This is a genomic window from Calothrix sp. CCY 0018 (assembly GCF_963920925.1).
Lineage (GTDB): Bacteria > Cyanobacteriota > Cyanobacteriia > Cyanobacteriales > Nostocaceae > Rivularia.
This window is the reverse complement of the sequence record NZ_CAWUDI010000014.1, coordinates 57,672-115,342: the sequence shown is the minus strand read 5'-3', so window position 1 is coordinate 115,342 and position 57,671 is coordinate 57,672. Positions and strand designations below refer to the sequence as shown.

47 protein-coding genes and 1 pseudogene (2 of these 48 cut by a window edge) are annotated in these 57,671 nt (G+C 37.4%); 30 read left to right on the top strand and 18 right to left on the bottom strand.

Features of this window, described 5'->3' with window-relative positions:
- Window positions 1–1,473, bottom strand: the 5' portion of a protein-coding gene (glgA, locus tag ACM03V_RS12625) for a glycogen synthase GlgA (protein WP_414621127.1). 3 nt of this gene lie to the left of the window's left edge; only the first 1,473 of its 1,476 coding nucleotides appear in the window; the start codon lies at window positions 1,471–1,473; the stop codon falls past the left edge of the window.
- Window positions 1,474–1,813: 340 nt separating this feature from the next.
- Between glgA and ACM03V_RS12620 the strand changes: the two genes are divergently transcribed.
- The gene (locus ACM03V_RS12620; RefSeq protein WP_414621126.1) at window positions 1,814–2,122 is read left to right on the top strand and encodes a DUF6679 family protein; all 309 of its coding nucleotides are present in this window, start codon (window positions 1,814–1,816) and stop codon (window positions 2,120–2,122) included.
- A 605-nt stretch (window positions 2,123–2,727) separates the two neighbouring features.
- Here ACM03V_RS12620 and ACM03V_RS12615 read toward each other — a convergent pair.
- Together ACM03V_RS12615 and ACM03V_RS12610 are read right to left on the bottom strand one after the other, a co-directional pair.
- Window positions 2,728–5,064, bottom strand: coding sequence for a DUF5682 family protein (locus ACM03V_RS12615; RefSeq protein WP_414621125.1), 2,337 nt, complete (start codon window positions 5,062–5,064; stop codon window positions 2,728–2,730).
- 81 nt (window positions 5,065–5,145) lie between these two features.
- A complete protein-coding gene (locus tag ACM03V_RS12610; RefSeq protein WP_414621124.1) occupies window positions 5,146–6,561 on the bottom strand; it encodes a peptidoglycan-binding domain-containing protein in 1,416 nt (471 codons plus the stop codon).
- A 257-nt stretch (window positions 6,562–6,818) separates the two neighbouring features.
- On the opposite strand from ACM03V_RS12610, the gene ACM03V_RS12605 reads away from it, so the two are divergent.
- Both ACM03V_RS12605 and ACM03V_RS12600 read left to right on the top strand, forming a co-directional pair.
- Entirely contained in the window at window positions 6,819–7,958 is a 1,140-nt protein-coding gene (locus ACM03V_RS12605; RefSeq protein WP_414621123.1) for a peptidoglycan-binding domain-containing protein, read from the top strand.
- Between the two features lie 30 nt (window positions 7,959–7,988).
- Window positions 7,989–8,273, top strand: a complete 285-nt coding sequence (locus tag ACM03V_RS12600; RefSeq protein ID WP_414621166.1) for a helix-turn-helix transcriptional regulator — start codon at window positions 7,989–7,991, stop codon at window positions 8,271–8,273.
- Between the two features lie 786 nt (window positions 8,274–9,059).
- Here the strand turns inward: ACM03V_RS12600 and ACM03V_RS12595 are convergent.
- On the bottom strand, window positions 9,060–10,457 hold the full coding sequence (locus tag ACM03V_RS12595; RefSeq protein ID WP_414621122.1) for an MATE family efflux transporter: 1,398 nt from the start codon (window positions 10,455–10,457) through the stop codon (window positions 9,060–9,062).
- A gap of 212 nt (window positions 10,458–10,669) precedes the next feature.
- Here ACM03V_RS12595 and ACM03V_RS12590 point away from each other — a divergent pair, with 212 nt between their 5' ends.
- Both ACM03V_RS12590 and ACM03V_RS12585 read left to right on the top strand, forming a co-directional pair.
- Window positions 10,670–11,557, top strand: coding sequence for a helix-turn-helix domain-containing protein (locus ACM03V_RS12590; protein WP_414621121.1), 888 nt, complete (start codon window positions 10,670–10,672; stop codon window positions 11,555–11,557).
- Window positions 11,558–11,690: 133 nt separating this feature from the next.
- A complete protein-coding gene (locus ACM03V_RS12585) occupies window positions 11,691–12,191 on the top strand; it encodes a GNAT family N-acetyltransferase (RefSeq protein WP_414621120.1) in 501 nt (166 codons plus the stop codon).
- Between the two features lie 144 nt (window positions 12,192–12,335).
- On the opposite strand, the gene ACM03V_RS12580 is transcribed toward ACM03V_RS12585, so the two are convergent.
- On the bottom strand, window positions 12,336–13,925 hold the full coding sequence (locus tag ACM03V_RS12580; protein WP_414621119.1) for a helix-turn-helix domain-containing protein: 1,590 nt from the start codon (window positions 13,923–13,925) through the stop codon (window positions 12,336–12,338).
- A 1,455-nt stretch (window positions 13,926–15,380) separates the two neighbouring features.
- On the opposite strand from ACM03V_RS12580, the gene ACM03V_RS12575 reads away from it, so the two are divergent.
- From ACM03V_RS12575 to ACM03V_RS12540, 8 genes are all read left to right on the top strand, one after another.
- Window positions 15,381–16,364: a cytochrome c oxidase subunit II gene (locus ACM03V_RS12575; RefSeq protein WP_414621118.1), complete on the top strand. Its 984-nt coding sequence runs from the start codon at window positions 15,381–15,383 to the stop codon at window positions 16,362–16,364.
- Window positions 16,365–16,516: 152 nt separating this feature from the next.
- Window positions 16,517–18,178, top strand: a complete 1,662-nt coding sequence (gene ctaD, locus ACM03V_RS12570) for a cytochrome c oxidase subunit I (RefSeq protein WP_414621117.1) — start codon at window positions 16,517–16,519, stop codon at window positions 18,176–18,178.
- A gap of 181 nt (window positions 18,179–18,359) precedes the next feature.
- Window positions 18,360–18,950: a cytochrome c oxidase subunit 3 gene (locus ACM03V_RS12565; protein WP_414621116.1), complete on the top strand. Its 591-nt coding sequence runs from the start codon at window positions 18,360–18,362 to the stop codon at window positions 18,948–18,950.
- Window positions 18,951–19,114: 164 nt separating this feature from the next.
- On the top strand, window positions 19,115–19,597 hold the full coding sequence (locus ACM03V_RS12560; RefSeq protein WP_414621115.1) for a hypothetical protein: 483 nt from the start codon (window positions 19,115–19,117) through the stop codon (window positions 19,595–19,597).
- A 74-nt stretch (window positions 19,598–19,671) separates the two neighbouring features.
- On the top strand, window positions 19,672–20,283 hold the full coding sequence (locus ACM03V_RS12555) for a cupin (RefSeq protein WP_414621114.1): 612 nt from the start codon (window positions 19,672–19,674) through the stop codon (window positions 20,281–20,283).
- A gap of 160 nt (window positions 20,284–20,443) precedes the next feature.
- Complete coding sequence (locus ACM03V_RS12550) at window positions 20,444–20,884, top strand: ArsC/Spx/MgsR family protein (RefSeq protein WP_414621113.1); 441 nt, start codon at window positions 20,444–20,446, stop codon at window positions 20,882–20,884.
- A 778-nt stretch (window positions 20,885–21,662) separates the two neighbouring features.
- Complete coding sequence (locus ACM03V_RS12545; protein WP_414621112.1) at window positions 21,663–24,224, top strand: dynamin family protein; 2,562 nt, start codon at window positions 21,663–21,665, stop codon at window positions 24,222–24,224.
- Window positions 24,225–24,493: 269 nt separating this feature from the next.
- On the top strand, window positions 24,494–27,928 hold the full coding sequence (locus tag ACM03V_RS12540) for a molecular chaperone (RefSeq protein WP_414621111.1): 3,435 nt from the start codon (window positions 24,494–24,496) through the stop codon (window positions 27,926–27,928).
- 248 nt (window positions 27,929–28,176) lie between these two features.
- On the opposite strand, the gene ACM03V_RS12535 is transcribed toward ACM03V_RS12540, so the two are convergent.
- Entirely contained in the window at window positions 28,177–28,362 is a 186-nt protein-coding gene (locus ACM03V_RS12535; RefSeq protein ID WP_414621110.1) for a PIN domain-containing protein, read from the bottom strand.
- A 169-nt stretch (window positions 28,363–28,531) separates the two neighbouring features.
- Between ACM03V_RS12535 and ACM03V_RS12530 the strand changes: the two genes are divergently transcribed.
- On the top strand, window positions 28,532–28,897 hold the full coding sequence (locus tag ACM03V_RS12530; protein ID WP_414621109.1) for a PEP-CTERM sorting domain-containing protein: 366 nt from the start codon (window positions 28,532–28,534) through the stop codon (window positions 28,895–28,897).
- Window positions 28,898–29,159: 262 nt separating this feature from the next.
- On the opposite strand, the gene ACM03V_RS12525 is transcribed toward ACM03V_RS12530, so the two are convergent.
- Both ACM03V_RS12525 and ACM03V_RS12520 read right to left on the bottom strand, forming a co-directional pair.
- A complete protein-coding gene (locus tag ACM03V_RS12525; RefSeq protein WP_414621108.1) occupies window positions 29,160–29,576 on the bottom strand; it encodes a type II toxin-antitoxin system VapC family toxin in 417 nt (138 codons plus the stop codon).
- The gene (locus ACM03V_RS12520; RefSeq protein WP_414621107.1) at window positions 29,573–29,827 is read right to left on the bottom strand and encodes a type II toxin-antitoxin system Phd/YefM family antitoxin; all 255 of its coding nucleotides are present in this window, start codon (window positions 29,825–29,827) and stop codon (window positions 29,573–29,575) included. Before ACM03V_RS12520 ends, ACM03V_RS12525 begins: the two co-directional genes overlap by 4 nt.
- 184 nt (window positions 29,828–30,011) lie before the next feature.
- On the opposite strand from ACM03V_RS12520, the gene ACM03V_RS12515 reads away from it, so the two are divergent.
- The 3 genes from ACM03V_RS12515 to ACM03V_RS12505 all read left to right on the top strand — a co-directional run bounded on the left by ACM03V_RS12515 (window position 30,012) and on the right by ACM03V_RS12505 (window position 33,863).
- Complete coding sequence (locus tag ACM03V_RS12515) at window positions 30,012–31,028, top strand: endonuclease/exonuclease/phosphatase family protein (RefSeq protein WP_414621106.1); 1,017 nt, start codon at window positions 30,012–30,014, stop codon at window positions 31,026–31,028.
- 222 nt (window positions 31,029–31,250) lie between these two features.
- A complete protein-coding gene (locus ACM03V_RS12510) occupies window positions 31,251–32,402 on the top strand; it encodes a hypothetical protein (protein ID WP_414621105.1) in 1,152 nt (383 codons plus the stop codon).
- 825 nt (window positions 32,403–33,227) lie between these two features.
- Window positions 33,228–33,863, top strand: a complete 636-nt coding sequence (locus ACM03V_RS12505) for a PEP-CTERM sorting domain-containing protein (protein ID WP_414621104.1) — start codon at window positions 33,228–33,230, stop codon at window positions 33,861–33,863.
- A 457-nt stretch (window positions 33,864–34,320) separates the two neighbouring features.
- On the opposite strand, the gene cysK is transcribed toward ACM03V_RS12505, so the two are convergent.
- Window positions 34,321–35,280 (bottom strand): cysteine synthase A, encoded by a 960-nt coding sequence (gene cysK / locus ACM03V_RS12500; protein ID WP_414621103.1) that lies wholly within the window; start codon window positions 35,278–35,280, stop codon window positions 34,321–34,323.
- 832 nt (window positions 35,281–36,112) lie between these two features.
- Between cysK and ACM03V_RS12495 the strand changes: the two genes are divergently transcribed.
- The 5 genes from ACM03V_RS12495 to ACM03V_RS12475 all read left to right on the top strand — a co-directional run bounded on the left by ACM03V_RS12495 (window position 36,113) and on the right by ACM03V_RS12475 (window position 38,743).
- Window positions 36,113–36,547, top strand: a complete 435-nt coding sequence (locus ACM03V_RS12495) for a hypothetical protein (protein ID WP_414621102.1) — start codon at window positions 36,113–36,115, stop codon at window positions 36,545–36,547.
- Between the two features lie 13 nt (window positions 36,548–36,560).
- A complete protein-coding gene (locus ACM03V_RS12490) occupies window positions 36,561–36,818 on the top strand; it encodes a hypothetical protein (protein WP_414621165.1) in 258 nt (85 codons plus the stop codon).
- Between the two features lie 2 nt (window positions 36,819–36,820).
- Window positions 36,821–37,132 carry a hypothetical protein gene (locus tag ACM03V_RS12485; protein WP_414621101.1) on the top strand — a complete coding sequence of 104 codons (312 nt, stop codon included), beginning with the start codon at window positions 36,821–36,823 and terminating at the stop codon, window positions 37,130–37,132.
- A 668-nt stretch (window positions 37,133–37,800) separates the two neighbouring features.
- Window positions 37,801–38,136 carry a hypothetical protein gene (locus ACM03V_RS12480; RefSeq protein WP_414621100.1) on the top strand — a complete coding sequence of 112 codons (336 nt, stop codon included), beginning with the start codon at window positions 37,801–37,803 and terminating at the stop codon, window positions 38,134–38,136.
- 238 nt (window positions 38,137–38,374) lie between these two features.
- Window positions 38,375–38,743: a hypothetical protein gene (locus tag ACM03V_RS12475; protein ID WP_414621099.1), complete on the top strand. Its 369-nt coding sequence runs from the start codon at window positions 38,375–38,377 to the stop codon at window positions 38,741–38,743.
- Window positions 38,744–38,989: 246 nt separating this feature from the next.
- Here ACM03V_RS12475 and ACM03V_RS12470 read toward each other — a convergent pair whose 3' ends face one another.
- The 4 genes and pseudogenes from ACM03V_RS12470 to ACM03V_RS12455 form a co-directional block, all read right to left on the bottom strand.
- Window positions 38,990–39,337, bottom strand: coding sequence for a hypothetical protein (locus tag ACM03V_RS12470; protein WP_414621098.1), 348 nt, complete (start codon window positions 39,335–39,337; stop codon window positions 38,990–38,992).
- A 159-nt stretch (window positions 39,338–39,496) separates the two neighbouring features.
- Window positions 39,497–40,579 carry an ABC transporter ATP-binding protein gene (locus tag ACM03V_RS12465; RefSeq protein WP_414621097.1) on the bottom strand — a complete coding sequence of 361 codons (1,083 nt, stop codon included), beginning with the start codon at window positions 40,577–40,579 and terminating at the stop codon, window positions 39,497–39,499.
- Window positions 40,580–40,665: 86 nt separating this feature from the next.
- Window positions 40,666–40,831: pseudogene (locus ACM03V_RS12460) on the bottom strand (type II toxin-antitoxin system HicB family antitoxin).
- Window positions 40,832–40,887: 56 nt separating this feature from the next.
- Window positions 40,888–41,604 carry a GUN4 N-terminal ARM-like repeat domain-containing protein gene (locus tag ACM03V_RS12455; protein ID WP_414621096.1) on the bottom strand — a complete coding sequence of 239 codons (717 nt, stop codon included), beginning with the start codon at window positions 41,602–41,604 and terminating at the stop codon, window positions 40,888–40,890.
- A gap of 409 nt (window positions 41,605–42,013) precedes the next feature.
- On the opposite strand from ACM03V_RS12455, the gene ACM03V_RS12450 reads away from it, so the two are divergent.
- Window positions 42,014–43,432, top strand: coding sequence for an NADP-dependent isocitrate dehydrogenase (locus tag ACM03V_RS12450; RefSeq protein WP_414621095.1), 1,419 nt, complete (start codon window positions 42,014–42,016; stop codon window positions 43,430–43,432).
- Window positions 43,433–43,742: 310 nt separating this feature from the next.
- On the opposite strand, the gene ACM03V_RS12445 is transcribed toward ACM03V_RS12450, so the two are convergent.
- Window positions 43,743–44,726, bottom strand: coding sequence for a sulfotransferase (locus tag ACM03V_RS12445; RefSeq protein ID WP_414621094.1), 984 nt, complete (start codon window positions 44,724–44,726; stop codon window positions 43,743–43,745).
- A gap of 126 nt (window positions 44,727–44,852) precedes the next feature.
- Between ACM03V_RS12445 and ACM03V_RS12440 the strand changes: the two genes are divergently transcribed.
- The 4 genes from ACM03V_RS12440 (at window position 44,853) to ACM03V_RS12425 (ending at window position 49,038) form a co-directional block, all read left to right on the top strand.
- Window positions 44,853–45,050 (top strand): hypothetical protein, encoded by a 198-nt coding sequence (locus ACM03V_RS12440; RefSeq protein WP_414621168.1) that lies wholly within the window; start codon window positions 44,853–44,855, stop codon window positions 45,048–45,050.
- A 171-nt stretch (window positions 45,051–45,221) separates the two neighbouring features.
- Window positions 45,222–45,404, top strand: a complete 183-nt coding sequence (locus ACM03V_RS12435; RefSeq protein ID WP_414621093.1) for a DUF6888 family protein — start codon at window positions 45,222–45,224, stop codon at window positions 45,402–45,404.
- Window positions 45,401–45,529 carry a hypothetical protein gene (locus ACM03V_RS12430; RefSeq protein ID WP_414621092.1) on the top strand — a complete coding sequence of 43 codons (129 nt, stop codon included), beginning with the start codon at window positions 45,401–45,403 and terminating at the stop codon, window positions 45,527–45,529. Before ACM03V_RS12435 ends, ACM03V_RS12430 begins: the two co-directional genes overlap by 4 nt.
- A gap of 371 nt (window positions 45,530–45,900) precedes the next feature.
- Window positions 45,901–49,038: a HEAT repeat domain-containing protein gene (locus ACM03V_RS12425; RefSeq protein WP_414621091.1), complete on the top strand. Its 3,138-nt coding sequence runs from the start codon at window positions 45,901–45,903 to the stop codon at window positions 49,036–49,038.
- 101 nt (window positions 49,039–49,139) lie between these two features.
- Here ACM03V_RS12425 and ACM03V_RS12420 read toward each other — a convergent pair whose 3' ends face one another.
- The 3 genes from ACM03V_RS12420 to ACM03V_RS12410 form a co-directional block, all read right to left on the bottom strand.
- Window positions 49,140–49,760: a hypothetical protein gene (locus ACM03V_RS12420; RefSeq protein ID WP_414621090.1), complete on the bottom strand. Its 621-nt coding sequence runs from the start codon at window positions 49,758–49,760 to the stop codon at window positions 49,140–49,142.
- The gene (locus ACM03V_RS12415; protein ID WP_414621089.1) at window positions 49,757–52,081 is read right to left on the bottom strand and encodes a hypothetical protein; all 2,325 of its coding nucleotides are present in this window, start codon (window positions 52,079–52,081) and stop codon (window positions 49,757–49,759) included. The genes ACM03V_RS12420 and ACM03V_RS12415 overlap by 4 nt, the downstream gene beginning before the upstream one ends.
- Window positions 52,082–52,311: 230 nt before the next feature.
- Window positions 52,312–53,064, bottom strand: a complete 753-nt coding sequence (locus ACM03V_RS12410; protein ID WP_414621088.1) for a hypothetical protein — start codon at window positions 53,062–53,064, stop codon at window positions 52,312–52,314.
- Window positions 53,065–53,496: 432 nt separating this feature from the next.
- Between ACM03V_RS12410 and ACM03V_RS12405 the strand changes: the two genes are divergently transcribed.
- Both ACM03V_RS12405 and ACM03V_RS12400 read left to right on the top strand, forming a co-directional pair.
- Entirely contained in the window at window positions 53,497–54,006 is a 510-nt protein-coding gene (locus ACM03V_RS12405) for a MarR family winged helix-turn-helix transcriptional regulator (protein WP_414621087.1), read from the top strand.
- Between the two features lie 114 nt (window positions 54,007–54,120).
- Window positions 54,121–54,648: a hypothetical protein gene (locus ACM03V_RS12400; protein ID WP_414621086.1), complete on the top strand. Its 528-nt coding sequence runs from the start codon at window positions 54,121–54,123 to the stop codon at window positions 54,646–54,648.
- A 360-nt stretch (window positions 54,649–55,008) separates the two neighbouring features.
- On the opposite strand, the gene ACM03V_RS12395 is transcribed toward ACM03V_RS12400, so the two are convergent.
- Window positions 55,009–56,025 carry a ribose-phosphate pyrophosphokinase gene (locus ACM03V_RS12395; protein WP_414621085.1) on the bottom strand — a complete coding sequence of 339 codons (1,017 nt, stop codon included), beginning with the start codon at window positions 56,023–56,025 and terminating at the stop codon, window positions 55,009–55,011.
- 950 nt (window positions 56,026–56,975) lie between these two features.
- Here ACM03V_RS12395 and ACM03V_RS12390 point away from each other — a divergent pair.
- A protein-coding gene (locus ACM03V_RS12390) for a protein kinase domain-containing protein (RefSeq protein ID WP_414621084.1) crosses the window boundary here: on the top strand, window positions 56,976–57,671 show its beginning. Its footprint extends 1,071 nt past the window's final position; 696 of the gene's 1,767 nt are visible here — the first part of the coding sequence; its start codon is at window positions 56,976–56,978; the stop codon falls past the right edge of the window.

Below are 57,671 nucleotides of genomic sequence, written 5' to 3'. Positions count from 1 at the left end.
CTCTTCCCGAATCGACTCGTAAATCCCCAAGTAATCACTCGCTGGATGATTCCACGAGTAGTCATAATCCATACCTTGTTTGACAAGCATTCGGAATTCATCTTTCTCGTTATGCCATAACCACAAAGCCCGCTCCATTGCAAACTCTACAGCATGATAATCCATATCATTAAATACGTAACCGTTACGTTTCTCCGCCGGTTTATCCAAATCGTAATCTCTGTCAAACACGGTATTAACTAACCCACCAACTGCCCGCACAATCGGCACTGTGCCATATTTCAAACCAATCATCTGCGTAAGTCCACAGGGTTCGTAGTTACTGGGAACCACAATCATATCTGCCCCCGCGTAAATTAAGTGGGCTAATTCTTCATCAAATCCAAGTTCTAAATGAACGTCGGGATTATCATTTAAGAAATTTTTCTCATGCTGGAATTGAGCATTAATTTTAGCCCCCGTTGCCGAACCCAACAGGACATATTGTGCATTTTTATACAGCGCGTGGTAAATCGAATGATGTACCAATTCAACGCCTTTTTGACCATCCAATCGACCGATATAAGCCACGATTGGTTTATCAACTTCTTGTAACAGCAGCCTTTTTCGTAATGCTTGTTTATTTTTGGCTTTAGCGTCAATGTTATCTATACTGTAAGGTTCGGCAATATAACGGTCTGTTTGCGGATTCCAGAAGTTATCATCGATACCGTTGAGTATGCCGCGATACTTATCTTGATGTAAATCAATAGTATGACTCAATCCACAGCCAACATCTGTATAATGCGCCTCCCAAGCGTGATGGGGAGATACGGTATTTACAGCATTTGAATAAACAATTCCCCCTTTCATAAAGTTAATCGCAAAAGGATTAAAATTATCTCGCAGCTTATCGTATTGGAAGTAATAATTTTCGCGATTTAAACCAGTAGCTTGCAGTATTTCTGCACCACCCATTCCTTGATGCTTAAAGTTGTGAATGGTGTAGCAAACCCGCTGATTTCCCATGCCGTGATATTTGTAAATCTCATAGAGCATCACTGGGATTAAACCAGTTTGCCAGTCATGACAGTGGATAATATCGGGGCGCTTATTGCTTTGTAATAAAAATTCCAATGCTGCTCTACTGAAAAACGCAAAGCGCATATTGTCATCATCACAACCGTAATAGCAGCCGCGATTGAAGAAATTATCTTCAGAATGAGGTTCGATAAAGAAACAAACTCGCCCATGTACCCAACCGCAGTACACCGAGCAATGAATTTTACCATCGTACCAGGGCACCCACAAGTCTTTATACGCATCATGAAGACCCCAAACATGGTCATAACGCATACAGTCGTACTTCGGCAGAATCAACTCTACGCAATTCCCCCGGCTTTCTAATTCCGTACTAAGTCCGTAAACAACATCCCCTAAACCTCCAGCTTTAATTACAGGAGCGCATTCAGAGGCAATTTGTACAACGTACATTCCTACTCCTTGCTTAACCCGCTTAACAAAAATTTACTGTATTCATTAAAAACAGAATACAGCAAGGTACTTGACAAGCAAGATAATACAAAAAATTCTAATTGGCATCCCCCTAGACTCTTTCAAAAGTAGGGTATTAGAAGCAGAAAGGCTGATTTTATGTAGCTCAAATGTATAGCCCTTAAACGTAACCTAGTAACCGCAACTCATACCTCTATCTATAAGATTAATTATCAAAAAAAAATCACAAATCTTTTACATCTGAAGGAATATGTCTTAAGATATATTAAAGAGACTTAAATTAGCTTATGACTAGCTCACACTATTACCTTTAACCTTTATGGAGACTAAGCTTCAAGAACTAATTGGTCAGCAAAACGTTTGGTTATTGGTGAAAACCAGTAACGGCTGGCTAAAGAACGTAGATATTTTAGATGTTAATTCAGACACAGTTACCTTCCGTTACGAATCGGAATCGGAAGTAGACAAAAAAGTTTGGGAAAAGACAACTAGAATTGACAACATCGCCGAAATAGAAATTCGTCTGATGGCACTACCAAAAGACAACAAAAAAATACAAGATTTGCGCCAAAAGTTTTCTCAGCTACTAGAACAGGAAACTCAGGAATACCAAGAACCTTTAGAATAATTACAAATATTTGATTACCAACAAATAACTCATGTAGAGACGTAGCATTGCTACGTCTCCTTTTGCTGCGTAACAAACTACTATCTTGCCGTTATTAAATATAAAAATATAATCCGACGCTCGTAGGTTGGGTTAGACACGATTCGTAAATTTTGTTTGTAACGCGAATTTATAATTATCGTGTCGTAACCCAACTGTCTTATTCCGGGTTTTGTCTGCATATTTCAATTTATCCAAAACGCCTATATTGGGTTACGGTGCCGATATTAAGTCGTTAAATATGATTATCTCTTCCCATCGTGACAGCTTGTAGCTTGTAGGTTGGGTTAGACACGATTCGTAAATTTTGTTTGTAACGCGAATTTATAATTATCGTGTCGTAACCCAACTGTCTGATTGCAGGTTTTGTCTACATATTTTAATTTATCCAAAATCCTGATGTTGGGTTACGGTACCGATATTAAGTCGTTAAATATGATTATTGTTCATGCACCTAACCCAACCTACTAACTATTTCAGCAGTTTAGATCCCCCCAACCCCCCTTATGAAGGGGGGCTTTGCGTAAGTCCTAATAATATAAAACCTAAAAATATTTTTTAATTCCTCAAACCCCCAATAACTGCTTTAAAATCGGCAATACCAAAACAGCATTCTCTTGATTAATATCGCTACCATCATCAGTAAATCCTGACGTATTTCCATCCACACCATTCTTCACTCTTTCACCCATTTGTCTTCTTTCAGGTTCAGAAAAAGTAGAAAAAGTACGCCTTAATAAAGGTAACGAAGCAACAAAAAATTCTTCACTTAAGGTACTTACCCAATTATCCAAAACCTGCCAAAGCTTATCATCGTGTAAAAGTAATAAACCGCTACCTTTCAAAAATCCTTCTACCCATGCAGCAGCTTGAGATGGTTCGTTAGCTATAGATAAAGCCAAACCCATCCGACGTGCGGCTTCTGTCGCATCCAACACCTCAGCATCCAATAATAAACGACAGCAACGCCCGGAAATTAAGCCGTGTACGTTGGAATTATCTGCTATTTGTGATAATACCAGTCGCCAAGAGGTAATATGCTCTTCATTTTGTAATAAAGTAACAGTATTATTCACCTTCATCAAATTCTCATACATTGCCGCAGCCGCATCATCATCCAAGGAAGCGCAAGCACCCGGTAAACTAATACAAATTCGCGCTACCAACCCATCAACAACGTGAGATATCATCTCTGTATCGGTTTGGCGCACGTTACCGTAACGCATAACATTCGCTAGCGGTGGTAATGCATTCATTAAATGAGTAACATCGCTGGTTAAAGCCGCAGCATTTTGTAATCGCGACATCAAATAAATTACTGCATCGGGTAAGTCAGACAAAATCACTTTATCCAACAAATTTGTCAGCATTGGTAATTCATCAGTTGTATCCGCAGCACTACAAGCTTTGACATTTGCAGCATCGAGAATCGTATTACCCCAAACTCCGGCTTCAATTAAATTTACAGCAAATTCGGGATGCCACTGTACCAACCAAAATTCGTGAAAAGTACCCTTCTTACCCTGAGTTTGCTGAAATTGTCCCCAAGGAATATCTAAAAGATTGAGACGATGCAGTAAATGAGAGCGAGCTAAATCGTTTTCCTTACGCAAATCTAAATCGTACATTTTTTCCGTCGCATCCGCAGGCATCCGCAACCGCTTTTGCTGTCGCTGTAAATCTTGCTGCAACGGTACCATCGGCGTTTCGTCGGGTACTTTTCCCAAAGTTTCCCCAACAATTAACTTATCGAAAATTAACTGCATCGGTAAATCGCTACCAAAACACATCACCGTTTGAGTAGCTTCATTCAACTCCGGTAAACCAGGTAAAGAACGATTTCGCAACGCCGCCAAAGATTCCGCTAACCGCACCGCTTCAATTACGTGAGCCGAAGAAGCATCTAAATCTTGTTCCCGGAGTAAACGTGCTACCCGCGTCATCCAGGTTATTGAAATAGAGGGGGGAGAGGGGGGAGAATGGGTAGCAATTTCTTCATTATCTTCTTGTCTTTTTAATGCCCCATGCCCAATGCCCAATGCCCAATTCCCAATTCCCGAATTCCAAAGATGATGATACCAACCTGGCGATTCTATACCAGCACCATAACCGCTGCTGTATGATAAACGTCCGTAAGTCCAAGGTATCCAGGTTGCCTGTACTTTTGTTTTAGGTAAACCTTTGAGTAATGCTGTATCTTCCTTTGCAACTGGCACCTGGGAAAGTGCAGGGGCGTGCCAAGCACCACAGACAACGGCGATGCGCTGAAATCCTTCTTTTTCTGCTGCACGGATTGTTTTCCGCATATAGGCTTCCCGTTTGGCTTCGATGGGATTTTCCGAAGCTGGCATTTCCTCACGCACGGCAGTCATTGCTTCCAGGATAGCGGTAAATAAATCAACACTATCTTTGCGTGTTTCTACCATATGTTCCCACCAGCGTTCCCCGTCGCTGTAACCTGCGGCTTCCGCGAGTAAGCCCAAGGGATCTTGGGGAATTTTGGATTCTTCTCCTTGTCCCCCCATCTCCCCATCTTCTTGTCCCCCCGTCTCCCCATCTCCTTGTCCCCCCGTCTCCTCTTCGGCGATCGCCATCCGATGCATCAGGGGTAAATCCATGAACCGCACGGGAATATTATTACTTAGTCCAAATTGTATTGCTTGCCACTCTGGGGAGAAGACAGCAAAGGGATAATAAACGCTTTCTTTGGGGTTGTCTGGGAGGTAAATTAGTAGTGCTACTGGCGGCTGCATTTGCGATGAAGCGACTAGTGGCAGCAAGGATTCAGCATCGGGTGGTCCTTCGATCAGGATGGTATCGGGTTGCAGTTTTTCTAATGCTTTACGTAAACTGCGTGCTGAGCCGGGGCCGTGATGTCGGATACCAAAGATGTGGGTTGTCATGATGAATAAAACCTTACTAGACGCAGAGGAAGAAAATATTAGGAATTAGAAGTAACTATATTTTTATAACTTATTGGCTTTTTAAATTTCTTCTATCACCACTCTACGAATAATTTCTGTCACCCCCGCAGCCATACGTGCATCAAGTTCCCTCCATGTATCGTTGCCAGGATTTTTAACTCCTCGAAGAGTCATGGCTAATGTTCTTAATTTACCTAATTGATTGGTGGATTTAAAACGCTCATCAATAAACTGCACAAAAGCGGTGTAAGTAATCTCAAATGTATTTCTACTGTTGCTGTATCCATAACCTAGTTTGGAAATAATTACTGATGCGCTAATAGTTTTTTCTAATCCTAAAGTTTCTAAAGCTACTTCTACATAACGTGCTTTATCGTAACCCATTGCATAAATTATATCTTTCAAACTATGCCATTGTGCTGACGGTAAACGTGCTGATTCGTTAATATGTAAATGCCATCCTAACATTGACATTAACCGGGTTAAATCATAAGCAGAAAGATAATTTTTATCTGCTTCTAAACCTGTGGTAGCAGCATTTAATATTTGCTTTCCGGTTAAGCGATCGAATAATGATGGTTGAGTAATAAAAGGTGTTTCACCGTATCCGCTACGAAATTCTAGCTGTTGATTGCCAGTGATGCTTTTAAGCCAGTTTTCTAAACCAAGGGGTGTTTGAAATCTTTTTAACATTGCAGTTGCTGAGTTAGAGCTTGTTATTTTATTCCGATAGCTAACGATATCTAAGACAATATCTATGAAACTATATTTTTTATCGTTAATATAGCAGCTTTCAAGATCGAGGTTAGCTAGTTTGGAATTTGCTTCACACACTACATTCAAAATTGGAATAATTTTTGTCGCACTCCAAAATTGATTTTTAGTTAAAGGATTTTTTCCCAACCACCGGGTTTTAATTTCTCCACTATCAAATTTACCGAGACAAACACAGGCTTCTGCAATGACTGAATCAAGAAAATTTAAACTTTGATTTTCAATACTTGGGATTGTTCCTCGTTGGGGATAATTATTATATGTTGAATTAATAGATTGATTTTCATATTTCGCCGTTAAACGATTGGAATATTCGTTTATTTGAGTAATGTATGTTGAATTTTTAATATCTCGGTGTAAAAATGCTGCAACATCATCTCCCGTCAAACGAGTTTTCTTTGCTGTAGTAAGTAATTTTTGAAAAACCGATTCTTGATTTGCGCTTTGCAATATAAATGGTAATTGCTTTGTAATTAACAGCCTCCAAGCAAAGTTTTCATCAAAGCGCAATAATGGCAAATCTATAGCCTGACAAAACTGTTTGATTGCACCTTCAGTCATCGGGCCATAATCACCATCTATTAATTTTCCACCAGGATATAAACCTAAACTTCTGAGCTTAATTTGGATTTCGGTAATTAGTTCTTTGTCAGCTTTTACTTGCTCTGTACTTAATAAACCACTAATATTTTCAATTTTCATATTCTGTTAAAATTTCTGACTATAAAATTCTACTATCACTACAAGCTTTTATGTGGTGAATACAGAAAATTGGTGAAAAAAATATTGTTGGATAAAGCTAGATAGTAGGGTTGGAGAAATAGGGAATAGGGAACAGAGGAAAAAGAGAACATTAATAAACTTAAACACTTCCGAAATCTTTCAAAGCTTATTTGTAGTGACAAACATAAGAAATTCTACAAATAACCTACAAATAATTATTATTTCGGAGCCAAATTATGCCTGCTTTATCCATTGCTATTAAAAGTTTCGTCAAAAACGCTCAATTTACAGCTGCTGAATTAGTTAACTTGGAAAATAAAATTGAGCGCAGACAAACAAGTTTAAAAGAAGCAGAAATTATCGCTACAAATTATGCCGATACCTTAGAAGCTGGTGTCGGAAACTGGTTAAATAAACTATTACGTAGATTTGGCAGTAGCGTTAAAGTCGCAAAAGCGATAGTTAATCTTGCTGAGGATACCGCATTACTCAACGGGCAAATAACTATACCAGATTCCGGAAACAAACACCCATCAGTTCGCAATATTCAACGTTGTTTAATTGCTTTGGCAAGTCGCACCCAAACATTAGATTATATGCTTCCCGAATATGGAGCAGATGGAATCTATGGTGAAGAAACAAGCAAAGCTGTAAAAGCATTTCGTGCCAATAATTCAATTCCTATTACGGGGAAAGTTGATGCTTATACAGCTAAATTGTTAGATGAAGCACTCCGCGCTACCGATGTACCTGGAAGTTTATTTGCGACTCCAAAGGATATAGTTAATGCAGCGATAGAACTTTGTAGTGGAGATATTGCACTGTATTACGGCGTTCCTCAACCGTGGATAAATAACGATCCTAAGCATAATGTTCCTGCCGATATTCACTTTAACTATCTTATAAATCGCTGGAAGTGCAATCTATTTGGCGGTAATGTATTGCGTAAAGGTGGCTATGAACCCCCCTATTATCAAGATAATACCGATGATGGAAAAGGCGAATATCCTAACGCTAATCAATGGTATAAATGGACTGATAAATATGCTCTTAGACAGGGAAATCCGGTGCGTTTCGAGTTAATTGCTGAAGTCGCTGCTCATTCTTTATCCCGAAGTGAAGCAACAAGCAAAATTCATCAATTATTTGCTTTGATTCAACCCGGTGATTTTTTGATGGTAGATCATCGAGGCAGCGAAACTCAAGATGGTGGACATACTCGGGTTGCTGTTAAAAGCGATTTTCATGCTTCGGGTAAAGTATCTTTCGCCCAAGCTAGATATGAAAAAGCAATAATTTTAGATGAAAGTGTTGATGATTTAGTTGACAAAGAAGAGGAAAATATTTGGTTGATACGTCCAAATGTGAGAATGTAATTCCCCGGCGTTGCTTTAGTTACCGATTATATTAACGATAATATCTCTACAGAAATTAAATTATCTGATTTAGCTAATTTAGCAGGAATCAGCCAGTTTCACTTCAGCCGTTTGTTTAAAAAGTCCTTGGGAATCTCACCAAATCAATATGTAATTAAGCAAAGAGTTGAGAAAGCAAAGTTATTATTGAAAAATTCCGAATTATCAGTAACCGACATTGCTTTTCCATCTGGTTTCAACAGTCACAGTCATTTTGGTAAATATTTTCGACAATTTACCGGATTTACACCCAAGCAATATAGAGCGGAATATTAGTAAATAAACTATTATCCCTGTCCTGTTACAAGATTAATCATTTGAAAAAATAATTATAGTCATATCGCAATAGTTTTTTATTTCAATTCAAGCAATAAATATAAATATTGTTTTGATTTACATTTTATTTATTTGAAAAAAATTTTTTTACCGCTGAAAATATGAGATAATTAAAAGCAAATAGATAGTTATTATTTATAATGGGAATATTCGCAAAATTTTTATATAAGTCATGCCTCCCAATTATTAAAATATATTATTATAAATAATAATATCACAAAACCGTTACTAATAAAAAAATCGCTATTTTTTCTATCAGTTTTTTTAAGCAATTATATATACTTAAAGGACAAATTAGTAAGTAATTATCTCATTATAAGCGGGATTATATAAGATGGGTTAGTAATAAATAAAACTTCTAACTACTGCGTTCATGAATGAAAATTATTGATAAAAAAACCGCAGAGACCTAGAGAGCGCAGAGAAAAGAGTTTTGATAGAGCGGTTCCCTAACTGAAGTTAATTATATTGTTATCGCAATAGTTTTAAATTTGAAGTGAAACAGTAAATCAGTTGAAAAAGAAATATGTTGCGATCGCAATAGTTTTTATTTCAAGTGAAACAATAAATCAGTTGAAAAAGAAATATGTTGCGATCGCAATAGTTTTTATTTCAAGTGAAATTTATAGTGGTTTTTAGTTGACTCCAACACACAAGTTAACCTCACCCTCTTCCCCTCTCCGATATTTTGGAGAGGGGTGTTTGGAAAAGAAGGGGGACATAATATTAATTTCGATGGTATTTCTGATGTGCGACTTGATGACGAAAACGAGCCAAAAACAATAGCGCAACAATCCCGACTCCAACAGACTGTCCCAACCACAAACCAGTACCACCCCAATTAAAAACAAATCCGAGAATATAACCACCAGTTAATCCAATACCCCACAATACTGGAACGCTTAATAATAGAGGTACTTGAGTATCTTGAAGTCCTTGTAATGCACCGTAAGTAATTTTTTGAACGGCATCTAAGATTTGTGAGAGAGTAGCAATAGTTAACATCGGTAATGCTAGATTGATTATTTCACTATTAGCAGGGTCATTAATATCTAGATAAAGTCCAATTACTGACTGAGGAAATAACAGCATTAGAATTGTCAACAAGATTGTAATCCCCACTCCGATAGCAATACTGATATATGTGGATAATTTTATTCCTTTGATATTTTTTTGTCCAAACCACTGTCCAACTCTTGCTGTTGCTGCATAAGACATTCCCAAAGGAATCATAAAAGTTATAAGAACAGTTTGAAAAACAATTTGATGTGCTGCTAATACTTCTGTTCCCAGAGAACCCATTAAAAAAGTAACTGTGGTAAATAGTCCTAGTTCAAAAGCAATAAATATACCGATTGGTAGACCAATTTTGCTCAATTCCCGAATGATATTGGGTTTGAATTTATGTAGCTGCTCGAAAATACGATAGATTTTCAATTGCGGATGTTTAAGAGTGTAAATCACCAAAGCAATAAACATTCCCCAAAAAGTTAGAGTACTTGATATAGCTAAACCAGCTAATTCTAATCTCGGAAAGCCAAACTTACCAAACCCCAAAATATAATTACCGATAATATTAAAGAACGTTCCAACAATCACAATAAACATTATCGGACGAGTATGGGACAATCCAGATAGGACACTCCGCAACATTGCAAAACCTAAAGCTGGGAAAAAAGCCCATAAAATAATATCTAAATAGGTATTAGCTAAATTAACGGTTGTTTCTGTTTGTCCTAATTGCAGCATTATCGAATCTAATTTTCCAATTACCAACATTGTCGGTATTGACAATGATAAAACTAACCAAAAACCTTGACGTGCATACTTTTCAATCTTTGTTTTATATCCTGCACCATAAGCTTGTGCAATGGCTGGGCTTACTGCTGAAACTACGCCAGTGGCAATATTTAATAAAGAAAAGAAAGTTAGAGAAGCCAAACCACCAGCAGCAAGAGTTTCTGCTCCCAATCTCCCCATCATAATTGTGTCGAAAAACCCCGTTAAAGATTGGGTAATTTGAGCGCTAACTAAAGGAATAGCTAATTGCAGAAATTGTTTGGTTTCCTTGCGAATAGAAGTACCTACCGATTCTTTCTTTATACACTTTTTTTTGAAAAACATTTTTACCTCTAAAATTGAAATGCAATTCTTGTAATCTAATTTGTTTGATTTAACGAAATTAGTGGTTTCAGGGCTTGAGTAAGTTACTAGCATTAATTAAAATTTATAAAGAATTGAAACGTTTAACTATTTAAATCTTGCGGTACTATCAAAATCTTGCTGCAAGTTTGTCCAAGATATGCAACTTGATAAAAACATTGATAAAAACACGGATGAAAACTGTAAGTAGCACAAAACCAGTCACAATTACTCATTCATCAGAGGAAGGGCTGATTAATTCCAGTCAAGATTTAGGTTGGGAGTATATTGTTTTTAATGAATACCAGTTAGCACCTACACAAATTTCATATCCAGCTTTTCCCCAGCATAATTTATATTTGTGTCTTGCAAATCGTCCTTACCGTATCCATCATTTGATGGGAAAACAACGTTATGTAGGAATTTACAGTAGAGGTGATATTGGTATTACACCAGCAGGAATCGCCAGTATATATCGTACCGAAGGTAATGACCATTTCTTGCAAATTCAAATTGAACAGCAGTTTTTACATCAAGTTGCACAGGAAACGGATGAAATTGATGCGAGTAGTGTAGAGTTGATACCAAAATTTCGCGAACGCAATCCCCAAATTGAGCAAATTATCATGATGCTGTATTCGGAACTCCATCAAGGAAGCGGTTGGGGAAGCAAGCTGTATATCGAATCTTTAAGTAATGCTTTAGCTGTTAATTTACTGCGAGGTTATTCGGTCAAAAAAACTAATTTTAATTTACATTCAGTAGGTTTAAGCGATAGCAAGTTACTTTTAGTTACCGATTATATTAACGACAATATAGGAACAGAAATTAAAATATCAGACTTGGCTGCATTAGTAGGAATTAGCCAGTTTCATTTTAGCCGTTTGTTTAAAAAATCCGTAGGAATGTCACCTCATAAGTATGTAATTAAGCAAAGACTTGAGCGAGCAAAATCTTTATTGAAAAATCCAGAATTATCTGTTACTGATATTGCTTTATTATGCGGTTTTAACAGCCACAGTCATCTTGGTAAATATTTTCGGCAACTTACAGGATTTACACCTAAGCAATATAGAAATTAGGAGGAGTAGGGAGTTAGGAGTTAAAAATAGCAAGTAGCGAGTAGCAAGATTCCCCCCTTCCCTGTAATCTATTCTCTGTTTCTTATGAATTACCCACAAATGAAAACTCATTTTATAAACAATAGTCATTTTTATGATTGAATTTAAAATTGTCGATAATATTGAAACGATTTTCCAAGTTGCAAAATTAGCTCATTATATTTGGAATCAACATTATTTACCAATGATTGGCAGCGAGCAGGTTAATTATATGCTCGATAAGTTTCAAAGTGAAGACGCGATCAAACAGCAAATAGATCGAGGGTATAAATATTACATTATTTTTAACGAACAACAAGAAGCCGGATATTTTTCGGTTAAGGTTAACGATCAAGCAGAAAAATTATTTTTGAGTAAATTATACGTTCTTAAATCCTTTAGAGGAAAAGGTATTGGTAAGCAAGCAATCAAATTTATTAAAACTAATTTTTACAATCCTGTAATTCAACTAACAGTTAATAAAAATAATTCTCGCAGCATCGCTTTTTATAAAAATATTGGTTTTGAGATTGTCGATGATGTAGTTACGGATATTGGAAGCGGATTTGTGATGGATGATTATATTATGGAAATGCAAAATTTAGGTAATAGGTAATTGGTAGTTGGTAATTGGTAATTGGTAATTGGTGACAAACATTTTTCACTCTATTCCCTATTCCCTACTCCCCAAAATAAAAAACCCGATTCCTTAAAAGAATCGAGTACAAAATAATAAAAAAATATAAATACTTAAGCTAATTTAAGCTATTCTCAGCACTTTACGTAAAACTAACTGGTCTTCTATTTTAACTTTTAGACGACCATTTTCTATGTCCCGAATCCAGCTTTGACTTTTTCCCATCAGTCTTGCTAATTCCCTTTGAGAAATGCTCAAGTTTTTTCTTGCTAAACGTATTTGTTCGCCAAGTAAACCACCTGCTGTTTTAATATTTCTTCTCTTGTTACTGGTTTTCTGCGGTTTTTTCCTTGCTGCCAAATTTGGCTGATCCCACTTTGGTGACATTTCAAAAGCTAAAATTCTGGCATTCATTAGCAGTTTCCACTTACCACGAGGGCTGACATCGGTTAACCTTCTTCCTTCATCACCATCGTTAGTCCAAAATTCTAGGGCTTCATCTGGATCTTCGGGAATGTCGGCTAACTTTGCCCACAGCGGCTGAATCGGCTCTGGATAACTAACTGGATCGAAAACTGGTTTCATTCCATGATGCGACAAAGTTTCCAAATCGCTTTCATAAGTTCGCAGCAGTCGTTTTCTCTCTTCTCTTTGTCTGCAAGCAATCGCGACTTTGCGATCGCCATAGGCAACACGCATTAATGTAGGTATTGTAATGCGTTGTTGTTTGCCCATTTTTGCTTTGAACATTAACCACATCATCAATCGAGCCGCACCTTCATGCTGCTGCCAAATACTCATAACTGTAGTCAGCAAAGATTTGGGCAAATTACCATACTGATAAAAAGCCGTTCGCTGTTTGCAAGCATCTTTATTCAAAAAATGCTTTGCCCAATCACCAGCTTTGACTCTAAATGTTAAACCAACCAAATATTTACACCCTAAATCGTCATGTTGGAAATGATGCTGAATTCCTGTTAAATCCCAAAGTTTAGTTTTTTCTAAGGAAATTGGTTTGATACGCCCTTGTTGAGGCAGATCGATCGAAAGCATTAAGGAACAAGCTTGGAGAACTAAATTTTTCATCAAAGCCAATTTTGTGGTTTTGTTCAAGTCTTTACGTTTTTCTAAACCTAAATACTTCTCTATTTGCTTATCATCTACAACAAACTCTTCCTCCCAAGATTTTTCCGAAAAAGTCGCATAAGCTGCAAAAATTAAATGCAAGCAAGCAGCTCGAATATCAAGAGCTTCTACTGCTTCTAAATCTGTTGCAAGCTGGCTTCCCTCAGAATAAGAATTAATATGAAAAGCAATTTTACCTTTTCCTCGATCGATCTGTTTACTATAACGTACTTCGTTATTTTCATCGATTTCCCAAGGTAAAGAAGTTCTTTGGGATAACACGTTACAAGCTTCCCATACCGGAATACCCGATGCAAATGGATTACTTTTACCGTTGAAAAATAAATCGGAACTAGTTAATTCTCTATCATCAATTTTGCACCTCCCTTTTTTGACTTGTAATGGTATTGGAGACTTACTCGGACAGGCAGATACGCACTGAGGCTCTGAATAATAACCCTCGCAATTGTTACATAAATGAGGGTCAATCCAATACTCACCATTATCGATTTTGATAGCACCTGTTGGACACTGAAAACGACATTTGTCGCATCCAGCACAACTGTTGTTAGATATTGTATAAGGCATAAGGCTTATTGCCACTTCACTTCTTGCGACGCTTGGCTCAAGTCCTACCTAGATGTGTCTTCATCGTAAATTTTCGTCACCACACTTTACGACAAGAAAAAGGTTTACTTCTCGCAATTTATGACTCACATCTATATATGTACTTCCGATTAATCACAGGAGGTTAATTACAAGTATTAACCCGAGCCTGTATTTCACACTTCGTTATTTATAGTTTTCATAAATATGTTAAAAAGTTTTGTTCGTAATGAGCTATGAACTATTTTTTATGCTATTTCTACAGGTTTTACGCTAAATCTTCCCATATTGACCTGCAAAGCTATTCAAATTGCTCTCTAAGAACAACTCAATCATTTAAAGTTTTCAGTGAAATAATTATTTAATTTTGCCTGCGTCTATTTATTATCTTAACATATTCTTCACGTAAATTTCATGATTGATTTACTTTTTCTTTTTTCTCAATTGTTAAGTATTTAATCCTACAGTAATTTGATTTGAGTAATAAAATACTAAACCGAAAATAGAGTAAACCAGGACTTACGCAAAGCCCCCTAAAAAAGGGGAGCCACTGCGTTGCCGGGGTTCCCCCGGTTGTAGCAAGTGGCGTGGGTTGGGGGGTTCTTAGAGTTGGGAATGCCTGCTTTTTGGTTGCGGTTACGTAAGTCCTGTAAACAATAGACAGGAAAAATTGAAATAAGCAAAAATCGGCGAAGTATTATTCCTTAACTTTTGATTTGTTGCAGAAAATAGGTTCATCATAAACAAATCAATAAATTTTAAATCGTCAAATATTAACAAATATAAAATTGCAAATATTATAATATAATGAAGAATATTTTTTACAAACAACCATTAATCTAGCGAAAATTATCAATTGTAAATTTTATGTTTAATTCATAATTAACTTAGCTGAATTAAGCTATCTTAGAATCAATGCTGGATAAGTTGAAAACGTTCTAAGTAGATAGATATAAATGAATTGAAAATAAGCGTGTCCTCTACTTATTACATAACTTCCTGTAATACAATTATGTAATAAGCATTATTGACCGTCTTAATTAAACAGTATTTATTTATATCTTAAAAACTTATCCTTCATAGAGAAAAATTATGTTTAAGTGCTGCGTTTTATAAATCTTAAAACCAGTTAGCTGCATCTCTTTCAAGATTTACTCCTTTGCGAAATTATCCTCAAATCTGAAAGGAGTGTAACAAGTACATAAGTTTTAAGGCTTTAAAGTTATAAAAAAAATTAAAAGCGTAGCGGTTAGGAACTTAAAGCTTATGCATCTTCTTGACAAATAGATGTAGCTCCTAAAATTTTACGGGATTACATGGTTCATAAATAAATCGAGAAAATCGTACCGTAAGCGGATGAATGTAATCAATTAATCGCTAACAAGACTTAAACCCATTCATCACCAGATTACACGAAACTTTATACCATAAGTCACCATGCAACAAATTCCTGCTTCATTACTAACCCTGGTTGCTGGAGCTTTAGTCACAATTATAGGTTTATGGGTTAGTCAAACTCATAGTCTATTACCAGTACAAGCATCCGAACAAGCACCCTTAGTAGACGGATTTTTCAACGTCATGTTCGCGATCGCCATTGCTTTGTTCTTAATCGTAGAAGGAACAATCCTATTTTTCGCGATCGCATTTCGTCAGCGTAAAGGCGATGAGACAGATGGGCCACCAATTGAAGGAAACGTCCCCTTAGAAATATTTTGGACTGCAATTCCTACCCTGATAGTTTTTGCTTTGGGTATCTACAGCGTAGATGTTTACAAGCAAATGGGAGGATTTCCGTCATCTAGCCCTGCGATAGTTGAAGCTCAAAATCATGCAGATAGTGGAAGTGCGATCGCAGCCACAATCGGCGAAGCTCCGATAATTTCATCAGAAGCAGCCCCTTTAGCCAGTCAAACAGTTGGTATTAAAGGCTCACCCGATCAACAAGGTAAAACAGCAGACGTAACTGTAGATGTTACCGGAATGCAGTTTGCTTGGATCTTTAGTTATCCCGAAGACAACGTTACATCAGGTGAATTACACGTACCAGTAGGTGCTGACGTACAGTTGAACATTGCAGCAACAGACGTAATCCACTCATTTTGGGTACCGCAATTCCGTTTAAAGCAAGATGCAATTCCTGGAATGAATACCGAATTGCGATTTGTCGCCACCAAACCGGGAACCTATCCCGTAGTTTGTACAGAATTATGTGGTGCTTATCACGGGGCAATGAGAAGTAAAGTAATCGTTCACACCCCCGACGAATATCAAAGCTGGTTGCAAGAAAACCGCATTGCACAGCAAGAATCACAAACAGTTGCACTTAATCCCGCACAATTATCATCATCCGAATATCTAGCTGCTTACAATTCGCAAATTGATATTAATTCAGCAACTCTTGCTCAAATTCAGAAATAAATTAATTGGGAATTGGTAATGGGTAATTGGTAATTGGTAATTGGTAATGGGTAGTTGGTAATTATTCTCCCCCCATCCCCCCATCTCCCCATCTCCCCCCTCCCCTCTCCTCAAAATAATCCAAAATCCTGTTAGCGAAAATCTAAAATCGAATGACTCAATTAGAACATCCACAAAATACAAGTGAAGTGGCTGCTCATGCTCATCCCGAAGCATGGAAATGGTATGACTATTTCACGTTTAATGTAGACCATAAGGTAATTGGAATCCAATACCTGGTAACATCGTTTATTTTTTATCTGATCGGTGGATTGATGGCTGTTGCCATGCGTGCCGAATTGGCGACACCTGATGCAGATTTACTTGACCCCAATCTGTATAATGCATTTCTGACCAATCATGGAACAATCATGATTTTTCTCTGGATTGTTCCCAGCGCGATTGGTGGCTTCGGCAACTACTTGATACCGCTGATGGTTGGTGCTAGGGATATGGCTTTCCCTAAACTAAACGCTGTAGCCTTTTGGTTAAACCCGCCTGCTGGTGCTTTAGTTTTAGGTAGTTTTTTCTTCGGTGGTTCTCAGTCAGGTTGGACAGCCTACCCACCCTTAAGCTTGGTGACGGCGAATACCGCTCAAAGTATGTGGATTCTCGCCATTGTTTTGGTCGGAAGTTCTTCAATTTTGGGTTCGTTGAACTTCGTTATTACCATCTGGAAAATGAAAGTTCCTTCTATGAAGTGGGATGAATTACCTTTATTTTGCTGGGCAATTTTAGCTACTTCATTGTTGGCACTTGTTTCTACACCAGTATTGGCTGCTGGTTTAGTATTGCTGTTATTTGATATCAACTTCGGTACCTCCTTCTTTAAACCAGATGAAGGCGGTAACGTAGTTATTTATCAGCATTTATTCTGGTTTTACTCCCATCCGGCAGTTTATTTAATGATTCTGCCCATCTTCGGGATTCTTTCCGAAGTAATTCCGGTTCACGCTCGTAAACCCATCTTTGGATATAAGGCGATCGCCTATTCTAGTTTGGCGATTTGCGTTGTGGGACTTTTTGTGTGGGTTCATCATATGTTTACCAGCGGAACCCCCGGCTGGATGCGGATGTTTTTTACCATCTCCACCCTGATAGTTGCCGTTCCCACAGGAATCAAAATATTTAGTTGGGTTGCGACTCTTTGGCAAGGGAAAATCCGCTATACTAGCGCGATGCTGTTTGCGATCGGCTTGTTGATGATGTTCGTTTTAGGTGGTCTTGGTGGCGTTACTTTAGGTACAGCACCATTTGATGGACACGTCCACGATACATATTATGTAGTTGCCCACTTCCACTACGTCTTATTTGGTGGTTCCGTATTTGGTATTTACGCTGCGATATACCATTGGTTCCCTAAAATGACCGGAAGAATGATGAATGAAACATTGGGTAAAATTCACTTTGTTCTCACATTCATCGGCACCAACTTAACCTTCCTACCCATGCACGAATTGGGTTTGCAAGGAATGCCTCGTCGAGTTGCCATGTACGATCCGCAATTTGAAGCAATCAATGTGCTTTGTACCTATGGTGCTTATCTCTTGGCAATATCGGTAATTCCTTTCACCATAAATATTATTTGGAGTTGGATGTCTGGAGCAAAAGCCGGTGATAATCCTTGGAATGCTTTGACATTAGAATGGACAACCACTTCTCCACCTGCAATTGAAAACTGGGAAGAATTACCCGTCGTAACTCACGGTCCTTACGATTACGGTGTAGTAACTGAAGGTGAACCTTTAGAACCTACTACGGAAGTAACTGCTTAGAACAGGTTAAAGGTCAAAGGTGTTCACTGGTTCCTAGCCGTACTGCTGGGAATCCCTGAGTGGAGGCTCTGCCTCCAAAAACATCACAAGAGGCAGAGCCTCGAACAATGCATTCCCAGCCTGGAGGCTAGGAACGAGGCAATCCAAAATCTAAAATCTAAAATTGAATGGGGGATACAAAATGGCGATCGCTACAGAAAAATCACCAGCGCAGCATGAAGAACACGCAGACTTACGAGTTATAGGATTAATAACTTTCCTAATCTCGGAATCATTAATGTTTGGCGGATTCTTTGCTACTTATTTGTTCTATCGTGGAACCACTGCAACTTGGCCCCCTGAAGGAACAGAAGTAGAGTTATTGTTGCCAACTATCAACACCATCATTCTAGTATCAAGCAGTTTCGTGATTCACTTCGGCGATTCAGCGATTAAAAAGAATGATGTCAAAGGAATGCGTAAATGGTACAAAATTACTGCATTCATGGGAATTATTTTCTTGCTAGGTCAAGTTTACGAGTATCTGACATTAGGATACGGAATGAATAGCAATTTATTCTCCAACTGCTTTTATCTAATGACAGGATTCCACGGCTTACACGTCTTCATCGGAGTCTTGTTAATTTTAGGTGTATTGTGGCGCTCTCGTCGCACCGGGCATTACAGCGAACATAAGCATACCGGAATCGAGATGGCAGAAATCTACTGGCACTTCGTAGATATCATCTGGATTGTACTTTTTACCCTACTTTATATTCTGACCAAATTTTAAATAGGGAATTGGGCAAGTTAAGGTCAAAGGTTAGAGGTTAAAGGTCAAAGGTGAAGAGTAGAAAGTTGTGAATAAATTACTCCCCTTGTCCCCTTGTCCCCTTGTCTCCCCATCTCCTTGCCCCCTTCCCCATCTCTTTGTCCCCTTCCCCATCTCTCACAACCATGCAAGAAACAGAATTCTCTTGGTACGAGGTACCCGAAGATGTCAAACAGCTATTGATATTAGCAGCAGACAATTGGGAAAATACCTCAGAATCCGAAAAATACATCAATCAAGCTTTAGCTAAAACGGGAAATAATATAGATGTTTTAATATCAGCTTATCGATATTTTTATTACAAACAAAATTATCAGATGGCATTAGAAACAGCGGAGAAAGTTCAAGCGCGAGTTAAAGAAACCGAAAATTTACCTGATGATTGGGAAAAACTAAAACCAGTATTAATTAAGCGCAAAGAAGAACAAATTATTCGACTATATTTAACTTCTTATGCTGCTACGGGATTAATCTTAGCTATATTAGGAAAAGAAGAAGAAGCCAAAGAAATATGTAATAAGGTAAAAGAAATTGACGACAAAAACGACTTTGGCGCGGGAATCTTGTTTGATGTTTTAACACGTCCCCCAGAAGATGATGATGAATAGTTACGAGTTAATAATTAGGAATTAAGATAGATTTATATATTGAATACGCTTCCTTGATAATTGATAATTGACGTATGGAAGGAAAAGACTGGCTTGTAACGTCAGATGGTAAATATCAAGCTTGTAAATCTGTAAGAACTTGGGATTTAATTACTGAGAATTATCGCCTTTATCGCTTTCTTACGGAATTAGAAGATATTCTGAAAAAGTCATTAGATGAAAGCAATTATCTAGCAGAAATTAGGCAATTAGTAAGACGATTGCTGGTTAATTCTTATTGGATTAAAACTCAACATCCGCAACCCGATACTAAAACCGGAACTTCTGTTAAACTTTTATATGATGAGTTGGGTTTTCCTTTTACAGTGCAAACTGTTACCTTTACAAAAGGAACGCAATCCAATATTCATAATCATGGAATTTGGGGAATCGTCGCGGTATTAAAAGGAAAAGAAAAGAATATTATTTGGAAGCGAAATCCTACCGCAGAACATCCAGACAAAATTGAACCAGCAGCAGAAATTATCTTAAATCCTGGGGATATTGTTAGTTTCGCACCGGGTGCAATTCATAGTGTAGAAGCAATGAGCGACGAACCAACCGTAACTTTTAATTTATACGGCGAAACTAAATCGAAAGAACGTTTTGCATTTGATACGGTGCGTCATACTGCGAAGAATTTTTGAGAATGGGAAACCTAACCCCCAACCCCTTCCCTACGAGGGAAGGGGAGTAAGATTTAAAGCCTCTCTCCTTGCAGGAGAGAGGTTTGGAGAGAGGTCAAAAATGTATCGTATTCAACTAATAGCCCCTACATCTACTAATAACTAATTTGGAGTTTTAATCATGGCAAAGGTAATATTTTACGAGAAAACTGGCTGTCGAAATAATACTAAACAAAAGACTTTATTAACAGCAGCCGGACATCAAGTTGAAGCGCATAATATCTTAGAAGAAAAATGGACTAAAGAGCGTTTGCGCTGGTTTTTCAACAATCGTCCCGTAGCAGATTGGTTTAACCGCTCCTCACCTAGAATCAAATCTGGTGAAATAAACCCAGAACAAATTGATGCGGAAACTGCTTTAAATTTGATGGTAGAGGAACCGTTACTTATTCGTCGTCCTTTAATTCAAGTTGGTTATCGCGGTGAAATCGGTTTTGATACCCAAGTTATTGAAAATTGGATTGGTTTAAAACCTAAAGATGAGGCTTTGCAAGAAGTTAGTGAAAAATTGATGAGTCAGGATTTACAAGGTTGTGCTCATAAGCATGAGCATCATCATTGATGTTGGGGAATTCTTATTTTTAAGTTTGGAATTTTAGGAACCGGGTATCGTGAAGATGTCCGGTTTTTTTGTTTTTGTACTTTGTAGGTTGGGTTGAGGAACGGAACCCAACACAATCTAGAAGACTAAACAAAATAATTTAAACAAATTCAATATTTAACTTTCAACCAAAACTCGGATGTTGGGTTACGAAGCTTTTATATTCTTCGTCAACAATTAATTTATCGTGCGTCTAACCCAACCTACAAGATTTGTTTAATATGAAGTTAAGATAAGGCGATCGCCACATTTCTAATAATGTTTCAGTTCAGCCATTAACAATTCCCCTAACTCTCATCGCGGAATTAAGGGGCTTTTTATAAATAAATATTTGCCAATTTGGCAGTTAATTTAATGTAAATAGTGATAGCATTTGCGCTTTAGTACTTATTATTACTGTCAATTCTACTAAGCTTCTAATGTCAAATTTATTTTACTTATCTACATATTTACTTATGTATAAAAAGATATTGTGGGGGTACTGTATCAGATAAATTCTGTAGGGTTAATCTAAAATAGTTGAATTTATATTGTTAAAATCGTACAAAAACCGATCGCTCGTTATTTGAGTACCAAATGGTGGTATTAATTTATTTGAAACGTTAATTTAATTTTTAAAGTCTATTTCTAACTATTGCGGTATTTAACGCCGAACATGGTTTAAGGTCAATATTTTCGGATCGCTGCCATCTACCAAAATTAAGTGGAAAAATAATCTCTGCGTGAATGGGGAGCAAGTATGAAAAGTGATATAGCAGTAGAGAAATTACGCCGCTATAAGGAGTATGCGGAATCGGTACTTCAAAGTTTGGAGTTGGTTTCGGAGAATCCACCACCTCAAGAGGATTGGGTGCCCGCAAGTATCCATGAGAACATTCAGCGTCTGGTACAGTCTGCCCGCTCTACGGTAGAGTTGGCTTCTTCTCCTGTCAAAATTGGGGTGATGGGGGAGTTTAGTAGCGGTAAAACTCTGTTAATTGGCAGCTTAATTGGTTTTGCGGATGCTTTACCAGTTAGCGAAACTCCTTCGACGGGTAATGTAACTGCGATTCATTTGGTGCAGCAACCGGAATTACAGACGACGAAGGTTAATAAGTTTACGGTACAGTATCTTTCCCATGAAGGGGTAAAAGAATGTTTGGGCTTTATGCTCAAGGTGGTGGAAGGTAGAGCCAAGTTAGCGGAAGTACCCGCAGCTCCTTTAGCTACTTTAAAAAGTTTGTATCCTACCACTTTTGTCGATACTAATGGAATTTTAACTTGGTGCGAGCAAGCCTGGAATCAAACCCAAAGTTTGGAATTACGAGCTTTGTTACGAGAAGTGGTGGTATTCGTTCGCACCTATAGCGCTTATGGGAAAGATATCTGCGGTAAAAGCTACGAAATTGACCATTTTACCGCGAATAAAGGGTTGAGATTGGCCGATCCCCCAATGAATATTTTGGAGTTGAAGTTTCGGGAGTTACCCCAATCTCCGAAGCGTTGGGAGACTTTCGCGCAGCCTTCAGCGAGAGATTTGAATAATAGTTTCTCGTTGATTCGACGGATAGATATTACGGTAGAGGTAGCAAAACAGATATGGGATTTATCGGGGTTACAGGGAACCAATGAGTTTGTATTATTAGATTTTCCCGGTTTGGGTGCGGCTGATTCGGGTATCAGGGATACTTTTTTATCGCTGCGGGAATTGACTGAGGTACAAACGATTTTACTGTTGCTCAACGGTAGGTATCCTGGGGGAGTCACTGCGGCGAAAATTCGCAGTATGTTGGAACGAGATAAGGGACAAGATTTACGGGATCGGATTATTGTTGGTATGGGAAGGTTTAATCAGCTTCCTTTGTCGAGTCGCGATATGTTAGCGATGGATGAGGTTTTGGACGAACCTTTACTATCGGAAGAAGCTGTTTTAGAAAAGCTGAGAATTCTGCATTTAACTCTTGCGAGCGCGAGTAATTTGACGACTGAGAAGAAAAATATTGTTTTATTGTCGCAGCTTTACGGATTGACAAAGCAAGCGCAATATTCTTCCTTGATACAAGTTTGTTCTCCAGAGTTTTTACCGGATTTAGAAAAGCCAAATCAAGCTGATGAAGTTCAGTTGCGGGAAAAATGGCGCAAGTTGGGAGAAATGTTACCAACTTCGAGTACTTTACACAAGCAGCTAAGCGATTATGCAGAAGATGGTGGGATAAGTCGATTGCGATCGCTACTTAAAGATCATGTGGGGCAGCATGGAATGAAGCAGCTTTTGGAAGATACGCAAAGGGCTGCGGAAACGGTGATGAAGGAGCAAAATAATTTAAAAGCTGTATTAGAACAGATTCCCGCTTATATTCCGATGGTGGAAAATCCGGCATTTCTGGAATTAAGGGAAAAAATAGAGAATTTGGTGACAACATATCGGCAATTTCAGGAAGATTTAGAAAAACAGCCGATGTTAAAAAATCGTACTGGATTGACTTTGAGCGATGTTGTTAAAGATGAATTAACCAACAAAATCTTTTTTGAGTGGAGCGAGTGGACTTTATTATTTGACAGAACTAAAAACGGTACGATTACCTTTACCAAAAATGCCAGCATCTTTGAGGAAGACGAAGAAGAAGACGCAATTCCCACTCAAAGCGACGATTTTTATAATTCCTTTGTCAAAACCGTTAATGAAATGCAATCTTTTGCTCACGAAAGAACTGCTGAAACGGTAAAAGATTTATTTAATAAATTAGCTGTAGAAGTACAGTTAGAGCGCAATAAAATTAAAGAAATTATCCAACCGCAATTAGAGCAGCGAATTCAGGAGAAATTTGGTAAGAGGGAAACTCGTTTATATAGATATTTATTGCGAGCGATCGATCCAACCAATAAATGGCAAAATTTAATTATTCAACACAGCGGATTAGCCAATAGTGCTGTACCGATAAACGCCGATAGTTTATTTCCTTTAGCAAGAAAAGACGCACAACATCAAAAAGGACAAATATTCGATTGGAGTCCCGACAAACAATTTTCAGTCCCACCAAGACCATTTAACCATCAAATAGCCGTATTGAGATTGCGCGATGAAATCACCGCCAGCGCTGGATTACATCTGATTCAATACGTCAGCGAATTAACGAAACAAGTTAAAGGTTCCTTTTCAATGGCATTGAAAGAAATTGTAGATAGTTTACAAGAACTTTTAAAATCCAAACACGAGCCTTTGTTGAGATATATAGCTTCTGCTGAGGAAACAACTTCTGCTTCTACCCCAGAGTGGTTGGATACTATGAAGCGGATTACTGTAATTTCTTATCCCGAATAATCAATTATCAATAAACAATGAACAATTAAAAATTATAGTTATTTAAATCAATTCCCGTAGTGGGAGCATCTTGCTCCCTAATTATTTCAAAATCATAACTTACCTTTTTCCGGAAGATTCATTATTAAAAAAACCGCAGAGACGCTGAGGGCACAGAGATAAGAAGTTAAGAAAGAGATAGTAATTTTAGAGATAAAAGCAATTCCTAATTCTTAAGTTCCTCTACCCCCTCTCCCCCCTCTACCCACTCTCCCCCTCTCACATAAAATATGCCTGTCAAAATTGAACTATTCAGTCGTTATCAATTACGTACTAAAGAAACCGATCCGCTGCTGTTATTGTTGCCTGTTGTTGAAATAAAACCGGCTGATAGTCCTAATTCTCCGTTTATTTCTTCGATTGAAATTAAGGTTTTGGGACAGCGATCAACCTTAGCAGAACAAATAGAATCGGCTTATAAAAGCGTAAGTTTTAGTACCGATAGATTACTTAAGCTTACTTCTCCGCAGCGGTTGAGACAAAATGATTGCATTTGGAATCCACCTTTACCCAAGGGAATTGATTTAACTTTGCGGGTGAGTGCTGAGTATTTCGATGCTGATGATGCGGGCAAGGCTATTTTAGCTGTGAAAAAAACCGCTGCTGCTGATTGCAATATTTGGACTTTTGCTGAAGAAAATGCTCGCTGGAGAAATCCGGAACTTACTGAAAAAATGACCAATCAAGATATGATCAGCGAAACTCCTATTCTTAATCACTCTTCGTCAGTTTCGGAAAAAGAAAAATCCGATATAACTTATCCCGGTTGGTTTGCAATTGATTTTGGTACTTCTAATTCTACGGTAACGCTTTACGATCCAAAAGTTATTGTCACTCCCCATACTTTACCCAGCGAACAAGAGGAAAAGTTAAGCGAAAAATTGGCGTTTTGGTTGACGCAACGCCCGGTTGATGAAGTGCCGGGTATCGGTCGCGATGTTTGGGATGCTGAGTGGCAAAAGTTATTCTCTCACCTCAGTAAAAACTTGGATGATTTTAATCCCGCTAATTTACAGCTTTTAAGAGGAGAGCAGTTATTAGAGGCAATTCGCGAAATAGAAATCTGTCTGAGCAAGCGTTTGGGCTGGTTCCGTCGGGCTGCTAGTAAAAGATTAAATCAAATTTATCATCAGGTTTTTCGGGTTCCGGCTTTGGAATGGCAAAGTTTGTTACCAGTGGAGTTGGATAAAGATAGACGATTAAATGAAATTCCTTCGGAGTTGGAGGTGGTTAATTTAGAACCTTCTTTACCATCTCAAGATCCTTCAAAGGTAAAAGTCATGTTGGGAGAGCAAGCTTATCAGCATAGATTGGATGCGATTAAGCAAGGGGAAGGAATTGACGGTAGATTTTTGCATTCTCCCAAACGCTATTTTGGTCAGGAGCGCAGTTTTAATATAAGTTTGAATGGTAAGGAAGATACTATTGAGGTAAATCAGCTTTTGCAGGCTGCTTACGCTGAGTTAATTGATTTAACCCAAAAATATCGTCAGCGCTATCCTGGTAAATGCAGCGATGGTAACTTTTATCGCGCAGTTTTGACATATCCCACAATTGCTTCCCCATTTATTCGTCGGGAAATCGAAAGTTTAGTTAAGAAGCTGGGTATCGAAGATGTACAAATGGCTTATGATGAAGCAGTTTCGGCAGCTATCTTCTTTTTATGGCAAGAATTTGGTGGGGATTTAAACTTAGGTATAGAATCTTTTAAAAGTCGTTGTCGCCACGACGGAAATAAATGGTGGCAAAATGTTTTAGTTTTAGATATTGGTGGGGGAACCACTGATTTAGCCTTAATTCGACTGACTTTAGAAGAAATTGACCCTTTTGAACCTACCGAAGATAGAGGTGATGGGGGACGATATTATAAACTTACACCAAAACTGTTGGGATCTTCCGGGCATTTACAATTGGGTGGAGAACTGATTTCGCTGCGATTATTCTTGTTGCTGAAAGTGGCGATCGCTGATTCTCTATTAAGTGCTGTTGCGGATGATATTTTACCCAGAGATGCGTTGAAAGTACAGCCGGAAGAGTTAAACGAACGCTTTTTAGATAACGGTAAATATCGTAAAGGTTCGCTGTTAGCTTGTGTTGATAAAGAAATTCGCGAAGGTGATACTTATAAGGAAGCATTAAACGACGCTGAAAAAGTCTTACCTACCCGCTGGAAAAATCGTTCATCTCGCTCTCAAACATTTTACGACCTTTGGGAACACGCTGAAAATGCTAAGTTAGCTTTGGGACAAAAACGCTTTCTTGTCAATGATATCCCAGAAGCAATATTTGTTTTAAACGGACAGCAAATATCGGAATTACTTTCCCAAAACGATATTCAACTACCCACAGACGTACTTGAGAAAATTAGCGTTACCTTAACGGGAGAACAATTCGAGAAAGCAGCTTCCCCGGTAATTCAAGAAGCCATCGGTATAGCTTCCGGGTTAATTGAAAATGCTTTTAAATCGAAGTTTGTCAGCGAAATCAATTTTGTAGAGCAAGACGAAGCCAAACTAAAAAAAGAACAGGTAGACTGGTTAATATTATCCGGTAAAACCTGTAATTTAGAACTCGTAGAGCGGGAACTTTATCGAGTATTTAGTAAATCAGATTACTTTGTCTGGAATGAAGAAAGAGTCACATTTGAACCAGAATATACTAAATTAGCCACATCTGCTGGAGCCTGCTTTGCCGAAAAGTTACGTCAATTAAGCTTTTCTCCCCAAGAATCAAAAGATTTGCTGAGGAAAGGCGCAAATCAACTTTATATAGATGTCAAAAACTTATTTTACTTTTTACCTTGCTCCTTCGTCAGAGAAGTAATTGGTGGAAGTCCAGTTCCAATTTTCCACGCTGGACAAGAACTTTATCAACTCAAAGCCGAAGAAGGAATGGCGAAATTACGCAGCAATTGGTTGGGAATGCAGCTAACCAATAATATCAGAAGACAAGACTTTGAAAAAATGAAGTTGCAGTTATGGGGAAGCTTTAACGGTGACGCTTTAATGAAAAAATTAGGAATCACCGAAGACGACTTTAAAAATAATATCAAAGTTCAATTTGAAATCAATCAAAAATTAGATATTGATTTATTACTTTGTCGTGGAATTCCTCATTATTTAATACCAATAAATATTCCTAGCATCGACGCAGCAAAAGGCATTGGAAATCAAGAACTAATTACCGACGAATCCCAAGTAATCTGCGACATAGCAGTGAACGTCGTCGAAGCAGCAAACGCCTTAAAAACAGACGCACATACAGTATTATTTAAAGCCGGTAAAGACTATAGCAAAGAATTACGAGTATTTCGCTACGAAAACGACGCAAACCAACCGCAAACCATCGGTTTAATAGCAGAGCTTCCACCATTTCCAGCCAGCGGAAAACACACATTTTACTTTCAATTCCGCAACCCCCAATCTAATACCTGGGAATTAATTGGTGAATTACCACAACCACCAGTTAACAGCGAATATCCTTGCCGTTATTACGTCACATTAGACTTTAAAGGAACATTGCGCGTACATCCCTTTGAAGTACCATATTGGACATCAAATAATCCCGAATTTCTCAAACAAGAAGGATGTATTTTTAGAGATACCTTACAACCACAATCTACTAATGTCGAAGCCGAAAGAGATCCATTTTGTGGAATGCATTAATCAATTATCAATGAACAATTATCAATTATCAATGATTAATTTGTAGGGTGTGTTATGGCGCGATTGTTAATTTGGATTATGATTAAATATGTATGTTTCGCGCCTAACGCACCGTTTTTATATTGTTGGGTTGTGTGTGGAATTTAATGGTGCGTTACGGCATTTTCAACTTTGTAACCGACATTTTTACATATTTATGCCGTGACAGCACCTACAATTACCAATAGCCAATCCCCAATTTCCTACTTCTAAGGATTAATAATAGTCAAATCAATATTTTTAAAATCATCTTCATTACGAGTTACCAAGCTGCAATTATTATGTATCGCGATCGCAGCAATTAAAGAATCCATCGCGGGCATTCTCTTCCCTTCTACTTCCAATCTTCCAGTTAATTCTCCCCAAACCAATATTACATCTATATCTATCGTCATAATTTTTCCCCAAACGCGGATTAGTAATTCTTCATTTAGCTAATCTAAAGATTTGGCGACATTATAATCAAAAGGGTTTCGGAATTCCCTCAGAGATTCTAACCACACACTTTCATTTGATTGGTTTGCTCAAGACTTTTTCAATGCTGGAGTATCTGATGCTGGAAATATGAATAAGGATAGTTTTTCCAATCATCACTTCAGAGTTGATATTGTTGATGCTAGTTTTACTGATTGGTTTGGTTCTAGTTCAAGTGATGGAGTACTAGCCAATCTTATATCTCCCATCGCTGAGGCTCCTCTTGTTAATGGTTTTAATAATGGCACATTTGACTTGACTGCCTTTGCTGGTTCTACCGTGCGCTTGGCTTTCCGAAATGTTGATAATCAAGGTTTTTTCCATGCTGGTGTTGATAACGTACAGATTCAGTCTGCATCTACTGCATCTGTTCCCGAACCTACAACTATCTTAGGTTTATTCGCAGTGGGTGGTGCTGGTGTAGTTTCTCGTCGCAAAAAGCAAGCAGCAAAGTAGTAGACTAATTTGAATATCTTAGTAAAACCCAACATCTACACAAAATATGTTGGGTTTCACTATGTCTGAGCTTTGGAAAAATGATCTTGCAACCTTATATAGCAGTTTTTAGTTGAGTCTAATACATCTAAAACCTCACCCCGCCCTCACCCATTCCCCTCTCCTTACTAAGGAGAGGGGAAGGGGTGAGGTTAAATTTATATTCCATTCAACTGAAAACCGCTGTATTCATGCCGCGACGCACCCTACAATCTCCAATTACCTACTTCCAAGGATTAATAATACTCAAAGCAACATTTTTAAAATCATCTTCATTCCGAGTTATCAAGCTGCAATTATGGTGTATTGCAATTGCAGCGATTAAAGAATCTATTGCTGGCATTCTTTTTCCTTCTATTTCCAGCCTCGCAGTTAATTTTCCCCAAACCAACATTACATCTGTGTCTACTACCAGAATTTTCCCTCGAAAGCGGATTAATAATTCTTCATTCAACCATTTTTGGAGATTCACTTTCCGCTTTGATTCGGGTAGTTTCTCTATTCCCTTATAAATTTCACCAATAGTAATAACGCTTAAATAAATACTTTCTTGCTCAAGATTATCAATCCAATCAATAACTTTTTCAGAAGGCTGTTTGGCTACTAATTCAGAAATTACACAAGTGTCGAGCAGATTCATAACACAATATCTTTCCGAGCATCGCTTTTGTCTCTACTAAAATCTAAATCTTCCTCTGTTAAGGGTGACTCGCGAAAAAACTCGGATATCTTCTTTTTTGACGCTATCATCTGACGATATTCTGTATATGATAAAACTATTGCGACTTCAACACCCCTTCTAGTAATAACTTGCGCTCCTTCATCGATAGCTTTATCAACCACTTCACTGAATTTATTCTTTGCTTCTTGTAACTGCCACTGTTTTTCCATTTTTATATATCTGTCTAGCCAGTCTAGATATTTTATTCTATTGTACTGTAATTAATAAGCGATTACGAACAGCATTTTAATGAAATTAAAGCAAACTAGAAAACAATAATGATAAAATAGATTTTCATTGATCAACCGCACTCTTCGGGTGATAATTGTGTATTCAAAATTGATACCCGATTCAATGAAAAATTTTCTCGCAACCATACTCAAATTCGGCGGAATTATTTTAGGGTTACTAATCTTCGCGGTAGTTGTGTTCTATTTCTGGGCAAGCTCAAATGCTTATTCTCGCGAAAAGTATGCGGAAATTGTCGATTACCCAGTTTCAGCAACAACGACGAATCAAAATGAATTTACGCTAATTACTTACAATATCGGTTATCTTTCTGGCTTAACTAATAATAAAGCTGTCAGTAGAGAGAAAAAGCTGTTTGATAATAACTTGAAAACTGTGATTGATGCTCTCAAACCGTTAAATGCCGATTTTATCAGCTTTCAAGAAATAGATTTGGGTTCAAAACGTTCTTTTAAGGTAAATCAAGTTTCTGAATTAGCCAAAGCGCTTTCTTTTAATCAAGCAGGAATAGCAATTAACTGGGATAAAACTTATGTACCGTTTCCCTACTTTCCATTTTCCGCACATTTTGGGAGAATATTATCGGGACAAGCTGTATTAAGTCGTTATCCTATTACAAATAATAAACGGATAGTATTAGATAAAGTAGCTAGTAAACCTTTTTTTTACAACGCTTTTTATTTAGATAGAGTCGCACAAATCAGCGAAATTAAAATAGATAATCGTTCTGTTATTATCATTAACGTTCATTTAGAAGCATTCGACTCACCAACCCGAAAGAAACAAACCGAATATATTCAAAAACTGCTTTCCGAATACGTCGATAAATATCCGGTATTGTTACTAGGAGATTTTAATAGTACAGTTCCCCCAATACCCGAAAACCCGCAACCGACTGTTGATATTTTATTAAAAACTACTTCCATAAAATCAGCTTTACCACCAGAAGCATTAAATAATCCCCAAATTGCTACCTTTCCATCGGATAAACCTAAAGTTAAATTCGATTATGTTTTTTATACTCCTAAAAATATAGAAGTAACCGAATGGAGAATAGTTGATGAAGTAAAACAAGCTTCAGATCATTTACCCGTATTAGTAAAATTTCGGTTTAAGGATTAGGAATCGATCTTAGGAATTAGGCATCAATGTCATAGCATTTAAAAAAAATATTTCTGTAAGCTGGTTGCAATAACTGTAAAAATAAAAAGTTTAAGAATATACCGTAAACGCGGCTATTCCAGCCCGCTGCCACGGCGGGCTTCGTAATTGTAGCCCCACCATAGCCAGAGTGAGGGCGATTGATTGGATTGATTAAGCGCTCAAACCCATTCCCAATTCCCCATGCCCAACTTTAAAAAATTACTAAATACCAAAAACTCAAAGTTAGCTTGGTTACTGCGGTTAAATCTATTAGGGCTGCGAACCGAGTTACAAGAAGCTTTGAAAACCGAAGTTTCCGATCCCGGAAGTGATGCTTGTCGGCAACTTTTGCAAGAATTAGATGTAATATTAGAATCTGACAATCAAAGTAATAATACAGAAGATATTCCGACCTGGGAAGATATTTTAGAACCAGTTTCAAACCAAGTAGATAGCAAACCGCAATTACAGAAAACTCATACTCAGCTTAGACTAGAGCCAATTGCTCAAAACTTACTTTCCCGAAAAGAACTATTGCAATACATCGGCGAATATCAGTTTTACGCTAACGATGATGCTCAACTGTGGAATGAAATGCAACGATTGCTTTTGCGTGTACCTGAAAAACAAGCTGAAGTAGCGCGATCGCAACTCCTTAACCAAGTAATTACATTAGGTGCAACGGAAGATAAAGTCTCTCTGCGGCAACTTGCTTTTCCTATTCCCGAACATATTTACTCGGGTTTGAAAGGTAATATTCAAGCTTCGGGGTTGTGCTTTTCCAATCTAGTTAATTTTGACGAGCGACTGCAAACCCGAAGAAGCGGTAGCGAACTTGATATACTTGCCTCGATTGTTTCTACTTGTCTTAAATTTATTGAAGTAGATCCGCATTTACACCATGCTTTAAGAAGTGTCGATCGCTTTGGGGTTCGTTCGTTAAATTCAGCAGATAAACCTAAGTACATCGCCGCACTAATAGAACGTTACAACAGAGTAAAAGTAACTTTTGATACTGATATTTTCACAAGCTTACGTGCCAGACTTGACTTAGACGAAGCCATACATTCATTAGTTTATTTACCATGCGTTGATCGCTTTTCCTGGTGGGGAAAACTGCAACAAGAAGCGCGTCGCACCTTAGAAACAGCAGCACAACAAGCGCGTCAAGCCGGAATAAGCGTCCAGATTCGTCCTTTATGGGGAACTTACGCTGATGTTTACTCCTTCTCAAAAGACGATTTACAAGTAGATGCAGGAGGTATACCTGGAGAAGTTTCCGCTTGTCTGCGAGTTTATGCCAAAATCAACGACGAAATTCTTCCCGGAAGAGTGTTATTTCGTTCCTCATAAAAAACCATTTTTAAACTTTACCTGGCGGTTAAAACGAAATAGCCCACACAGGTGGGCTTTATAATTGTAGCCCCACTCATAAGCGAGTGAGGGCATCTTTTTATAAAAACTCATTACTAAACTAGCTTTCAGCATCCTAATCAGTACTAACACTGATAAAGCTCATCATAACTTAAACTCATTTTACTTAATAATTGATAGAAGATTTACTGTCAGTTTAACTACTGACAGCTAAAATCACTTATTACTGATATAGAGAAACAAATCTAATTAACTTGTTCACCTTTAAGAGAAAAAAGCAGGATGCTAAATTTAAAGACATTATCAATTTTATCTGTCGGAGCAATTTTTTAGTCAGCGATATAGATCGCTTCATACCAACACGAATTACTAGAAACTAACTTAAATTATGAAGAGCTATAAATGCTTATGCTCCTAAAATCGTCTGAATTTCCCAAAAACCGATAAAACCTTTCTAATAACTGAAAACCTCGACACCTGTTTTACTTATCGCTTGGGTAATAGTTGCAAGTAAATACTTATCCTCTATATCCGTATTTAATCGTAATGGAAGAAACATCAATATCTTATCCATAATCAAAACCAGCATTATTTACGTATATATTCGCAAATACTACGAATATAATTATCTCCAAAATTAGGAAGATGACAAAATACCTATGTAAATAAATGCTAATAAATCTGTTTTTTAGCACTTGGTGAAGAGTTTTGATTAAGTCTTGCGATTAATGATTAGTAGCGATTAGGTTTGAGATATCAAAGTCACGCATAATACATTTTTTATTAACCATAGGGAATTTAACAATGAATCTATTTAATAAGGTAGGAATTGCTGCTATCACTGTAGTTTGTGCTGTGGGTGCAGTTCAAGAACAAGCTAGTGCTGTTAGTTTCCGCTCTTGCTCTACTAGTAGTTATGACATATCGGGTAAAGTCACAGGTACGACAAATTGTACAATAAGTGACGAGTTTCAGGATTCAGTAAGCCCGAACAAGCCCCTGACTGTAAATAAAGGAGAAGGTTTCTTTGGTTACACCAATTGGAATTTTGGTGGCAAAATTGGTGTGAATGGTGGGTTTAATGGCACGGGTGAGGGGAAAACAGGAAGCTGGAATCTATCAAGTGTAATTGAGGAAAACTGGGGTGACATCATGCTGGTGTTCAAGTCTGGAAAGGGGACAACACTTGTAGGCTATCAGCTTGCAGATGGAGTTGAATCTGGAACCTGGAAATCACCCTACGAGAAAGCAGCATTTAATTTTAATGGTGGGGATATCAAAGACGTTTCTCACATCAGTGTCTACTACAGAGAAGGAAAAAAACCAGTTAAAAGAAAAGTGCCCGAACCTACTTCTATCTTAGGCTTAGTTGGTATAAGTGCAGTTGTTGGTTCTTCTCTAAAGCGTAAACGCAAGTCTTCAAGCATTGAGCTAGTTTAATTTAAAAAAACTTTTTGAATAAAATTCTTTTCTAATACTTTTAATTTTCTCCTTTAATGGGAGATTTTTTTTGCTTTTTAAAAGTTTGTAGTTGTAGGTTGGGTTAGGCGAAAAAGCAATGTTGAGCATAGATACGAACCATTAAATTGCGCCGTAACCCAACATGATGATTTGTGGGTTATGCGAGCATATTGAATCGATCGCAAAATGTTGATGTTGGGTTACGACAGGATGAATTTAACTTATGGCAATAAACTAATTTACTTTCCTGTCTAACCCAACCTACAAGCTACAAGCTACAAGCTTACCTCTTCCTTGCTAAGGGAGAGGGATTGAGAAGCCACTGCGTTGCGGTGAGTCTAGTTGGGGGTGTCGGTTTCCGTCCCTCAAACTAGCGAACCCGAAGGGAGGTTTCCGCAGTACGTAGCAAGTGGCGTGGTGAGGTTTTACTTACCAATTACCTAACGGTAGCAACTTCTTTACCCAAATCTTGAAACATCGGGGTACTCAGATATCTTTCCCCAAAGGAAGGCTGAATCATCACAATCAAACGTCCTTTATTTTCGGGGCGTTTACCTATTTCAATCGCCGCACATAAAGCCGCACCGGAGGAAATACCGGATAGTATTCCTTCCTCTTTTGCTAAACGTCTTCCCATCGCCATCGATTCTTCATCGTCAACGGCAACTATCTCATCAATCAAATCCTTACGTAGAACATCTGGGATAAATCCGGCACCTATACCTTGAATTTTATGTGGCCCCGCCAATCCGCCACCCATAACGGGACTGTTTTTAGGTTCTACCGCAACTACTTGAAAACTTGGCTTGCGCTCTTTGATTGCTTCGGCAATTCCGGTAATTGTTCCACCAGTACCAACACCAGCAATCACAAAATCAACTTCTCCGTCGGTATCTTCCCAAATCTCTTCTGCGGTGGTTTCGCGATGAATTTGGGGATTTGCTGGATTTTGGAATTGCTGCAACATAAAAGCATTTTCCGTGTTAGCCACGATTTCTTCGGCTTTGGAAATTGCCCCGCGCATTCCTCCTTGGGCTGGGGTTAATTCCAAACTTGCACCATAAGCTTTAAGCATGGCTCGTCTTTCTAAACTCATGCTTTCTGGCATTGTCAAAATTAAGCGATAGCCAAGCGCTGCTGCTACCATTGCCAATCCAATTCCCGTATTACCAGATGTAGGTTCTACTAAAATACTTTTTCCAGGTTCGATTAAACCTTGTTCTTGTGCCGTTTTGACCATATTCGCAGCAATACGATCTTTGACTGAAGCTGCCGGGTTCATTCCTTCCAACTTCACCACAATTCTGGCGACACATCCTGCTTCTTGAGGAATTTTATTCAGTTCAACTAACGGAGTTCTACCGATAAGTTGAGTCACATCTTTAGCTATTCGCATTGGTTTCTACCCATCCTTTCTATTAATCATAAAATATTTATCTTTTTTTTTCTGAATTCAAAATATTAAAACTCAATTACATTTGGCAATTGCAGGTAATAGGGAACAGGGAAAAGTGCAGTCTTGGGGTTTCCCCCAAGAGCAACTTTTCAAGAGAGGGAGCGCCGGATCTGAGAAAAAAATAATAATTTAGTAAATATTATACGGTTAACCTTAATACGAAAATTTCTGTCACAAATAGTGCATAAAACAAAACAAATAACCCGAAAATTATTATTTTTTAAGATTAGAGATTTTGTATATTTTATAACTGCGATATTTATTTATTCATACAGTAATCCTAAATCATTTGTGAAATTTGAGAAACCCGGTTTTTAAAATCTCGCATAATTTTCTATTCCCTATTACCCATTCCCTATTACCCATTACCAAATAATGAGTACAAAAATGCTAGAACCTCACTTCATGAGTACCAGCACCCCTACCTTAAAATACCAGAACCCGTACCCAAAAAAAAAGTTTAATCCTTAATATAATTGGATTAGAGGTATTTGAGTACAACCGTAATTAATTTAATAAATTCAAGGGCGATCGCATTGAGTACTTAACTGTTTGCCGACTGATATAACTACTATAGGATTTACGCAGAGATTCCCCTCTACCCCCCCGTTAATTCGGGGGGGCTTCTTAAAACCCTCTATTTAAAGCCGGATTCTATATTGCACAGCGCCTTTACTTCGATCATCTTTTTGGGCAATCGCAATTATATTAATTAAATTCTCGCTATAGGCATATTTTTCACTGGCTTGATGTGATGTAAGAAATAAAAGCCATGATGAATTCAAAGCTTGTCAATGTATTTGCTGTTTGTCTAATGACTCTAGCCATCATTTTTCCTAGCCTAACAGTATTTGGTGTGGTATGGGAAAAGCATTTAGAGTTTGTCCAAACACAGCAGAATATTTCGAGTTACAACCAAACTATCGGTAACGAATGTTCTGCGTCTTTGTTACAAACTAATTCGCTTATAAATAATGATTATTCCAATGATGAAGATAAGTTCTATATAAATTCAAATGAAAAAAAGCTAAATTTATCAGATAAATATCAAACTCGTAATATAGGTCGATGGTTTTTTTTATTTGTACCATTCTGTATTGGAACAGCAATTTATCTTTACGATAGATATTTAGTTTATCGCGCTAACCTTTTTCAACAACAAGTAGAAATGTTGGAAAAATTATGGCAGCAAAGTCTCGAAAAGTAGTAAATCTAAAAAAATTATGTCTCCAGAAGAACGTCAGAATCAATATTATGGTTTGATTGAGCAGTTATTAAAATGTGAAAATGGTAAAGAGCCAGAAATTATAGAATCTAATTCTGAGTTATTAGATGCGGATTTAATCAAATCAATGATGCAGGTTGCCACATCATTTGCACACAACGGCAATGAAGAAGGTGCAAAGTTTTTAATACACGTTGCCAAAGAATTATCCAAACAATTAGGATTTTACCCTGAAGTTACAAATAAGGAGTAAAAATGCAATTGACGGCGAATGAGGCAGAGCAAATTGCTGTAGAATTTATTCTTAACGAATGGAACATAGCAGACGAATATAGAGACTGGTTTACAGTTATTGATTGTCGCCTCATTGGTCAAAGTTGGTATATTATCGAAGTTGCTATATCTGGTTTTCCCGATCGGTGGTACTTTCAAGTTTACGATACCGCAGAATGCGACCCCAACTATACATTTATCTCGCCTATTCGCGGTTGTGAAGGATATACCGATCTTAGCGATTTACCAGAATTGCTTGCAGAAGTGTTAGTTTGCGAACGCAATACTCGATAATATCATTGAGCTAAATATTCTATCTAATTCCTAAATTTTTTTGCACGTTTTAATGGTTTTCTTCTTTTAAGAAAGCCATTTTTTTATAAGTAGGTGGGTAAGAAAAATTATCGTTAAAAAAAGGGAACAGGGAATGGGGAACCGGGAACAGAATAAAAAACATAAATAACATTAGCAGGATGGTGCGTTGTCGCAGAGCGCAACGCACTAGGCTGTTGACTTTGTGCTTTTTTAGGGGATTAAAATTATGCAAAAAACGTGTTTGCCCCAAAGATATTGCCCTCTCCCCCTCCCCTCTCCCAAGCTTGGGAGAGGGGTGCCGGAGGCGGGGTGAGGGATTGCCGGTTGCGATTGTTACCGGCATAAAAGTTGTATGAATAAAAAGCCCGGAAATCTTATCAAAGTCAACAGCCTAGCAACGCACCCTACGTTTTCTCTATATATTTTTTCTTGTTACCTAATTCCTATTCTTATTCCTGTTCCCTGTTCCCCATTCCCTGTTCCCTTTTTTTTAATTAATTTTATCATCACAAAAAACAATAAAAACACCCTTAATTATTTATCTAATCAACAAATAAAATTACAAATCAATCAATAGTAGTATTTATTAAAAAAAGAATATATGTTATATTATTAATGCCTTAAAATCTACAGATTTATGTTGACAGATGATTAGCGAAGACACTCTTGCTAATGAATTTATTCGAGTCATCAACGAGTATTATCCAAAACTAGGAGAGGTGCTTGATGGCTGTTATGTGAAAGTTGTCACAAACTATTGGGGAAGACCTCGTAAAAGCTTCCAACACATAGTAATTTATTGTCCAGAGGAAATCATATCTTATGTAGAAAGTCACAAACCAAAACTTACGGATGTCGCCGAGAATATGGGGCTAATTCAGGTTGTATTTCGTAATGCTTCACGTTTGTTAAGAGATCCAATGTCTAAGATAAAGCAATCTGACCCCCGTATGTGGTTAGATTTGCAGTGGGTTTCCAAATAAATAAATTTTCAATTTCGCAAATGTTGTTAATGACCTGGTTGAGCGCAGCAACGATGCAAAAGCTGTAATTTTTCAGGGCTTAGATAATAGAAATTCTATTTTTTTCTAAGTTAATTGTTAGCAATATTATAGCGGGTTAAATTAAACTTCTCTGCGTAAATTATGGATTTTAGAAAGAGGATAAATCCTAAATCCTAAATCCTAAATCCTAAATTGAATAACACAGAGGGCTATTATTATGAATAAATCTTTCCTTCATGCCGATGATTTACCACCGACAGAAGTGACAAAAGGCGACAAAATGTTGCTTTTAGAACTAGAAAGAACCACAGGAAAATGTTTTTACGATTCTTGTGACGCTATCACGCAAGCATTGATATCAAGTTGTTTTTGGTATCTTACTATTAACGCTGAATATTTGACATTAGTGATTCACGCGCCGGATATAGTAACTTACTGGCATATAGTCAGCAATATTGTCCAATTGGGAATGAAACTTGAACCCCTGGCTTCGAGTGCTAGAATCGTAGTAAATGCACCTCCTGGTAAAGCAACATCCTTTGAAATTGGTGTCGATGAAGTATCAGCTTTTCGGGATTGGCTGTAAGGAAAAGCTGTTTATTAACTTTTTGGCGAACAAGTAATCGGTTTTCCTCCCGAAGCCACCCGGCGGTTGAAACCGCTGCTACACAAACAAAACCCGCCTGCGCGGGTTTCATAATTTTATTAATAGCTGAATACAAAAACCTTAAGTATAGTGCTTATCAAATGCAAGCCTAGAAAATGCAAATATAAAAAGTTTTACTAATAGATAATTTAGGAATGTGAAAAAAAGTACGCTGCGTTACTTGCACTAATGCTTTTCAAAGAATCTAATCAGACCGTAACCGATTATACCGATTATGAAAATAATCATACTTATAAAACCACTAGTAAAACCCCATGCATGAATGGTATTATTTAAAGATTGTAAAAAAAAATTAATATTAAACCTACGATTACTACTTTCTAATATCCAAACAAAGGCTGCAAAAAGAATAATAACAAGAGTACTAATAGTAATACTAAAAAATATATAAATAAAACCAAGATACCACTTTTTAAAATAAGTTTTTTTTGCTCTTATAAACCATAAAATGCCTACTATAATACCAGTTAAAATACTGATTAATGTATAGATTCCTAGAAGAATATATTCCATAATTTATACCTGCATACCAAAAAATAATTATTAACTATATTTTTGTTATAAATAACGTGATTAATAAGTTAAAAAGTATATTTATACTAAAAAGGTGACGAAAGGTTAAAGGTTAAATAACTCCTAATTCCTAACTCCTAACTCCTAACTTCTAACTATTTATGGATACAACCTATCCCCAGTAACCGAATCAAATAAAAATAATTTTTGCAAATCTAATTGTAAATTCAATTTATCGCCAGCGCGTAAACGTATATTTCCACCTGTTTGTACATTCAATATTGTCCCGCTACCTAATATAGCGACGCGAATCAGTGTTTCTCTTCCCAAAGGTTCGACTAATTTCACTTCTACTTGCAATTCAGCTTGAGATTTTTCACCGATCTGTATGTCTTCGGGACGAATGCCCAAATCAATATTTTGTCCCTCAGATAAACGCAATTTATTTTTAATATTTTCAGCAACAGTTAATAATTGATCGTTGACATCAAAGCCAGCAGCAGTACATTTTCCCGGTATAATATTCATCGGTGGGTTCCCTAAGAAATTTGCCACCATCCGGTTAGCGGGATTAGCGTAAATATCTTGCGGTTCGCCAATTTGCTGAATGCGTCCGCCACTCAGCACTACAATTTTATCGGCTAACGTCATAGCTTCTACTTGGTCGTGGGTGACATATACCGTAGTAATACCAATATTTTGATGTAGCTGCTTTAACTCAGCCCGCGTATCGTCTCGCAACTGCGCGTCCAAATTTGATAAAGGTTCATCTAATAGAAATACCTGTGGCTGTCTGGCGATCGCCCTTCCCAAGGCTACCCGTTGCTGCTGTCCCCCGGAAAGTTGTTTGGGTTTGCGTTCGAGTAAATTATCTAAGGAAAGTGAATGCGCTACGGTTTCCACTCTTTCCCGAATAACTTTCGAGTCAACTTTTCGCATTTTCAAGCCAAAAGCAATATTTTCTGCCACGCTCATATGGGGATAAAGCGCGTAATTTTGAAACACCATAGCCACATCTCGCGCTCTGGCAGGGACATTATTCATCAACTTGTCCCCAATAAAAAGTTTGCCAGAAGTCGCAGATTCTAAACCCGCAATAGTTCTTAAAATAGTAGACTTACCGCATCCCGAAGGCCCCACCAAAACCCAAAATTCACCATCAGGAATAGTGAAAGTAATGTCATCTATGGCGGTGACGTTGTTGAATTTACGCTTGATGCTTTCTAGAGTAACGTTAGCCATTGTTCAATTTTTGATTTTTGATTTTTGATTTTTGATTTTTAGTTGGAGATTGGGGATTAGGAAAGCTATTAGATTAATTCTATGTTTTATTCCAAGCAAAGTTCTATAACTTCTTTAATGTTTTCTATTAACTCATCAATTGTTTCTCCGAACCGAATAACAAGCTTTCAGTTGCGGAACTTCCCCAACATAGTATCCATCTTCATCGCGCTCAATAATTACATAGAATTCTTGCTTACTTGCATTTATCACAATATTTTTCCTTAAAATAATTGATTTTACCAATTACCAATTACCAATTACCTAAATTACTTCTCCCAAGCCGGATGAGATAGCAAAGAGGAAATAGTTCTGACTCCACGTAGCTGATTTGATAAAGGTAAATGACCTCTGGGTGCATCTAAACTCCAAATAAATTCGTTGGGATAGCGAGTCCAATTGTTACCTTTTTTCCAACCAATTTTTACCCAAAGATTTTCCCAATTTTTTCTTAAACCCAGCCACATTTCCCGCTGTACGGAAAAGCCAAATTTGCCTTCGGAATGAATTAACCACAGTTTATCAATCGTTTGCAAATCGGTGATGGGAAATTTTTGCACTTCGGAAAAATACAGCCATTTTCTTTTTACTGCTTCCTCACCTGAAATTTCGCACATTTTTTGTAGCGTCAAACGGTCGGCTTCTTCAAATTCTTGGTTTGCCAGCAGCTTTTGCAATTCGGAATAATCAATATTGCACTCGGATTTTAGCGGTACAATTCCTTGAGGAAAATTACTATTTAAAAATTCTTTAATTTCAGGAAAATCCGACTGATAAAGAACTTGATAGACTTTACCATCGACTATATTTGCTGAAATATCCCGACGCTTTAATAAAAACTCCATTAATACCTTTAATCCTTCGGTACCAAAAGTAGCCAGTTTTTCCACTAACTGCTTTTGATTTTTTTCAGACCCTTCGGTTAACTGGAGACTAAGGGATTCAATATCGCTGTTACTACCGTAGGAAATTTTGGGGTCTGTCATGCTTTTATTCGTGAAACGCAATTCAATTAATGAACAAGCTAATGGGCAATTTTTTATCAAGCAAAGACGGTTTTTCAACTTGCAGCCAATTAATTAAAGTACAAATAGCCTCTTTTTTACAAAGACTTTGCTGCCATCTCGGAGGTGCGTCTCGCCCGTCTAGAGGAATATTTTCTCATGAACTGCCCTCATTTTGCTCATTAGTTTTTTCCGAATCAGCTTTTTGCTAATTTTTTTTCAGTTTCCCATCTCCCGACTGCTTGTTTTGTTGTATATTCAAGAGTAAAGCACTTTTCCACATCTCATCATGGTGCTATTTGGGGAATTTAAAACTGCATCTCCTAGTTTAATGAAAGCAAGACATGACAAAATTTGAAAGTCTCGCTGCTTAACCTCGATGGAGTTTGTAATGTACGAAAAAATTAAAGCCCCTACAAGCGGAGAAAAGATTACTTTTAAAAACGGTGAACCACAAGTTCCCGATAATCCGATAATTCCCTTTATTCGCGGCGATGGTACGGGTATTGATATTTGGCCTGCTACGCAAAAAGTATTAGATGCTGCGGTAAAAAAGGCTTATAACGGTAAAAAACAAATTAACTGGTACAAGGTTTACGCGGGTGATGAAGCTTGCGATTTATACGGGACATACCAGTATTTACCACAAGATACTTTGACGGCAATTAAAGAATATGGCGTTGCTATAAAAGGACCTTTGACAACTCCCGTTGGTGGAGGAATTCGTTCTTTGAATGTAGCCTTAAGACAAATTTTTCAACTTTACGCCTGCGTGCGTCCCTGTCGCTACTATCCCGGTACTCCTTCACCTCACAAAAGTCCTGAAAAACTTAACGTCATAGTCTATCGGGAAAATACCGAAGATATTTATTTAGGGATTGAGTGGAAGCAGGGAGATGAAATTGGTCAAAAACTGATCAAATTGCTTAACGAGGAATTGATTCCCGCTACTCCCGAACACGGTAAAAAGCAAATTCCCCTAGATTCCGGAATTGGAATTAAGCCCATTAGTAAAACTGGTTCCCAGCGTTTGGTACGTCGCGCTATCAAACACGCTTTAGGGTTGCCGAAAGATAAGCAGCAGGTGACTTTGGTGCATAAAGGCAACATCATGAAGTATACCGAAGGAGCTTTTCGCGATTGGGGTTATGAGTTAGCAACTGCGGAATTTCGCGACGAATGCGTTACCGAAAGAGAATCTTGGATTTTGGGCAATAAGGAAAGTAAATCTGATATTTCCCACGAAGATAATGCTCGCATGGTCGATCCAGGTTATGATTCCCTGACACCAGAGAAGAAAAAGGAAATTGTCAAAGAAGTAGAGACAGTTCTTAATTCAATTTGGGAAACTCACGGCAACGGCAAATGGAAAGAGAAAATCATGGTAAACGATCGCATTGCCGATAGTATTTTCCAACAAATCCAAACCCGCCCCGATGAGTATTCAATTTTGGCAACAATGAACCTTAACGGTGATTATTTGTCAGATGCTGCGGCGGCGATAGTTGGCGGATTGGGAATGGGGCCAGGAGCCAATATTGGTGATAATGCGGCGATATTTGAAGCAACTCACGGTACAGCACCCAAACACGCCGGTTTAGACAGAATTAATCCCGGTTCCGTCATCTTATCTGGTGTAATGATGCTGGAATTTATGGGTTGGCAAGAAGCAGCTGACTTAATTAAGAAAGGATTGGGAGAAGCGATCGCGTCGGGTGAAGTTACCTACGATTTGGCAAGATTAATGGAACCCAAAGTCGAACCTTTGAAATGTTCCGAATTTGCCGAAGCCATTATTAAAAGGTTTTAAAAGTTAGGAGTTAGGAGTTAGGAGTTAGGAGTTAATAATTAAATATTTTGTAAGCAGTTTGCGGTGTGGATGAACACAGCCGCAAAACTGCCCTTCTTTCCCTTGGGTTGCCGTTGTGTTGTCACCAAACGCAACTTTTTTTAATCAAGTTGTTAAAAGTTATCCTCAATAGACATTTGCGGAAAAAATTTATCTAGTTAAATTTTTAACTCTAACTTCACCCCCCTACCAGGCAAGGGGGATTGTAAAGCCTCTAGTGGGTTGGGGAGAGGTTTGTATACAGTTCTTTTTCCTAAACGAAGATGTCTAATTAACAATCAAATCCGTGATAAGCAAAATAAGGTTGTAATTTTTCGGTGATTTGTTTACGGTGCTTTTTCACCTCTGGTAATAACTCTATCGGGCGAGGTTGAATTAATTTCTGGTAATCTAAAGTTACTCTGGGTTCCAAACTTAAAAATTCCAAAATTCTGTGGATATTTACTTCTGGAGCTTCACATAAATCTTGATACCTTAGAGATAAGTAATTTTTCTCGGATAATGATTCAATATTCTCCAAAAAGTAATCACTAAATCGAATAGATTGCTTGAGATATTGCTCCAATCCCAAATTGAACCACTTTGAATTCCTGATTCGGCATGAAAAAAGTTTAGCGGGTTTTTTGAACAACTCCGAATACGATTTATCAAGTAGAGCATTATAGGGACTATAGGAAGCAAACAAGCTGCGTGCAGCTTTCAACTTGGAATTAATTACATGAATTGGATTGCGATGAATAAAAATGTACTTGGCGTTGGGAACAACGCTATTTACATACATAAATTGAGAGAAATCCCACGGATTCTTAAGCAACAAAAGTTTATCTAAATCTGATACGAATTGAATTTTGCGGCATAACTGTTGAAAAATAGGTAGATTTTCAGGAGCGATGCACAACCTCTCTCCATCAACTTTCTTAAGAATGAAACCGTACTCTTCTGTCAAATTGGGAGTCGCCATTACTTTATCAACCCGGCGATCGCTTATTCCTTGGGATGCAAAAAGTTTCTCTAATTCTTTAATAGCCTGATTCTCAGTTTGATTAATATGATTAGATAAGATTTCATCATATTTGATAATATGATATGCCTCGACAAAGTTAAAGCACCCAGTTGCCGCTAAAGTCTGATATAACAAGGTTGTCCCTGACCGATGATCTCCCATAATAAAAATAGGATTAAAGCTTACTTTATCTAGTAAATCTAAGTAAGGCGTATCAGGAATAACATTATTGTCTACAGATATCGATGTCATATTCTTCTAGCTCAAAGTATTTTTTTTGACTTACATCGCATAATTCTTGTATGCATCTTGCTTCTGGTATTTTACAATGCTTTGTCTATTTTACTATTGAACAAATTCCTCTAAACTAGTTTCGATATGTATATTTTTATCATTAGTATAAGTATTATCAGAACTCCTTCAATTTTGGCAACAATGAACCTTAACGGTGATTATTTGTCATATGCTGCTGCGGCTGTCGGCGGATTGGGAATGGGACTATGTGGATTCTCGAAGCAGTTTGAGGTGAAGCAGTGCGCTTTCGAGGGGGTTTCCCCGATGAGCAACTGCTGTTAGCGTTACCCGAAGGGTGTAGATGAACACAGCCGCAAAACTGCCTGCCATCCTCCCCCTTGGGTTGCCGTTGTCTTCCTTGCTGCGCGCAACGCACCTTTTTTGTTTATAGATATTATCAGATAATAAATAACTTAGTGGTTAAATTTTCGGGGTGTATTTAACATTAATGTAGTGGGACTACCAACAGCAGAACAGCTAAAAAATTGTTTTGTACTCAGTGCTTCTATAACTACTATGTATCAAACAATTAGTCTTATTAGGATAGATGAAAGGACGAAGATAATTGATTTTCTGGCTGGAGAAGAAATAGAATTAGTAATTTTAGAAAATCGTGATTGGAGTTTTGTAGAATGAGTACCCCAGATTTTGACTCAATGATTCAACATTATCTTTTAATTATGAGAGCAAAACCGGGGAGAGTTGTAGTTAGTACAGACGAACAATTAGAAGCTGAATTGAAAAAAAGATTGGTAAATTGAAGATTTGAAATATTTTGAAATATTTTATAGAAATTAGCTTTGATTCTTGAACAAAATTATTTTTTCGTAGGGTGTGTTGTCGCAAAGCGCAACGCACCTTTTTTTGTTTATACCACTTAGCTAGAAGGTGCTTGAGATCAAACCACTCTCAAAAAATATCAATATTCCTTAATTCTGGAATCCGCGAAACTGATACTGAAGTAAACATACGATAACCCTTGTATAAACTATTGCAATTATTTATAAGCTTAATTAGATATACAAGTATTATATTTGACTATTATCTCTAGCTGAAATTATGTAATTTCCTTTTATTAAAGAAATTATTGTCTGCTTTCTTGTCAATCCCAACTCCCCTTTATTCCCCAACAATGTCTAAAATCACCAGCATTAGAAGAAAGTTTTCGTTTTTTCTAGTTTTTACTTTTACGTTTTTATTTATTCTTCAACTGTCTTTACCTTGGGTAAATGCGAAAGAAGCACCCAAGCCGGAGCCAAAAGACTGGCATATTAACGGTATTGTCGCTGCGCTGGATGATGGTTATCCGAAAGTACAGGAACTTGCTTTCCATAAGTTAGGAGAATACGAACTCAAACATTTTAATCAACAGGAAGCAAAGAAGATAGCTAAGAAAGCCGCTAATGTGTTGAAAGATGAAAAGCTTGATTCAGAAGTTCGCCGTAGTGCAGCTTCGGCATTAGGGAATTTAGGGGATGCAGCCAAACCCTACGTTAAAGATATTCTCGCTATCCTAAAAGATGAAAAGGTTGATGATAATGTTCGCGGTAGTGCAGCACAAGCTTTAGGAAATTTAGGGGATGCAGGCAAACCCTACATTGAAGATATTCTCGCTATCCTCAAAGATGAAAAGGTTGATGATAATGTTCGCGGTAGTGCAGCTTCGGCATTAGGGAATTTAGGAGATGCAGCCAAACCCTACGTTAAAGATATTCTCGCTTTCCTCAAAGATGAAAAAGTTGAATCATATGTTCGCGGTGTTGCAGCACAGGCATTAGGAAATTTAGGGGATGCAGCCAAACCCTACGTTCAAGATATTCTCGCTATCGTCAAAGATGAAAAAGTTGATTTAAATTTTCGCTACGGTGCAGCTTCGGCACTAGGGAATTTAGGGGATGCGGCCAAACCCTACGTTCAAGATATTTTCGCTATCGTTAAAGATGAAAAAGTTAATTCAGGTGTTCGCGGTGGTGCATTATTCGCATTAGCAAACTTAGGGGATGCAGCCAAACCCTACATCAAAGATATTGTCGCTATCGTTAAAGATGAAAAAGTTGATTCAGATGTTCGCGGTGGTGCATTATTCGCATTAGCAAATTTAGGGGATGCAGCCAAACCCTACATCAAAGATATTGTCGCTATCCTCAAAGATGAAAAAGTAAAAGTTGACTCAAATCTTCGCGGTGGTGCAGCTTATGCATTAGCAAATTTAGGGGATGCAGCCAAACCATACGTTGAAGATATTGTCGCTATCCTCAAAGATGAACAGGTTGACTCAAATCTTCGCAGTGGTGCAGCTTATGCATTAGCAAATTTAGGGGATGCAGCCAAACCCTACGTTAAAGATATTCTCGCTATCCTCAAAGATGAACAGGTTGAATCATATGTTCGCAGTAGTGCAGCAGAAGCTTTAGGAAAAATTGAAAAGCCAAATTTTAATCAAGTTCTGTTGATTTTAAACAACTTCTATTACCCAAGGCAATACGATTCAGACGAATGGCGCTTCCGAACCTATTTCCTCTCTGGTGGAACTGAGGAAGTAAAAACCCTACTAAAATGGCTCGCACACCATGACAACAGCAAAATTCCCACCAAACTCACCCACAAGGAAGCTAAAAAAACCTTAGAACTCTTTGCTAAAATCTGGCAACCCAGCGAAGGCTTAAGATTACGCAAAGACTTAGCTTATAGAATTGTTCAAGTTAGCAAACTTGTTTCTTGGCAACCCCAAGACATCGTATTACTGCAAACCCATTACAATAATCTCAAAAAATCTGGATACAACGAAGCTGATTCCATAGAGTCGGTAATCATTAAGCTTAAAGGTTGGCAGTGGTTTTTCAATTTCAGAAATATCATCTTTATTCACGCTGCTTTCTGGCTGTTACTCATCTTCGCTTACCCCAAATTTCCCCAAATTCAAGCCATATTTTTCTGGAATCCTTGGGTAAGAAAAATTTTCGGTATGGGTTACGTCGGCTTTCTACTTACCTGGGTTCCTTTCCTGCGTCGCAAACTATTTCAACCATTCCAACCTTCTTTACTCGCCGATGCTCAATTAGATAACTTTACCGAAAAATCCTACTTTTCATCATCAAGGATTGTCAAAAATCGAGATTCAAAACAATTCCAAAAAATTACCGCAGCAATACCAAATATCAAAGGACAAACTGTCTTAATCGGTGATTCTGGTTTGGGTAAGTCAATGTTTCTGCAACATCTAGCAAAATCTTCTCAACAAACAGTAGTATATTTACTTGCTAGCAAATGCGAAAAAGGTGTAATTGCAGCGATTCAAGCAAAGTTACACGGGCAAGCACAAGATGCTGGATTCTTGAAAAACTTGATTTATAGCGGCGCAATTGACATTTGCATCGATGGATTAAATGAAGTTACAGCAGATACTAGATCGTTAATCAAACAGTTTGTCGAAAGCTATTTCCGGGGTAATATCATCATGTCTACTCAACCCTTGGAATGGGAACCCCCGACGACAGCTAAAATATTTTATTTAAAACCTTTACAAGAACAACAAATAGAAGAATTTTTGATTTCTCGCCAATTAGACAACGGTAATGTTACCGTACAAGGTGCTGAATACGAAAAAGCCTGCAAAAAATATCTCAAACAAGCTTTCCATAAAAAACAACCACAAGAAGAATTAGCAGCGATCGAACGGGTACTTTCTAACCCAATGGATTTAACTTTGGTTGCCCAAATGCTATCACAAGGCAAACAACCAGATTTATTTCGCTTGCAACAACAACAATATAATTTAGTAGCTGCTGAATATAAACAAGAATGGGGACATTCGTTTCCGTTGAAAAAGTTCTCATCATCCGTCTATGAAATGCGACTTAACGACGGTACAACTTTAGATGCGGAAGAATATCATCAAGAATTACTCAGCTTAGAAGATCAAAAATATAAAATGGTTATCAGCCGTCAGTGGCAAAGTAAAAATGGCGAACCCATGAAAGAATGGTATTTCCGTCACGATAAAATCATGGATTTCTTCTTAGTACAAAACTTTATTGGTGACAGCGATGAAATCCAAATCAGGTTAAACCAACATATAGGAGATCCACGTTTTCGCGGAGTTTACTTTTTATTAGCAAACTTGCTGGAATCCGATGCAGCATTTCAATTACGAGAGACTTTAATTTTATATGCTGCTAATACTAACGATCATACAGTTAGCGATACTTTTGTAAAATTGTTGCATTCTAGAGTTGCGTCTTTGAAGAATGTACCACAGGGAAGTTATTAAAGTTTTTAAGATAGTAAATAAGTCAGCGCTAATATTCCGAAATCTTTTAAAAAGTCAAATAGCTTGGAATATCAGCGTCAATTTACAGTAAACTAAAAAATTCAACCTTTTCTATCTAATTCAACATGAGAATCTAATTCTGAAAATAAATCATCATCAATAGATGCAGGGGATTTTAATATTTCACTTGGAACATCACTAACAACTTGAGCTTTTTGTTGCTCGCATATCTGATAAAACATTTGTAATATTTGCTGATATTTATCATCCGTTTCCTTAGCCAAATCTTCAACCACTTTTTTATCTGCTTCTATTTGATTTTTTAATTGACTAACTTCTACTAAACGCTTTTGCAATTCACTCATGAATGCATCAAAAATTTTATCTGTATGCCTTACCTGTGCTTGAACTTCATTTATTTGGTTGCTAGCTAATTCTATTTCCTGTTCCAATCTTTGAATAGTTGCTTTATCTGCTACTTCTGCAACCGTATTTAATGCTTCTTCCCAATCCTGTATTTGTTCTCCTATAGATATTGCTTTTTCTACAGTAGGATTAAATTCCGCTTTTTGTAACTCAATTTCTTGTTTGATTTGTTCGGCTTGTTTTAAAACTTGATAAGCTTTATCTATTCCTTCCTGTATTTTATGAGCTAGTTTTTCAAGTTGCTCGGCTATTTGTTTATCTGAAAGTATAATTTCTGGTTGTACTGAATCTGTCATTGATTTATTTCCTGTGTTTCTAAAATATTATCAATTCGAGATGCAAACGCTTCACATAGTAGTGTTACTAAGGATTGAGAAGAATTAGGATTTTGATTTATTTCCTCCCAGAAAGGAAAAGTATCGCGATGATTATCTTCACCAAGATGCCCTTTTACTCTTGCTGCTTCATAAGTCAATCCTTTTAATTCTAAATCCTTGGCAATACTGTTAAGTAAACGCTCGTACTCGTTAAAATCTATTTTTTGTAAATTGGTAGCTTCTATAACTGCTTCCCAGGAAAACTCCATTGCTCTCCATAGCAAACACCTTAAAGAAATGTTTTGAATATGATTTAATTCCGATTTTAAATATTCATCTGAGTGTTTCTTTAAACGAGATATTGCATCCTTCTCCCACTGGTATAACTCCGAACCTTCTATTCCTGCCAACTGCAAGGCTAAATAAGTATCCCAGTATAAATGTCCAGTTTCACATCGTTTAAGCAAACGCTGTTTGACATCGGAAATTTTGCTAATATCAACATCGCTAGCTAATTCAGTAATCCAACCAATTGCTGATTGAGAGTCAATGGTGAGGCAATTTTCAAAATAATCCCGTTGACTTAAATTTAAGCGATTTAATTCTTCCGGAGTTACTACTATTAATAATCGAGAGCGAGCGCGAGTTAATAACGTATACCATTGAAAAGCTTCTTCTAATGATGGTTTACCGTTTCCCGCAAATAAACCCCAAGTAATACAAGCTTCAAATTCTCTACCTTTGGCATCTTCAGCATTGAGAATTACCAAGTTTTCATCCCAAATCTTTAAATTATTATTAGAAATGACTTTAACAGCATTCGCTAAATAATGAAGTAAATAACGCTTATTCTCAACTGAAGCATCTTGACGAGCAAATTGTTGCAAAAAGATTAAAGCATCATCTGTCGAATCGCATTTTAGAATTCGTACCTTTTCACCCACTTCAAAAGCATCTTCTGGATTAGCTGCTGCTGGTAGATGTTTTGCATTGAGCTTACTATTAATTTCTTGTGCTAAATTCCGAAACTGATTGGCAAATTCGAGGATATAGCGCGAGTTGCGGTAATTTCGTTTTAAACTGATTGTTTCTCTTAGATGCAGCTTTCCCCAATTAAAATCTGTGGGTTGAATTCGCTGATTCAAATCCCCTAATAACCATAAATGGGTTAAATTTGATTGTCTATTCCATTCTTTACAGGTTGCAATTAACGCTTGCAACTCACAAAGCATAAAATCTTGGGCTTCATCAACAATTACTAACGTATAAGGATTCTCAAACGGCAATAATGGAATATTATTTTTTAATTCTCTTACAGCATCAATTCGTGATTTTTTCCCGTTTAATTCGTTTAACCATTTTTGATGCTCAATTCTCTTTAATTTGTTAATTCTGGTTTTATTTACTTGATAAATGGCATTTCTATCTTCATTTTTATTTTCTTCATCTAATACAAATGATTGATAAAGTAAAACATCTCTGTAACTAATCTCTTCTGAATTTGAGAATCTTAAATTAATGTGATTTGCGGCTTGTTGTAAAGCTGTTAATTCTTCTTCAGGTGATGCGAGGCAATCTTTAAATTGCGAATTTATTTTATATAACCATTCCTGAAAATTCACCAACCAAAAGTTATCTTTAATTAAAGCCTGTTGTATTTCAGAATATTTAACAATATCTTTCTTTAATGCATCTGGCACTATTAATACGATATTCCATTCTTGCTGCCGATGAATTTCACAAGCGAGTAAAGTTGCACATACAGTTTTTCCCGTACCTGGTGCGCTTTGAATTATACAGGCTTTATTACTTAATTCTTGATCTGCACTGTATCTGTGTGTTGAAAAAGGTTTAAAAAGTTGATCTAATAATTCTTTTTGGTAATTAGTTCTTACAGGAGAATAATGATAGCTACTAAATATAAATTTATACCAATCTATATTAAGTTCGTGATTCCATCGGTAAGCTGGATGTTCTGTAAGTTGTGTTTCTTGCGGATTTAGTAATTCTTGTATTATTACTGAGTTTTTACTGTTTCGACGTTCAAATTCATCATCGTAAACGCTACCCCGTAATCCAGCTTTGATTACTACAATATTATCAATATCTTCTTTAAACCAGATAACTCGCCAATCGCCTTGTCTAGTTCGCAAAAGCTTTTCATATCCTTGAAGAGATTTAGTATCAGTTATCTCTCCCAAGCTCAAACTACGTAAAATTTCATAGACTTTCTCGCCAGCAGAATAAGGAAGTTTCTGAATTTCCCGTAAGGCTGCTCTAATAATTTTTATCTGTGGCATACAATATTCGCTACCCCTGATATTAATTTTAAAGGTATAGCTTTATTATTCCCAATTGATAATTTATTATTTTGCTGCTGGAGATAAGATATATTTTGGGAAAACAGGGAGGGGGGAGGGTGGAGGGGGAGATGGGGTGAGGGGATAAGGAAATAACTTTTATTCCATTACTCCATTGCTTCATCATTCTCCTCCTAACTCCTAACTCCTAACTCCTAACTCCTGATTAACTACTCTTGCTTCTCAAAACTTTTGCCAATCAATTCATAAATTTCTTTGAGTTGTTCAACTTCTAGAGAAGCGATTAACTCTTCGGCTGCTTTTTGCGGATTGCTGCGGGGAACAGTTAACCATAAAGGTTCATTAAATCCACCAGATGGCGCTTGCTCTGCCCACTGTTGTACTTGTTTTTTTCCTTCATCTGAAATCTGGTAAATACCTCTTTTTCCTTCAGGCGCGGGTTCAATCCAACCCAAATCTAACCAGCGCTTTTTCCACTTATATGCATTTTTTATATGAATATTTAATATTTTTGCAATTTGATGCACGCTAATAGAATTATTATCCTCACAATCTTGAATAACTTTGGAGAATCTTTGCAAATATTGCTCTATATCTCCCCAACTTCTACTTTTTTCTTCTTCGACTTCAACAATGTTTTCCTGATTCAATTCTAAATCCTTTAACATTTGCTCAATGATTTCTGGAGATGAACCCAATCCCCAAGGTTGCTTTGCTTTACAAAATTCTGCATATGAGGAAAAAGCTTCGCCATCTTCATTTGTGAGCTGACTATATCCCGAATGTTCTTCTATCCCTTTAAGCCAAGTTCGTATCTGCTTAACATCGCCTGCATTATCATTTAAAACAGACTGTATTTGCAATCGCACTGCGATCGCCCAAGGCTGAGAACCCCGAGGCGCTGCTAAATCACCAGGTTCGTCAAGCGTTAATCTATTTACCTTGGAAGTATTTGCGTTCACATGCACTCCAGAAATCATCAAACTCCTAAACTAATTACATTATCAAATTTTTTTACCTTTAACTCATTATCCACCAAGAAAGCCAAGATAATTGATAGATACATTTTATTATAGTAATAAAGTACTATTAAAATACGCATACAAATGATTGCGGATGTACTTTCTTCTCCTCCTGCTCCCATATCTCAACTGTAATTTTAAGAGCCTTCATGAGTAATAGAATAGACATCTCCGGAAAAGATTTAGAAACGGTCGTCTTTACATACAAACCTAACCCCCTACCCCCTTCCCTGCAAGGGAATGGGGTTTTAAAGCCTCTCTCCCTGTGGGGGAGAGGTTTGGAGAGGGGTGTTTTTTCCTAACCGGAGATGTCTAATATGGAGAATGGTAATTTTTCTTAATCCACGCCCAAACATTTTTTAATTATCATTCATGGTTACATCCCGTCGTTTACCCAATCATCAAGCACTAACCCAATTAGCGCAAGAATATCCTGAATTAGATATATCTTCCGTAGAAGCTTGTCTAACTTTCCTCGATACAACAGCTGAGGTTCAGCAAGCCTTAGATGCTCATTTTGCCCGCTATAATTTATCGATGGGCAAATTCACGCTGTTAATCCAGTTGTTTGTCGCTTCAGATAAGGGATTAACACCATCCGAATTTGCCGAACGTTCTGGTGTAACTCGCGCTACAATAACTGGCTTACTCGATGGATTAGAAAAAGAAGATTTAGTTAAACGGCAACCTTACCCGCAAGACAGACGAAAGCTAACTATTGTATTAACTGATAAGGGACGCGAGTTCATCTCGAAAATGCTTCCAGACCATTTTTGTCGCACTACTGATATGATGTCCAATCTCAACGCTACGGAGAAAAAGACGTTTATTGAATTACTTGGTAAGCTTCGCAACGGGACTTCTGCTATGCGCGATGTTTAAGAATAAGAACTTGTATTTTCATAAAGATCGGTTTAAAATATAATTAGGCACCTAACTATTAATTCTTGTTTAATTACAGAGACGGGATTTTCACCAACTCCCTACTCCTTAAATATGAAAAACATAAACGCCAAACAGAAACAATGGTTGATAACTCTTCACGTAGCCTTTGCGGCGATGTGGTTTGGTACTGCTTTGTGCATGATTGCGATCGCGCTGATGAACTGGAATACTGCTAACGGCGATCAACTTTATGCGATTAACTCGGTAATGAAGCTGTTAGATGATGTTGTAATTATCCCCAGCGCATTTTTTTCTTTACTCAGCGGTGGTTTAATTTGCTGGTTGACGATTTGGGGATTTTTTAAACATTACTGGGTTATCGCCAAGTGGATTGGTACCGTAACGCTGATTGTAACTGGTAGCATATGGCTGGGACCTTGGACGAATGCGATGACCGCAATTTCCGCAGAGGATAGGTTACAAGCATTGCAAAACCCGCTCTACGTATTTGACCAAAAGGGTGTTTTGATTGGTGCGATCGTTCAAACTTCCTCTCTTTTATTTATTATTGCTATCTCCTTTGTGAAGCCTTGGGGTAAAAGAAGTGTAAAAACTCAGAAACAAGCTTCAGCAAGTTAGCAATTATTGAATTGTAATAACTTGGGGTATTTAAAAACCGGGTTTTTTGGAAAAACCTGGTTTCTGTATTTACATAAATTAGACTTACGTTTATTTCTTTATTTATTAATTAATAATAGTAAATAATAGTTATTCAATCTTACTATCGAGTCATTATCAACAGAAATATGAAGCAAAACTTACGTTCTTATTAACTATTATTTTAAATAGCTAACATCCTAAACTAATATCTACTTTTCTCTGTTCCCTGTTTTCTTTTCCCCGTTTTCTGCTACTTTTATAAATTAAAAATAAAGGATGAAGATAAAAAACAGTTCACTTCATCCTTTATTTTTAAATTTAATCCTTACAATTAATTTTTTAACGGAACATACTACTCACAGAATTATCTTCGTGAATCCGCCAAATAGTTTCTCCTAAAAGATTGGCAACTGAAAGCCTTACTAATTGAGGGAAATTTTGACTGTTATCTAAAGGAATTGTATTGGTGACAATCACTTCTTCAAACAAACCCTTAGAAAGTCTTTCTATGGCAGGTGGAGAAAAGACAGCATGAGTCGCACAGGCATATACCTGACGCGCTCCTTCTTCACGCAGTAAACGCGCTCCTTCACAAATGGTTCCGCCAGTATCGATCATATCGTCTACCAATACGGCTGTTTTGCCCTCAACATCACCAATGACGTTTAAGACTTCAGCTACATTGTGTGCTTGACGGCGTTTATCGATAATTGCTAAAGGTGCATCATTAAGCTTTTTCGCAAATGACCTAGCCCTTGCTACACCACCCACATCAGGAGAAACAACCACAATATCGGACAACTCCTTACTTGCCAAATATTCCAGAATTACTGGAGTGCTGTAAACGTGATCTAAAGGAATATCGAAATAACCCTGTATTTGTGCAGAGTGTAAATCCATTGCCAAAATCCGGTTTGCACCTGCTTGAGTAATCAGGTTTGCAACCAGTTTGGCAGTAATTGACTCTCTTCCTGCCGTTTTTCTATCGGCACGAGCGTAACCATAATAAGGAATTACTGCTGTTACCTGTCGCGCAGATGCTCGACGACAAGCGTCAATCATAACTAGCAATTCCATTAGATTATCGTTTACAGGATTACAAGAGGGCTGGATTAAATAAACATCACAGCCCCGAATTGATTCCTGTATTTGAACGTAAAGCTCTCCATCTGCAAATCTTTTACGAATCATTGGCCCCAAATCCATGCCCAAATAACGGGCTACTTCTTGGGATAATTCTAAATTCGCAGAGCCAGAGAACAATCGCAGACGATGATTTTCTGTTAGCCCCGTTATAGCTGGTTTGACTTTTAAAGTGGCAGTACTCAGCACAGCAGACCCTCGTTGTGCATTCATTGCAATATTATCATGCTTATATTTGACTGACTCGACTTAAATACTTGTGCATAATTAAATGTCATTTGTTCCAAGGCTTTAATTTATGCGCTGAAACATTCTGACCTAAAGCTATGCATTGATGTAAATTTTGATCGCTCCAAACACAGATAAACCATTGTCAGCTTAACTGATATTAACTTGCGTGACCAGACCTATTATTTATTTTTTGTTCTAGAGAGAATAATCATATATCAATACTTATCAAGCTTCAACCTCCTAATTTTATCGGTTTTATACCAGTCTAACGATCGCGCTTTTAGTTAATTTAAGCGCCATATTCTTTTTCTATAGGGTTCAATTTTATTAAAGCAGGCAGTAGTTCATAACTGAAAATCACACAATATTTTGAATGCTTGCGGGCGCAATAGTTAGTTCACAACCAGTATATTAATTTAACTATATTCTTAAGTATAACTACTCGTATTCTATAAATTCTATAAATTTTATAATCATTAAAATTTTATAATGTTAATGCTCTGATTAATAAATAATTATGCTTTGTTTAAAAAAAGCCAGTTTTGATTATTATACTTGCTTTTTGTCGCTTCAGAAACCGTCTAATAAATTTATTCGTCTGACAATACACAGGTACTACTATATTTATATAGATAGGTTAGGTAAATTTTTTAGTAAAGCATACTGAGATATGGAAATACAAAAAAGTGACAAGCAGTATTAATCCGGGTAAATATTTTCACTTATTCGCCGTAATGATATTAAACTTTTTTCTTAAGGTAAGTTGTCTACCTTTTGACACATTCATAAATTAAACAAAATGTAAAAATGTAGGAGCAAGCAATATCACTGTTTGCTATACCTTGCTGCGTTACTGACTCGCCGTTATCAGTTTGACCGTTAGCTTCTAAGTAAAATACTCTATTTTATCTATTACACAAACTCGAATAATTATGCAACCACCGATTACTACTGGTACTATATTACAAAACCGTTACAACATCATTAAAACCTTGGGTCAAGGGGGATTCGGTAGAACTTACTTAGCGGAAGACCAGAGGCGTTTTAACGAACTTTGCGCGATTAAAGAATTGATTCCGAACACCACGGGAACTTCTGCGTGGGAAAAAGCCCAGGAACTTTTCGGACGAGAAGCCGCTATTTTGTATCAAATTAAGCATCCCCAGGTACCTCAATTTCGCGAAAGATTTGAACAAGACCAAAAATTATTTTTAGTACAAGATTATGTAGAAGGAAAAACTTACTACGACATACTTCAAGAGCGTAAAGCGATGGGTGGTGCTTTTACCGAAGGCGAAGTATTGCGATTGATACGTTCTTTGTTGCCAGTACTTGACTACATTCACGGTAAAGGAATCATCCACCGCGATATTTCACCGGACAATATGATCGTGCGCGAAAGCGATAAATTGCCGGTATTAATTGATTTTGGTGTGGTGAAAGAATTGGCTACTAAGTTGGGTTCGCCAAATCAAACACCTCAAACTTTTGTCGGAAAACTCGGTTATTCTCCCAGCGAACAAATTCAAACAGCGCAAGCCTATCCTAGTAGTGACTTATATTCCTTAGCAGTGAGTGCAATTGTTTTACTAACTGCCAAAGAACCCGCAGAATTATTTGACGACAAC

Excerpts from the sequence above, each read along its gene's own strand:
- ACM03V_RS12620 (WP_414621126.1), top strand. The coding sequence starts at position 1,814 with ATGGAGACTAAGCTTCAAGAACTAATTGGTCAGCAAAACGTTTGGTTA.
- ACM03V_RS12615 (WP_414621125.1), bottom strand. The coding sequence starts at position 5,064 with ATGACAACCCACATCTTTGGTATCCGACATCACGGCCCCGGCTCAGCA.
- ACM03V_RS12610 (WP_414621124.1), bottom strand. The coding sequence starts at position 6,561 with ATGAAAATTGAAAATATTAGTGGTTTATTAAGTACAGAGCAAGTAAAA.
- ACM03V_RS12605 (WP_414621123.1), top strand. The coding sequence starts at position 6,819 with ATGCCTGCTTTATCCATTGCTATTAAAAGTTTCGTCAAAAACGCTCAA.
- ACM03V_RS12595 (WP_414621122.1), bottom strand. The coding sequence starts at position 10,457 with ATGTTTTTCAAAAAAAAGTGTATAAAGAAAGAATCGGTAGGTACTTCT.
- ACM03V_RS12590 (WP_414621121.1), top strand. The coding sequence starts at position 10,670 with ATGAAAACTGTAAGTAGCACAAAACCAGTCACAATTACTCATTCATCA.
- ACM03V_RS12585 (WP_414621120.1), top strand. The coding sequence starts at position 11,691 with ATGATTGAATTTAAAATTGTCGATAATATTGAAACGATTTTCCAAGTT.
- ACM03V_RS12580 (WP_414621119.1), bottom strand. The coding sequence starts at position 13,925 with ATGCCTTATACAATATCTAACAACAGTTGTGCTGGATGCGACAAATGT.
- ACM03V_RS12575 (WP_414621118.1), top strand. The coding sequence starts at position 15,381 with ATGCAACAAATTCCTGCTTCATTACTAACCCTGGTTGCTGGAGCTTTA.
- ctaD (WP_414621117.1), top strand. The coding sequence starts at position 16,517 with ATGACTCAATTAGAACATCCACAAAATACAAGTGAAGTGGCTGCTCAT.
- ACM03V_RS12565 (WP_414621116.1), top strand. The coding sequence starts at position 18,360 with ATGGCGATCGCTACAGAAAAATCACCAGCGCAGCATGAAGAACACGCA.
- ACM03V_RS12560 (WP_414621115.1), top strand. The coding sequence starts at position 19,115 with ATGCAAGAAACAGAATTCTCTTGGTACGAGGTACCCGAAGATGTCAAA.
- ACM03V_RS12555 (WP_414621114.1), top strand. The coding sequence starts at position 19,672 with ATGGAAGGAAAAGACTGGCTTGTAACGTCAGATGGTAAATATCAAGCT.
- ACM03V_RS12550 (WP_414621113.1), top strand. The coding sequence starts at position 20,444 with ATGGCAAAGGTAATATTTTACGAGAAAACTGGCTGTCGAAATAATACT.
- ACM03V_RS12545 (WP_414621112.1), top strand. The coding sequence starts at position 21,663 with ATGAAAAGTGATATAGCAGTAGAGAAATTACGCCGCTATAAGGAGTAT.
- ACM03V_RS12540 (WP_414621111.1), top strand. The coding sequence starts at position 24,494 with ATGCCTGTCAAAATTGAACTATTCAGTCGTTATCAATTACGTACTAAA.
- ACM03V_RS12535 (WP_414621110.1), bottom strand. The coding sequence starts at position 28,362 with ATGACGATAGATATAGATGTAATATTGGTTTGGGGAGAATTAACTGGA.
- ACM03V_RS12530 (WP_414621109.1), top strand. The coding sequence starts at position 28,532 with ATGAATAAGGATAGTTTTTCCAATCATCACTTCAGAGTTGATATTGTT.
- ACM03V_RS12525 (WP_414621108.1), bottom strand. The coding sequence starts at position 29,576 with ATGAATCTGCTCGACACTTGTGTAATTTCTGAATTAGTAGCCAAACAG.
- ACM03V_RS12520 (WP_414621107.1), bottom strand. The coding sequence starts at position 29,827 with ATGGAAAAACAGTGGCAGTTACAAGAAGCAAAGAATAAATTCAGTGAA.
- ACM03V_RS12515 (WP_414621106.1), top strand. The coding sequence starts at position 30,012 with ATGAAAAATTTTCTCGCAACCATACTCAAATTCGGCGGAATTATTTTA.
- ACM03V_RS12510 (WP_414621105.1), top strand. The coding sequence starts at position 31,251 with ATGCCCAACTTTAAAAAATTACTAAATACCAAAAACTCAAAGTTAGCT.
- ACM03V_RS12505 (WP_414621104.1), top strand. The coding sequence starts at position 33,228 with ATGAATCTATTTAATAAGGTAGGAATTGCTGCTATCACTGTAGTTTGT.
- cysK (WP_414621103.1), bottom strand. The coding sequence starts at position 35,280 with ATGCGAATAGCTAAAGATGTGACTCAACTTATCGGTAGAACTCCGTTA.
- ACM03V_RS12495 (WP_414621102.1), top strand. The coding sequence starts at position 36,113 with ATGATGAATTCAAAGCTTGTCAATGTATTTGCTGTTTGTCTAATGACT.
- ACM03V_RS12485 (WP_414621101.1), top strand. The coding sequence starts at position 36,821 with ATGCAATTGACGGCGAATGAGGCAGAGCAAATTGCTGTAGAATTTATT.
- ACM03V_RS12480 (WP_414621100.1), top strand. The coding sequence starts at position 37,801 with ATGATTAGCGAAGACACTCTTGCTAATGAATTTATTCGAGTCATCAAC.
- ACM03V_RS12475 (WP_414621099.1), top strand. The coding sequence starts at position 38,375 with ATGAATAAATCTTTCCTTCATGCCGATGATTTACCACCGACAGAAGTG.
- ACM03V_RS12470 (WP_414621098.1), bottom strand. The coding sequence starts at position 39,337 with ATGGAATATATTCTTCTAGGAATCTATACATTAATCAGTATTTTAACT.
- ACM03V_RS12465 (WP_414621097.1), bottom strand. The coding sequence starts at position 40,579 with ATGGCTAACGTTACTCTAGAAAGCATCAAGCGTAAATTCAACAACGTC.
- ACM03V_RS12455 (WP_414621096.1), bottom strand. The coding sequence starts at position 41,604 with ATGACAGACCCCAAAATTTCCTACGGTAGTAACAGCGATATTGAATCC.
- ACM03V_RS12450 (WP_414621095.1), top strand. The coding sequence starts at position 42,014 with ATGTACGAAAAAATTAAAGCCCCTACAAGCGGAGAAAAGATTACTTTT.
- ACM03V_RS12445 (WP_414621094.1), bottom strand. The coding sequence starts at position 44,726 with ATGACATCGATATCTGTAGACAATAATGTTATTCCTGATACGCCTTAC.
- ACM03V_RS12440 (WP_414621168.1), top strand. The coding sequence starts at position 44,853 with ATGTATATTTTTATCATTAGTATAAGTATTATCAGAACTCCTTCAATT.
- ACM03V_RS12430 (WP_414621092.1), top strand. The coding sequence starts at position 45,401 with ATGAGTACCCCAGATTTTGACTCAATGATTCAACATTATCTTTTAATT.
- ACM03V_RS12425 (WP_414621091.1), top strand. The coding sequence starts at position 45,901 with ATGTCTAAAATCACCAGCATTAGAAGAAAGTTTTCGTTTTTTCTAGTT.
- ACM03V_RS12420 (WP_414621090.1), bottom strand. The coding sequence starts at position 49,760 with ATGACAGATTCAGTACAACCAGAAATTATACTTTCAGATAAACAAATA.
- ACM03V_RS12415 (WP_414621089.1), bottom strand. The coding sequence starts at position 52,081 with ATGCCACAGATAAAAATTATTAGAGCAGCCTTACGGGAAATTCAGAAA.
- ACM03V_RS12405 (WP_414621087.1), top strand. The coding sequence starts at position 53,497 with ATGGTTACATCCCGTCGTTTACCCAATCATCAAGCACTAACCCAATTA.
- ACM03V_RS12400 (WP_414621086.1), top strand. The coding sequence starts at position 54,121 with ATGAAAAACATAAACGCCAAACAGAAACAATGGTTGATAACTCTTCAC.
- ACM03V_RS12395 (WP_414621085.1), bottom strand. The coding sequence starts at position 56,025 with ATGAATGCACAACGAGGGTCTGCTGTGCTGAGTACTGCCACTTTAAAA.